66 protein-coding genes and 1 tRNA gene (2 of these 67 cut by a window edge) are annotated in these 57216 nt (G+C 40.4%); 34 read left to right on the plus strand and 33 right to left on the minus strand.

Annotation, left to right across the window (positions count from 1 at the left end; genetic code table 11):
* The 6 genes in view from secY to TVG_RS01845 are tightly spaced (at most 50 nt apart) and all read left to right on the plus strand, a layout consistent with a single transcriptional unit that may run on beyond the window.
* A protein-coding gene (secY, locus tag TVG_RS01820) for a preprotein translocase subunit SecY (RefSeq protein WP_010916606.1) crosses the window boundary here: on the plus strand, nt 1-720 show its end. It extends 1041 nt beyond the left edge of the window; only the last 720 of its 1761 coding nucleotides appear in the window; the start codon falls outside the window, past its left edge; its stop codon occupies nt 718-720.
* On the plus strand, nt 721-1266 hold the full coding sequence (locus TVG_RS01825; RefSeq protein WP_010916607.1) for an adenylate kinase: 546 nt from the start codon (nt 721-723) through the stop codon (nt 1264-1266). It begins immediately after the preceding gene.
* Nucleotides 1263-1940, plus strand: a complete 678-nt coding sequence (locus TVG_RS01830) for a DUF106 domain-containing protein (RefSeq protein ID WP_010916608.1) — start codon at nt 1263-1265, stop codon at nt 1938-1940. The genes TVG_RS01825 and TVG_RS01830 overlap by 4 nt, the downstream gene beginning before the upstream one ends.
* The gene (cmk, locus tag TVG_RS01835) at nt 1937-2509 is read left to right on the plus strand and encodes a (d)CMP kinase (RefSeq protein ID WP_010916609.1); all 573 of its coding nucleotides are present in this window, start codon (nt 1937-1939) and stop codon (nt 2507-2509) included. The genes TVG_RS01830 and cmk overlap by 4 nt, the downstream gene beginning before the upstream one ends.
* A 50-nt stretch (nt 2510-2559) precedes the next feature.
* Nucleotides 2560-3621 (plus strand): RNA-guided pseudouridylation complex pseudouridine synthase subunit Cbf5, encoded by a 1062-nt coding sequence (locus TVG_RS01840; RefSeq protein ID WP_010916610.1) that lies wholly within the window; start codon nt 2560-2562, stop codon nt 3619-3621.
* The gene (locus TVG_RS01845; protein ID WP_241760302.1) at nt 3503-4195 is read left to right on the plus strand and encodes an NOP5/NOP56 family protein; all 693 of its coding nucleotides are present in this window, start codon (nt 3503-3505) and stop codon (nt 4193-4195) included. Before TVG_RS01840 ends, TVG_RS01845 begins: the two co-directional genes overlap by 119 nt.
* Here the strand turns inward: TVG_RS01845 and purF are convergent.
* The 3 genes from purF to TVG_RS01855 are packed head-to-tail and all read right to left on the minus strand — an operon-like array spanning nt 4182 to nt 5966.
* Nucleotides 4182-5606, minus strand: coding sequence for an amidophosphoribosyltransferase (gene purF, locus TVG_RS01850; protein WP_010916612.1), 1425 nt, complete (start codon nt 5604-5606; stop codon nt 4182-4184). The two genes, TVG_RS01845 and purF, sit on opposite strands and share 14 nt — an antisense overlap.
* The gene (locus tag TVG_RS08260; protein ID WP_010916613.1) at nt 5554-5718 is read right to left on the minus strand and encodes a 50S ribosomal protein L37e; all 165 of its coding nucleotides are present in this window, start codon (nt 5716-5718) and stop codon (nt 5554-5556) included. Before TVG_RS08260 ends, purF begins: the two co-directional genes overlap by 53 nt.
* Nucleotides 5715-5966, minus strand: coding sequence for an LSm family protein (locus TVG_RS01855; RefSeq protein ID WP_010916614.1), 252 nt, complete (start codon nt 5964-5966; stop codon nt 5715-5717). The genes TVG_RS08260 and TVG_RS01855 overlap by 4 nt, the downstream gene beginning before the upstream one ends.
* Before the next feature lie 134 nt (nt 5967-6100).
* Here TVG_RS01855 and TVG_RS01860 point away from each other — a divergent pair, with 134 nt between their 5' ends.
* The gene (locus TVG_RS01860) at nt 6101-6934 is read left to right on the plus strand and encodes an NAD(P)H-binding protein (protein ID WP_010916615.1); all 834 of its coding nucleotides are present in this window, start codon (nt 6101-6103) and stop codon (nt 6932-6934) included.
* A 1-nt stretch (nt 6935) separates the two neighbouring features.
* Here the strand turns inward: TVG_RS01860 and TVG_RS01865 are convergent, their stop codons facing one another.
* Nucleotides 6936-7394, minus strand: a complete 459-nt coding sequence (locus TVG_RS01865) for a DUF1940 domain-containing protein (protein ID WP_048053924.1) — start codon at nt 7392-7394, stop codon at nt 6936-6938.
* 96 nt (nt 7395-7490) lie between these two features.
* On the opposite strand from TVG_RS01865, the gene TVG_RS01870 reads away from it, so the two are divergent.
* From TVG_RS01870 to TVG_RS01885, 4 genes are all read left to right on the plus strand, one after another.
* Entirely contained in the window at nt 7491-8390 is a 900-nt protein-coding gene (locus TVG_RS01870) for a selenocysteine-specific translation elongation factor (RefSeq protein ID WP_010916617.1), read from the plus strand.
* A 71-nt stretch (nt 8391-8461) separates the two neighbouring features.
* Nucleotides 8462-9166: a hypothetical protein gene (locus TVG_RS01875; protein WP_010916618.1), complete on the plus strand. Its 705-nt coding sequence runs from the start codon at nt 8462-8464 to the stop codon at nt 9164-9166.
* Nucleotides 9167-9386: 220 nt separating this feature from the next.
* A complete protein-coding gene (locus TVG_RS01880) occupies nt 9387-10637 on the plus strand; it encodes a hypothetical protein (RefSeq protein WP_010916619.1) in 1251 nt (416 codons plus the stop codon).
* A gap of 167 nt (nt 10638-10804) precedes the next feature.
* Nucleotides 10805-12613, plus strand: coding sequence for a 4Fe-4S binding protein (locus TVG_RS01885; RefSeq protein WP_156769045.1), 1809 nt, complete (start codon nt 10805-10807; stop codon nt 12611-12613).
* On the opposite strand, the gene TVG_RS01890 is transcribed toward TVG_RS01885, so the two are convergent.
* Nucleotides 12580-13254 (minus strand): enoyl-CoA hydratase/isomerase family protein, encoded by a 675-nt coding sequence (locus TVG_RS01890; protein WP_010916621.1) that lies wholly within the window; start codon nt 13252-13254, stop codon nt 12580-12582. The two genes, TVG_RS01885 and TVG_RS01890, sit on opposite strands and share 34 nt — an antisense overlap.
* 51 nt (nt 13255-13305) lie before the next feature.
* On the opposite strand from TVG_RS01890, the gene TVG_RS01895 reads away from it, so the two are divergent.
* Entirely contained in the window at nt 13306-13935 is a 630-nt protein-coding gene (locus tag TVG_RS01895) for a helix-turn-helix domain-containing protein (protein WP_010916622.1), read from the plus strand.
* Here the strand turns inward: TVG_RS01895 and TVG_RS01900 are convergent.
* Entirely contained in the window at nt 13928-14446 is a 519-nt protein-coding gene (locus tag TVG_RS01900) for a YceI family protein (protein ID WP_010916623.1), read from the minus strand. The two genes, TVG_RS01895 and TVG_RS01900, sit on opposite strands and share 8 nt — an antisense overlap.
* 160 nt (nt 14447-14606) lie before the next feature.
* On the opposite strand from TVG_RS01900, the gene TVG_RS01905 reads away from it, so the two are divergent.
* A complete protein-coding gene (locus TVG_RS01905) occupies nt 14607-15404 on the plus strand; it encodes a Rieske 2Fe-2S domain-containing protein (RefSeq protein WP_156769046.1) in 798 nt (265 codons plus the stop codon).
* A gap of 10 nt (nt 15405-15414) precedes the next feature.
* On the plus strand, nt 15415-17028 hold the full coding sequence (locus tag TVG_RS01910; protein WP_010916625.1) for a cytochrome b: 1614 nt from the start codon (nt 15415-15417) through the stop codon (nt 17026-17028).
* Nucleotides 17029-17030: 2 nt separating this feature from the next.
* Here TVG_RS01910 and prpB read toward each other — a convergent pair whose 3' ends face one another.
* From prpB to TVG_RS01930, 4 genes are all read right to left on the minus strand, one after another.
* On the minus strand, nt 17031-17912 hold the full coding sequence (prpB, locus tag TVG_RS01915) for a methylisocitrate lyase (RefSeq protein WP_010916626.1): 882 nt from the start codon (nt 17910-17912) through the stop codon (nt 17031-17033).
* The gene (locus TVG_RS01920) at nt 17896-19227 is read right to left on the minus strand and encodes an MmgE/PrpD family protein (protein ID WP_010916627.1); all 1332 of its coding nucleotides are present in this window, start codon (nt 19225-19227) and stop codon (nt 17896-17898) included. Before TVG_RS01920 ends, prpB begins: the two co-directional genes overlap by 17 nt.
* A 123-nt stretch (nt 19228-19350) precedes the next feature.
* Entirely contained in the window at nt 19351-20169 is an 819-nt protein-coding gene (gene tatC / locus TVG_RS01925; protein WP_010916628.1) for a Sec-independent protein translocase TatC, read from the minus strand.
* Nucleotides 20159-20461: a twin-arginine translocase TatA/TatE family subunit gene (locus TVG_RS01930; RefSeq protein ID WP_010916629.1), complete on the minus strand. Its 303-nt coding sequence runs from the start codon at nt 20459-20461 to the stop codon at nt 20159-20161. The genes tatC and TVG_RS01930 overlap by 11 nt, the downstream gene beginning before the upstream one ends.
* Nucleotides 20462-20887: 426 nt before the next feature.
* Between TVG_RS01930 and TVG_RS01935 the strand changes: the two genes are divergently transcribed.
* The 5 genes from TVG_RS01935 to TVG_RS01955 are packed head-to-tail and all read left to right on the plus strand — an operon-like array spanning nt 20888 to nt 23658.
* A complete protein-coding gene (locus TVG_RS01935; protein WP_010916630.1) occupies nt 20888-21727 on the plus strand; it encodes a ubiquinol-cytochrome c reductase iron-sulfur subunit in 840 nt (279 codons plus the stop codon).
* A 2-nt stretch (nt 21728-21729) separates the two neighbouring features.
* Nucleotides 21730-22905 (plus strand): cytochrome b N-terminal domain-containing protein, encoded by a 1176-nt coding sequence (locus TVG_RS01940; protein WP_010916631.1) that lies wholly within the window; start codon nt 21730-21732, stop codon nt 22903-22905.
* Nucleotides 22902-23093 (plus strand): hypothetical protein, encoded by a 192-nt coding sequence (locus tag TVG_RS01945; protein ID WP_010916632.1) that lies wholly within the window; start codon nt 22902-22904, stop codon nt 23091-23093. Before TVG_RS01940 ends, TVG_RS01945 begins: the two co-directional genes overlap by 4 nt.
* Before the next feature lie 2 nt (nt 23094-23095).
* Nucleotides 23096-23434 (plus strand): hypothetical protein, encoded by a 339-nt coding sequence (locus TVG_RS01950; RefSeq protein ID WP_241760304.1) that lies wholly within the window; start codon nt 23096-23098, stop codon nt 23432-23434.
* Nucleotides 23434-23658 carry a hypothetical protein gene (locus tag TVG_RS01955; protein WP_010916634.1) on the plus strand — a complete coding sequence of 75 codons (225 nt, stop codon included), beginning with the start codon at nt 23434-23436 and terminating at the stop codon, nt 23656-23658. The genes TVG_RS01950 and TVG_RS01955 overlap by 1 nt, the downstream gene beginning before the upstream one ends.
* Here the strand turns inward: TVG_RS01955 and TVG_RS01960 are convergent.
* The 4 genes from TVG_RS01960 to TVG_RS01975 form a co-directional block, all read right to left on the minus strand.
* Nucleotides 23655-24182, minus strand: a complete 528-nt coding sequence (locus TVG_RS01960) for an Lrp/AsnC family transcriptional regulator (RefSeq protein WP_010916635.1) — start codon at nt 24180-24182, stop codon at nt 23655-23657. The genes TVG_RS01955 and TVG_RS01960 overlap by 4 nt on opposite strands.
* 132 nt (nt 24183-24314) lie before the next feature.
* Complete coding sequence (locus TVG_RS01965) at nt 24315-24485, minus strand: AbrB/MazE/SpoVT family DNA-binding domain-containing protein (protein WP_010916636.1); 171 nt, start codon at nt 24483-24485, stop codon at nt 24315-24317.
* A gap of 55 nt (nt 24486-24540) precedes the next feature.
* Nucleotides 24541-26439 carry a type IV secretory system conjugative DNA transfer family protein gene (locus TVG_RS01970; RefSeq protein ID WP_010916637.1) on the minus strand — a complete coding sequence of 633 codons (1899 nt, stop codon included), beginning with the start codon at nt 26437-26439 and terminating at the stop codon, nt 24541-24543.
* On the minus strand, nt 26432-27052 hold the full coding sequence (locus tag TVG_RS01975; protein WP_010916638.1) for a hypothetical protein: 621 nt from the start codon (nt 27050-27052) through the stop codon (nt 26432-26434). The genes TVG_RS01970 and TVG_RS01975 overlap by 8 nt, the downstream gene beginning before the upstream one ends.
* A 262-nt stretch (nt 27053-27314) precedes the next feature.
* Between TVG_RS01975 and TVG_RS01980 the strand changes: the two genes are divergently transcribed.
* From TVG_RS01980 to TVG_RS01990, 3 genes are all read left to right on the plus strand, one after another.
* A complete protein-coding gene (locus tag TVG_RS01980; protein ID WP_010916639.1) occupies nt 27315-27782 on the plus strand; it encodes a hypothetical protein in 468 nt (155 codons plus the stop codon).
* On the plus strand, nt 27775-28902 hold the full coding sequence (locus tag TVG_RS01985) for an ATP-binding protein (RefSeq protein WP_010916640.1): 1128 nt from the start codon (nt 27775-27777) through the stop codon (nt 28900-28902). The genes TVG_RS01980 and TVG_RS01985 overlap by 8 nt, the downstream gene beginning before the upstream one ends.
* A 107-nt stretch (nt 28903-29009) precedes the next feature.
* Complete coding sequence (locus tag TVG_RS01990; RefSeq protein ID WP_010916641.1) at nt 29010-29648, plus strand: Snf7 family protein; 639 nt, start codon at nt 29010-29012, stop codon at nt 29646-29648.
* Nucleotides 29649-29746: 98 nt separating this feature from the next.
* Here TVG_RS01990 and TVG_RS01995 read toward each other — a convergent pair whose 3' ends face one another.
* Nucleotides 29747-30055 carry a hypothetical protein gene (locus TVG_RS01995; protein ID WP_010916642.1) on the minus strand — a complete coding sequence of 103 codons (309 nt, stop codon included), beginning with the start codon at nt 30053-30055 and terminating at the stop codon, nt 29747-29749.
* A 105-nt stretch (nt 30056-30160) separates the two neighbouring features.
* Here TVG_RS01995 and TVG_RS02000 point away from each other — a divergent pair, with 105 nt between their 5' ends.
* From TVG_RS02000 to TVG_RS02010, 3 genes are all read left to right on the plus strand, one after another.
* Entirely contained in the window at nt 30161-31147 is a 987-nt protein-coding gene (locus TVG_RS02000; protein WP_010916643.1) for a homoserine dehydrogenase, read from the plus strand.
* Between the two features lie 174 nt (nt 31148-31321).
* Nucleotides 31322-32134 carry an ABC transporter ATP-binding protein gene (locus TVG_RS02005; protein ID WP_010916644.1) on the plus strand — a complete coding sequence of 271 codons (813 nt, stop codon included), beginning with the start codon at nt 31322-31324 and terminating at the stop codon, nt 32132-32134.
* Nucleotides 32131-33756 (plus strand): ABC transporter permease, encoded by a 1626-nt coding sequence (locus TVG_RS02010; RefSeq protein ID WP_010916645.1) that lies wholly within the window; start codon nt 32131-32133, stop codon nt 33754-33756. The genes TVG_RS02005 and TVG_RS02010 overlap by 4 nt, the downstream gene beginning before the upstream one ends.
* An 11-nt stretch (nt 33757-33767) precedes the next feature.
* Here the strand turns inward: TVG_RS02010 and TVG_RS02015 are convergent, their stop codons facing one another.
* Both TVG_RS02015 and TVG_RS02020 read right to left on the minus strand, forming a co-directional pair.
* Nucleotides 33768-34292: a hypothetical protein gene (locus tag TVG_RS02015; RefSeq protein ID WP_241760306.1), complete on the minus strand. Its 525-nt coding sequence runs from the start codon at nt 34290-34292 to the stop codon at nt 33768-33770.
* Complete coding sequence (locus tag TVG_RS02020; RefSeq protein ID WP_010916647.1) at nt 34289-34582, minus strand: DUF211 domain-containing protein; 294 nt, start codon at nt 34580-34582, stop codon at nt 34289-34291. The genes TVG_RS02015 and TVG_RS02020 overlap by 4 nt, the downstream gene beginning before the upstream one ends.
* A gap of 339 nt (nt 34583-34921) precedes the next feature.
* Here TVG_RS02020 and TVG_RS02025 point away from each other — a divergent pair, with 339 nt between their 5' ends.
* Complete coding sequence (locus tag TVG_RS02025; protein ID WP_010916648.1) at nt 34922-35887, plus strand: Gfo/Idh/MocA family protein; 966 nt, start codon at nt 34922-34924, stop codon at nt 35885-35887.
* Between the two features lie 12 nt (nt 35888-35899).
* Nucleotides 35900-36244, plus strand: a complete 345-nt coding sequence (locus tag TVG_RS02030) for a hypothetical protein (protein ID WP_010916649.1) — start codon at nt 35900-35902, stop codon at nt 36242-36244.
* Between the two features lie 38 nt (nt 36245-36282).
* Here the strand turns inward: TVG_RS02030 and TVG_RS02035 are convergent, their stop codons facing one another.
* Nucleotides 36283-36753, minus strand: a complete 471-nt coding sequence (locus tag TVG_RS02035) for an AAA-associated domain-containing protein (protein ID WP_010916650.1) — start codon at nt 36751-36753, stop codon at nt 36283-36285.
* 639 nt (nt 36754-37392) lie between these two features.
* Here TVG_RS02035 and TVG_RS02040 point away from each other — a divergent pair.
* Nucleotides 37393-38574 carry a cation:proton antiporter gene (locus tag TVG_RS02040; RefSeq protein ID WP_010916651.1) on the plus strand — a complete coding sequence of 394 codons (1182 nt, stop codon included), beginning with the start codon at nt 37393-37395 and terminating at the stop codon, nt 38572-38574.
* A 576-nt stretch (nt 38575-39150) separates the two neighbouring features.
* On the opposite strand, the gene TVG_RS02045 is transcribed toward TVG_RS02040, so the two are convergent.
* From TVG_RS02045 to TVG_RS02055, 3 genes are all read right to left on the minus strand, one after another.
* Nucleotides 39151-39732 carry an MFS transporter gene (locus TVG_RS02045; protein WP_048053926.1) on the minus strand — a complete coding sequence of 194 codons (582 nt, stop codon included), beginning with the start codon at nt 39730-39732 and terminating at the stop codon, nt 39151-39153.
* Nucleotides 39733-39762: 30 nt separating this feature from the next.
* On the minus strand, nt 39763-40197 hold the full coding sequence (locus TVG_RS02050; protein ID WP_048053927.1) for a hypothetical protein: 435 nt from the start codon (nt 40195-40197) through the stop codon (nt 39763-39765).
* Nucleotides 40198-40718: 521 nt separating this feature from the next.
* Nucleotides 40719-40792, minus strand: a tRNA-Arg gene (locus TVG_RS02055).
* A gap of 100 nt (nt 40793-40892) precedes the next feature.
* On the opposite strand from TVG_RS02055, the gene TVG_RS02060 reads away from it, so the two are divergent.
* Genes TVG_RS02060 through TVG_RS02070 form a run of 3 tightly spaced genes read left to right on the plus strand, consistent with a single transcriptional unit; the run spans nt 40893 to nt 43922 of the window.
* Nucleotides 40893-41297, plus strand: coding sequence for an SCP2 sterol-binding domain-containing protein (locus TVG_RS02060; RefSeq protein ID WP_010916653.1), 405 nt, complete (start codon nt 40893-40895; stop codon nt 41295-41297).
* Between the two features lies 1 nt (nt 41298).
* The gene (locus tag TVG_RS02065) at nt 41299-42429 is read left to right on the plus strand and encodes an iron-containing alcohol dehydrogenase (RefSeq protein ID WP_394295253.1); all 1131 of its coding nucleotides are present in this window, start codon (nt 41299-41301) and stop codon (nt 42427-42429) included.
* The gene (locus TVG_RS02070) at nt 42426-43922 is read left to right on the plus strand and encodes an aldehyde dehydrogenase family protein (protein ID WP_010916655.1); all 1497 of its coding nucleotides are present in this window, start codon (nt 42426-42428) and stop codon (nt 43920-43922) included. Before TVG_RS02065 ends, TVG_RS02070 begins: the two co-directional genes overlap by 4 nt.
* 26 nt (nt 43923-43948) lie before the next feature.
* On the opposite strand, the gene TVG_RS02075 is transcribed toward TVG_RS02070, so the two are convergent.
* A complete protein-coding gene (locus TVG_RS02075; protein WP_010916656.1) occupies nt 43949-45130 on the minus strand; it encodes a glycine C-acetyltransferase in 1182 nt (393 codons plus the stop codon).
* Nucleotides 45131-45361: 231 nt separating this feature from the next.
* On the opposite strand from TVG_RS02075, the gene rpsB reads away from it, so the two are divergent.
* Nucleotides 45362-45961: a 30S ribosomal protein S2 gene (gene rpsB / locus TVG_RS02080; protein ID WP_010916657.1), complete on the plus strand. Its 600-nt coding sequence runs from the start codon at nt 45362-45364 to the stop codon at nt 45959-45961.
* 245 nt (nt 45962-46206) lie between these two features.
* On the opposite strand, the gene endA is transcribed toward rpsB, so the two are convergent.
* Both endA and TVG_RS02090 read right to left on the minus strand, forming a co-directional pair.
* Nucleotides 46207-47085, minus strand: coding sequence for a tRNA-intron lyase (gene endA, locus TVG_RS02085; protein ID WP_010916658.1), 879 nt, complete (start codon nt 47083-47085; stop codon nt 46207-46209).
* Complete coding sequence (locus tag TVG_RS02090; RefSeq protein ID WP_010916659.1) at nt 47078-47593, minus strand: GTPase domain-containing protein; 516 nt, start codon at nt 47591-47593, stop codon at nt 47078-47080. The genes endA and TVG_RS02090 overlap by 8 nt, the downstream gene beginning before the upstream one ends.
* A 114-nt stretch (nt 47594-47707) precedes the next feature.
* Here TVG_RS02090 and TVG_RS02095 point away from each other — a divergent pair, with 114 nt between their 5' ends.
* The gene (locus TVG_RS02095; protein ID WP_010916660.1) at nt 47708-48916 is read left to right on the plus strand and encodes a PLP-dependent aminotransferase family protein; all 1209 of its coding nucleotides are present in this window, start codon (nt 47708-47710) and stop codon (nt 48914-48916) included.
* A gap of 64 nt (nt 48917-48980) precedes the next feature.
* Nucleotides 48981-49967, plus strand: coding sequence for a bifunctional pantetheine-phosphate adenylyltransferase/NTP phosphatase (locus TVG_RS02100; protein WP_010916661.1), 987 nt, complete (start codon nt 48981-48983; stop codon nt 49965-49967).
* On the opposite strand, the gene TVG_RS02105 is transcribed toward TVG_RS02100, so the two are convergent.
* From TVG_RS02105 to TVG_RS02140, 9 genes are all read right to left on the minus strand, one after another.
* Nucleotides 49948-50859: a sodium:calcium antiporter gene (locus TVG_RS02105; protein WP_338384161.1), complete on the minus strand. Its 912-nt coding sequence runs from the start codon at nt 50857-50859 to the stop codon at nt 49948-49950. The two genes, TVG_RS02100 and TVG_RS02105, sit on opposite strands and share 20 nt — an antisense overlap.
* The gene (speD, locus tag TVG_RS02110; protein ID WP_010916663.1) at nt 50855-51247 is read right to left on the minus strand and encodes an adenosylmethionine decarboxylase; all 393 of its coding nucleotides are present in this window, start codon (nt 51245-51247) and stop codon (nt 50855-50857) included. Before speD ends, TVG_RS02105 begins: the two co-directional genes overlap by 5 nt.
* A gap of 184 nt (nt 51248-51431) precedes the next feature.
* Nucleotides 51432-52190 carry a transcriptional regulator gene (locus TVG_RS02115; protein ID WP_010916664.1) on the minus strand — a complete coding sequence of 253 codons (759 nt, stop codon included), beginning with the start codon at nt 52188-52190 and terminating at the stop codon, nt 51432-51434.
* Nucleotides 52191-52241: 51 nt separating this feature from the next.
* Nucleotides 52242-53102, minus strand: a complete 861-nt coding sequence (locus tag TVG_RS02120; RefSeq protein ID WP_010916665.1) for a UbiA-like polyprenyltransferase — start codon at nt 53100-53102, stop codon at nt 52242-52244.
* A gap of 8 nt (nt 53103-53110) precedes the next feature.
* Nucleotides 53111-54556 (minus strand): menaquinone biosynthesis decarboxylase, encoded by a 1446-nt coding sequence (locus TVG_RS02125; protein ID WP_010916666.1) that lies wholly within the window; start codon nt 54554-54556, stop codon nt 53111-53113.
* Between the two features lie 21 nt (nt 54557-54577).
* The gene (locus tag TVG_RS02130; RefSeq protein ID WP_010916667.1) at nt 54578-55942 is read right to left on the minus strand and encodes a cobyrinate a,c-diamide synthase; all 1365 of its coding nucleotides are present in this window, start codon (nt 55940-55942) and stop codon (nt 54578-54580) included.
* Complete coding sequence (locus TVG_RS02135; protein WP_010916668.1) at nt 55939-56694, minus strand: proteasome assembly chaperone family protein; 756 nt, start codon at nt 56692-56694, stop codon at nt 55939-55941. The genes TVG_RS02130 and TVG_RS02135 overlap by 4 nt, the downstream gene beginning before the upstream one ends.
* Complete coding sequence (locus TVG_RS08265; RefSeq protein WP_010916669.1) at nt 56666-56854, minus strand: RNA-protein complex protein Nop10; 189 nt, start codon at nt 56852-56854, stop codon at nt 56666-56668. The genes TVG_RS02135 and TVG_RS08265 overlap by 29 nt, the downstream gene beginning before the upstream one ends.
* Nucleotides 56851-57216 carry the end of a translation initiation factor IF-2 subunit alpha gene (locus TVG_RS02140; protein ID WP_010916670.1) on the minus strand. The gene runs 399 nt beyond the window's last position, so the window shows 366 of its 765 coding nt (coding positions 400-765); its start codon lies beyond the right edge, outside the window; the stop codon is at nt 56851-56853. Before TVG_RS02140 ends, TVG_RS08265 begins: the two co-directional genes overlap by 4 nt.

The following is a 57216-nucleotide window of genomic DNA, read 5'->3' on the forward strand; positions in this document are numbered from 1 at the left end:
AGGGGTGCTAGAGGAAGGTACCCTCTTCAGCTTCTATATGCGTCAAACATACCAGTTATACTGGCGACAGCATTGCTTGCAAATGTCTCAATGTGGACGCTTCTTTTTTGGAGCAGCCCGGTCCTTAGCAAGGTTCCGTTGCTGGGCCATAATAAGTTTCTTGGATCTTATCCAAGCGCAGCGCAGGCAGCTGCTTTAAATATTTCTTCAACAACTCCTACTGGTGGGCTTGCATATTATCTGTTTTCGCCAAACGGTTTATCTGATTGGCTTTTCCCGATTCTGCAGCCTTCGGCTTATCAAAATATATTGCTTGGCCATACCCCTATTGAAGAGGCCATACACATCATAGTGTTTACAGCTTTCATGGTTGGCTTCAGCGTGTTGTTTGCCATATTTTGGATTGAAACTACAAATATGGGAGCTTCAGCAGTAGCGAAGCAGATACAATCTAGCGGTATGCAGATACCAGGTTTTAGGAGAGATCCTAGGGTTATGGAACGTGTGTTGAAGAAGTACATACCAGCCATAACTATATTTAGCGGTGCGGCAGTTGGCCTTTTAGCCGCAGGTGCAAATCTCATCGGTACCGTAGGTGATACGAGCGGTACTGGGCTTCTACTTGCCGTAGGTATAATAATACAGTTCTACGAGGCTATGGGACGCGAGCAACTGATGGAGATGCATCCTGTTATAAGGCAGTTCTTTGTAGGTGGTTAAATGCGTTCAGTCATTACTGGTGTAGCAGGTGTCGGTAAGACCACTGTTCTCGACATAGTAGCCAGAGAGAGTGGGATACCGGTTGTCAATTACGGTACCCTCATGTTTGAGGTTGCAAAGAGGCGTGGCCTAGTAGAGAACAGAGACCAAATAAGGAAGCTCTCAAGAGAAACTCAAGTTGATCTTCAAAAACTTGCAGGTGAAGAGATTGGGAAAATGGAAAACGCGATAGTCGACACACACATGTCCATAAAGACACCGTTTGGATATCTACCAGGTCTACCGGAGTGGGTCCTCAGATCTATAAATGCTTCCGTATTTGTAATAATAGAGGCTGATCCAGCTATAATCAAAAGGAGGAGAGACAACGATCCCACTAGGGCCAGGGATGACGAAGGCGTAGACAGTATACGCGAACATCAGGAGATGAACCGATACTTTGCAGCAGCCTACTCAATATTCAGCGGCGCCACGGTAAAGATTGTTAAAAATGAAGAGGGGAAACCCGAACAGGCCGCAGATGAAATCGTGAGGGTGATAAAATGACAGAAACCTACAATAAAGAACAGCAGGAAGCGATGAAGAAAATGATGAGCTTCCAGATGCTTTACATGCTAATTATGCTGGGATCTTTATTCATCGTTATAACGCCTTCTTCCCGTGATGCTGTGGGGAACTTGTTGAACGTAGTGTTGATCCCGACCATAGGTTTTGGTTACCGCTATCCACTGTTAAGCATAATACTTACCGGCGTTATAATAGGAGTTATCCTATCCATCCCAAGGTACTTTTTTACCGACTGGGTAAAGATGGGTAAGATGCAGAACACAATGAAAGCTTTCAATGAGGCCATAAGGGCTGCCTACAGAGAACGTGATATGAAGAAGATAAACAAGCTCAACAGCATGAGGATGCAGATGTCTATGGATCAGTACCAGCTCTCAATGAATACAATGAAGCCGCTGCTTGTCATAAGCGTACTTACTATCCTATTCTATGCATGGCTATTCGTCTTTGTCGGCAAGATTCCGTACAACTACATTGCTTTTCCATGGGATTTTAATATAAACATATCAACCGCCCACTTCTGGATAATGCCATACTGGATATTCATGTACTTCCTTACCGAAATTGTGGTTTCATACTTCATAACGATGATCATGAAATACATAGACTTCACGCTTAGGCTCAGAAGGATAAGCAGGGAAACATCGTCATGAGAATAACGATAGCTGGCAAGATAGGTAGTGGCAAATCAACCGTCAGTCAAGAAATATCAAAGATAACAGGTTATTCTGTATACTCATCCGGCACATTTTTTAGGGAATCTGCTAAGAAAATGGGGATGAGTATAGAGGATTTCAATAGATATGCTGAGACGCATCCTGAAGCGGACTATGCAACTGATGGGATGCAAAAAGATTTTATGGAAACTCACGACAACATAATAGTTGAAGGTCGGCTTGCCGGCTGGATATGCAAGATCTATTCAATATCAGCGTTTAAGGTATTTCTTTACGCAACAAGATATACAAGGCTCGTGAGATTTTCCAACCGTGAAGGCATTGAAATAGACGAAGCAGCCAAACTTCTTGATGAGCGAGAAATTTCAGAGAAGAAGAGGTACTTGGATCTATATGGCATAGATATAGATGATCTTTCGATATATGATATAGTTGTGAACACGGAATTTATGAAGCCTGAAGAAGTAGCTGTTTTAGTGCTTAATAGGATCGACGAGATGTCACGCAAGGAAGTATATACACCTCGCATATTGAAAGGAATGTGAATAAAGTATCTTGCTTTAAATATTTTCTTAGCATTGGAGTTTGATACAGGTTGATTGAAGAAATCCAAAAATTAAACGGCTTCATAGTTATAGACAAGCCGCAGGGTCCAACGAGCCATCAGGTAGACTATTGGGTAAGGCAGATCCTAGGCACAGAAAAGGTCGGTCACATTGGTACCTTGGATCCAAATGTGACTGGTGTTCTAGTTATGGCCATAGGCAAAGCAGTTAGATTAATTGATGTTGTACATGAGAAACCAAAGGAATACGTAGGTGTAATGAGGTTTCATAGCGATATATCTGAGGAAGAGGTAAGAGAGGTATTCAGGAAATTTACCACAAGGATATATCAGCTTCCGCCTGTTAGGAGCGCGGTATCCAGGAAGGTCAGAATTAAAACAATATACGAACTGGATATGATTGAAAAAAAGGATAAGATCGTACTATTTCATGTAAAATGCGAGTCTGGGACCTATATACGAACTTTATGCACAGATATAGGCTACGTATCAGGAAAGGGAGGCCAGATGGTTGATCTGAGACGAATAAGCACTGGCCCATTTAAGGAAGATATAGCAATAACCCTTCAGGATCTGCAGGCTTACGTAGATCTCGCCAAGGAAGGGAAGGATGAATTATTCCGATCGCACTTCCTAGACATGACCTATGCTTTTATAGATTACCCTAAGATAGTTGCAAAGAAAAGTGCCGTTGAAAACATAGCACATGGATCGGATCTTTACGTGGGCGGTGTTAAGCTCATAGATGGCAATTTCCAAAAAGGCGATAGGGTTTGCGTTTTATCCGAAGACAACGAACTCCTGGGAACAGGAATAGCTAGATGTGATTCCAGCAATCTCTTTATGAAGGTTGTAGATTTCGATCACATATTTGTGGAGGCAAAACATGGAAAAGGCGATGTGGTACGGGATAGGGAAAAGGATGTACAAAGACCTGGACAGCAGGTACATAGAAATATTCGAGATGCTGCGCATGGGCCGGACTCCAGAACTGGACGGGGAAGGAAAGAAACCGGACCTCAGATCGCTCCTAATCGAGTACGGAAATTACAGAATAAAACAGGAGTTCACAGAAGACCAGGCAGCCATTAAAGTTGCTGCCGTTAGGGAGGAGATGGATCAGCTTATAAATAAGTATTATGAAAAATGCTTAGCTTTTGCAATTCCGTTTGATCTTAAAGTCACCAGCGATCCATGCGCTTACTTCAGACAGGGTTCCACCATCGATGGTATCTCTGAACTCTTTAGTTATGGTTCTAAGATGTGTGATTTTAGAGGGCAGCTTGATGAAAGGGTAAAAGAAATGGCACGGCAGATACTGCCCAATACCACTGCCCTTGTTGGGGAAAGGCTGGCTATGGACCTTCTCGTCCATGCACACGGCTTAAAGAGGCTTGCCTATATGCCCTCAAGCTCAATACAGATGCTAGGGGCCGAAAGAGCCCTCTTCACTGCAATACAGAAGAGAGGCAATACGCCTAAGTATGGAGTACTGTTCAAGTATCCTAAACTATCAACTCTCAGGCCAAGGCAGAGAGGGAAAATAGCAAGGATTATAGCCAACAAAGTCGCAATAACCGCCAGAGCAGATTTGCTCGGTACAAAAGTTGATGCGGAATCCTTCCGTGAGAAAATCGATAATATGATTAAATCTAGTAAGAAGTAATATTTTCTGCGAGTTTCTTTGATATATCTATAGGATATTCTCCTGTGAGGCACCCAAGGCACAGGTTATTGTTTTTCATAGATATCGCCTGTTTGAGGCCGTCAACTGAAAGAAACGCGAGTGAATCGGCCCCGATTTCTCTGTTTATCTCCTCATCGGTTTTACCGCGCGCTATGAATTGATCCTTCGTCTTCATGTCGACACCAAAATAGCATGGTGCGATTATATGCGGCGATCCAATTCTGACATGTATCTCCTTTGCGCCATATTTCCTCATTAGGCCGACGATGAACCTCATAGTGTTTCCACGGACTATGCTATCATCTACAAGCACTACCTTCTTTCCCCCTATCACTTCGCGTATAGGATTTAGCTTCAAATGTATCGCGGCCTTCCTATCGCTCTGAGTAGGCATTATGAAGGTCCTCTCCGAATACCTATTCTTAATCAGCCCCTCTGTGTAAGGCATTCCAGATTCCATGGAATAACCTATTGCTTGAGAACGCCCTGAATCTGGAACAGGGACGACTATGTCAGCTTCAACTGGGCTCTCCTTAGCAAGTATTCTGCCCATGTTTACCCTGGCGGCATAAACGTTTATGCCGTCTATAACGCTATCCGGCCTTGAGAAATATACATACTCAAACATGCAGTGGGCTATTCGATTTGCAGATTTGCTTACAATTGTTCTTATGCCTTCGTCAGATATCTCAACTACTTCCCCTGGTTCGATGTTTTTTATTAACGTGCCTTCGAGAGCATCTATTGCGCAGCTTTCTGAAGCTACTATGTATCCGTCGTTATTCTTCCCTATAACCAGAGGCCTTATCCCATTTGGGTCCCTTACGGCGTAGAGGCGATCATTTATGCTTATTGCGCATGCATAAGCTCCCCTTAGGCTCTCCATGGACTGTTCGAATCCTCTTTTTAGGCCATACTTTGAGATATTTCTCGAAAGCTCTGCCAGCATAACCTCTGTATCTGAATCGCTCTGGAACGTGATCCCTTCTTTTTTCATGGAATCACGCAATTCATCAGCGTTTACTATCTCACCGTTGTGGGATATGGTTATGTAACCGAAAGAAGAGTTCATTACAAATGGCCCAGCATTAACCACATTTTTTGATCCAGCAGTTGAATAACGTGTATGGCCTACTCCCACGTAACCTTTAATATCGTCGGTTGCAGGATTAAAAACATCTGTTACTAGGCCACTTCCTTTTTTCAACGTTACCTTCTTGCCGTCAAAAACAGCCATACCAGCCGATTCCTGGCCTCTATGTTGCAATGTTCGAAGTGCAGTTATTATGGGGTTATAGGCGTTTATCTTCCCCTTGAACCCCACAACTGCGCAATCTTCACTTGGCTTTTGCCCATTTATAGGATCTGATCCTTGGGGCCGGGAATCCACAGTGGGAGCACCTCTTAGTCCTGACGTTATAGGTGTGGTGTCCACACCTCCTGCAGGTTATGTGAGTCTTTTTATTATTTATCTTTCCCATTACAGCAGTTCCATTGCTCATTCATTATCACCCTTCGATGGAGAAACAAAAATTACGTTATCGCCTCTAACAAGTATCCTGTCGAATACACCTTTGTTTTCTCCGTTAATAATTTCGCTCGCGTTTTGAAGGACAACGTTCATGTAAACGTCGTATCCTTCCAGTATGCCTGAATATTCCCTATTGCCCTTTACATCTATAAGCACATTTCGTGAAAGTGCATTCTTTAGGACATCCATTGGCTTTGTGTTCGCTACAGTCTTAGGCATGTGATTCGGCATTGAATTGATAGTCTGTATATAACATTATTCCTTGTTTGATGGAATATGGCAATATAGCACTGCGATATATCATAATAAGTGTCCGTACATCACTTTTTAATACGTTAAAAAAATACTAGTTTGTGAAAGCTATAGTGTTTGGTGGATCCGGCTTCATAGGTAGCCACATCGTTAATTCTCTAGAGGCCGATTCAGTGGCGTACTATTCGCTGGAAAAGGGAACAAATGTTAAGCGCAATGATGCAGTGTGGATCCAGGGCGACGTAACTGACTACAGCAAGGTTGAGGCTTCTATGGCCGGCTATGATACTGTCTTCTTTGCCGTTGAAGACTGGGCTGCTGATGAAGCAAGAAATCGTGAGATCCTGCTTAACGGGATAAAAAATGTTGTATCTGCAATAAAGAAAGCTAGCACAGATCAGAAACTCGTATCATTTTCTATGATAAACCAACCTTCCTATCCTCTCGAGTATTTTAGGACAAAGAGGCTGGTTGAAGATAATACCAGAGTGCTCAAAAACGGGCTTGTAGTAAGGCTTTCTATCGTCTTTGGAGATGGAGACCACTTTACAGATAGGTTTGTAAAACTTGCTGAGCAGGTTTCCCACCTCCCAGAGGAAGGGAATCTTGCACCAGTATACGTTGGTGACGTAGTTACTGTGGTAAATAGCATAATAAAGAGGGAAGGTGTGTACGATATATGCAGCAATGATAACCTACCGCTAATAAGAATAATCAATTACATAAGGAAAAACATAGGGAAAAAGGAAATTGGAAGTGTGAAATTGGAGAAAGGGCTTTCAATGCTCACAGAAACCGGCCTATTCAGCAGGTATGAAGCGGAGCTTATGTTTCAGGACTACTACAGAGAAACCAGCATACTCGACAGATACGTGAAAAATCCGACATCTTACCTTGACTTTCTGCGCAGCATATTGGTGGAACACACCACCTAAATTATAGCCTAACATCCCCGAGACCCTCCCTCAATATGACTGCCCCTATCTTGTAGAGGGCCATAATATTTTCATCACTTACCTTATTTACAAATCTTTCGTCTTCTCTTAGTTTTGACAACCAATATACAGCATTGTCTATATGGCTTCTAGCTAGCATAAGGTATAGGCTCCACTTTGATCCAGAATTGCATTTTTCCTTAATATCATACCACTCTTCCTCTGTGAACTTTAACCTCTTTTCCTGGAATTCATTTAGTTTAGATTCTTCGTCGTACAGGCTGTTATAAACTGTATCGAGCATGTCAAGAAGTTCCCTCGTCTCATTAACCTTAACGCCCTCCGAAACCGCTAACCCTATGAATGCTTCAGCAGATTCTATCTCGCTTCTAAACTTGAAAAATACATGATCAAGCGGAAGATTATCATCAATTACTGGACAATACCTAACATTTTCCATATCTATCAACGCACTAATTTTATGGACTGATTAAAAGATTTTTTAGCTTTGAGACCTAAAAGTCAAAATTTAATTCTATCCGAGGCATAGTGAACTATGGATCATCTCAACGTATTTACGTATGGTATTGAAGACATATTAAGGGAAATAGCAAAGAAAGGCACAGAAAGCGACATAAGGATTTATAACAGGAAGGACGAGAATTCTATAATGACATTCTCAGAACCAATACGGTACCCTGATAAAGTGTCCTCATTGACTGATTCAATATACCCAATGGATACGTTCATAATTAACGGAAATAAGCTGGATAAAAATCTTGGGGAGGTTATACTAGCCCTTGATCTTTTCTCAAAGAAAAAAGGAATAATCGTGGCGGATGAAGATAAAAGACCTGTTATTGATAGAGTAATGAAAGATACTGAGATATCATACGAATATTTCAGTGGAAGGCCAATGGAAATTGTCGATCTGTTAAAGAAAATAAATCCAGTCCGGAAAAAAGATAAGCCCCTTGTGGTTATAGACCATTATTTCAAGGTAAAGAGCGTTGGCACAGTTGTTTTGGGGTTCGTGCTTTCTGGTATTGTGAAAAAACACGATGATCTTTACCTCTCGGAGGTAAATAGGCAAGTCCAGATAAGGTCAATACAAGTGAACGATGTAGATGTTGATGAAGCAGAAGCTGGAACGCGTGTTGGGTTAGCCCTCAGGAATGTAGAGGTGGAGGAACTATCTAGGGGAATGTTCTTAGCTCCAGAGCAATTTGAATATTTTCAGGCCGTCAGCGATGATGTATCTTTCCATAGGTCACTCAGGAACAAAGACACCCTTTCTGATCCATATGTAAGCGATATTATGAACTATGTAAAGTGCAACCAAGAGGGCGAAAATTTGACATTTAGACAAAAGCTGCCAGTCATAAAAGATTCAGTGGTTATATCGGATCAGAATGGATTCCCGAGGGTTGTTGGAAAGGCTAGCATTTCAAAATGAACGGTATCATTTAACCTAAAATGTTAGCTTTTACAGTTAAATATTGATACCATATAATTATGCGAAGCAAAATGGACGATAAGGTATTTTATGCATTGGTTACAGCAGTTGTGGTCATAGGTGGTATAGGCATAGGCGTAGCTTATTCGTATACAAGTTCACATCCAGTGACGGTACAGGCTACAGGCCCATACTATCTTACTATGGTGGTCACACCAAATAACCCATACCAAATAAATGCTACGTTTGAGCACAGGCAGCCGTCCTACTTTATTGTAGGGCCGAATAATACACTTGAATCTGCAGCTACAATAAATCTGCCAGCCCACAGAGAAATCATATTGACAATAATAGACTATGATTCCGGCCCAACGCCTAACATAGGCCCAACAGGTACATCGAACAATACCACGTACACTAAGGTCATTGGGACTGTAGGGAACGTTGAGTATGTTTATAACTCCACTATACCTGTCTCTTCCTATTCCAAGAATACTACTCAGATACAAAAGCCAGAAGCTATAAGCCAGATACCTTGGTATGGAAATTCAAGCTGGGGCTATAACATAACGCACACCTTTACTATATTGAGCGGTTCAACAATACTTGTCAACATTCCAAGCTGGGGCGGATCAACAACCGTAGCCTACCTTTACCTCAACAACACCGGTACCTACAACTGGCAGTGTTTTGTGCCTTGTGGTTACGGTAACGATGGCTGGGGTGCCGCTATGGTTACCGCAGGTTGGATGACCGGCACAGTAAACGTTCAGTAAACAGATGTGTATGGATAAGAGAATTTTTTATATTTTTTATATATTATCAATTTTATTTCTAATTTCGTCCTTTATATTGCCATACAAAAAATTCATCTTTGTTGATACGGATGCGATAATGTACGTTATTTCTATATTATCACTTATTTCCCTCTTTATGATAATCTCATCTCTAAAATTACGTTGGAAGCAAATAAATCTTTACTCTCTTTCTTTTTTAATGGTTGTCTACATCCTATCTGGATGGATACTTTTTGGGTATTCCGATTTTCCTTTAATTGTAATAGCTATACTTTTATTTTCTGCTTACTATATTCACTTTCTAACTGACATTGAATGGAAGAAGGTCCGCTTGCCCGCTTTTTACATTACTCTATTTATCATGTTTTATATCGGCGGCATTATTCAGATCCCGCTGCCAAATAATGCACCTATAGCAGTTGATTCGGCGCTTTCTGTGTTCACCGCGATGGGGGCAAAAGTATCGCTCCTAGACTCCGGCGGAGTATTTGTTATATCGAAGAACGTTGTTGTGTTGATGAGTCCTTGGCTTCTGTTGATGTTTGTTGCCCTCTCTTCTCTAGTAGCGGAAAATTACTATCAAATCATATCGTATGCCTCAGGAGCCGGAAACGCAATTGGTTCTGTAGTATATGGCTTAACAAGTGCGTTCAGTTGCCAATGTGAAAGTTATATATCTCTTCTGCCAGCTCTGGCGGCTGTGATAATTGATACTGTCCTCTTACCTGTGGTCTTTTTAAGCCTTTTTCTCTTAATCTTTACGTATATTTTTGTCTCAATGTATTACAAGAAGGGCAAGCACGTTTCGCTATTTTCCTCGGACCTAGAAGGCGGATATAGGAAATTAGCGATTTCATTCTATGTAACAGTATTATGTTTGATACCTGCGTTAGACAGCATACTTGTAGGTATAGGGTATGAGAAAAACTTGATCTTCTTCTTCGTTTCTGGCATGGGAATGGTTCTAGAAGGATTCGTGTTATCGATTCTGCTGACGAGGTTCACATCGTTTAGTTATAAGTCAACATTCCTTGCACTCTTATTTTCATTGCTTGGTTTAATCCTCTCTTTCCTCTGGTACTACCCAAATGCCACTTATTTTGCATACTATCAGCCTGCAGGATATGGTTTAATGTCTTTCCTACAGCTCTTGGCGGGAGTTTTTGTAGGTTTGGGCTACTCGTTATATAAAAATAGATACCTGTTTCTTGAATACATAACAGTTGCATATAGCATATTACCTTTAGCTATTTTCTACCTATCTAATGTTGCTGTTTATAACTTATGGGTACGTTTCCCGCTTGAGTATGTAACGCTCGCCACTCTTTTTGAATGGGTATCTATGCTTCCATTGATGTGGTTTTCTACCCACCTCTCGCTTAATAACATAAAGTATAGCGAAGGGAGTAAAGTAATAGTATCGACGAGAGGTGAAGATGTACGCTCGTAGCTGAAGCTTTATCAATTGAAGTTGTGATGTCTTTTGTACTGATATATTTTATAAGGATATCCCACCTAAAAGGAACGCTGTCATACTTCGAATTATTCATCCTAGCAATGATGGCTTCTATGTTTTTCTCCCTAATACTATTATTTTCATGGCCTCTTACCTTTAAATTGGTTGAGGACGCCATCGACATCTCTATGTTGGCAATGGGCCTAATACTAGTTTACTATGTATCGAGAACAGGAAATAAATCTGATTTAAAATTCAAAAGCATACATATTTTGCCTTTGCTGGTAGTTTTCAACGAGGTTTTAATGTCCATATTTCTATACCAAGCACTATATCATCGCGAACCTATAACAATAAACAATCTATTATCTGTGTTTTCAGCGAGCATTTCCAGCTATCTTTTCATACTGCCAATGGAAATTGAGATGATTTTTTCCATATTGTTTCTAGAGAACGATAGGCTTAAAAAGATCGCTTTTTCTTCAATCGCGGGCATCTCACTTTTCAATCCTGCCATAGTGCCATCGCGTGCATTATTTTTGTCTGGAACTATTTACTCAGCCATTTCTATGGTTATCTTTATGATCATCATCTTTGAGGAGATAGCTAGAAGGTTTGATACGATGAACTATGGAAGGATACGAATGCTAGTCATTCTATTCCTTATATTTACGCTCTCCTCAGCAGGTATACTCTTAGGTGATATCTACGTTAAATCACAATACTATTGGCTCCTGGCAGTATCTATGCTCTCTGGCATGTATTACTATCTTTACTATCTGAACAGTACTTTATTACGGAACGGTAAGCCGGGCTGGGTAAATAACAGATACAATATGTTTTACGTACTCGGGCTATCGTTCGCAAGCGAATGGCTTATCTCGGCTGCTATAGAATTTATATCATCCTCTTCAGTGCGTGGTACGCTTGGGTTTCTAACGTCGTTTGGAATTGAGCAGGCCTCAAGCCTCAGTCAATACCTTGTTTACGGCCTATATGTATTCGGGTCCGTTACGAACAACTACGTTTTCTTGCTAGTCATGGGATCTGAGATGATAGCGCTTGTGATTTTTAGGATGCGATCTCTGAAATGGAGAGAAAAGAAATGGAACTTAGCTATGGCGATAGCTGCCTATGCTCTTTATACCATCTTCTGGCCTAACTTTGCTCCAGCGTCCTATTACTCAAAGGTACCGTTGTGGGGTAACGTTGGGAGTCTTGGGCCTGTCTATCCAGGGATATTGTTAGCCTTAATCGGCAGTTACGTATTGTACGCCATTTTGGCCCTGCTATTCGGGAGAAGAAGTTACTGTAGCACATTATGCCCCTCGGCTGTAATGTACGGGGGGACTCTTGGTCAGGCAATGATAAAGTATAATTATACTGCACCATTAAGCCGAAAAAATATAGGGAGCAGGTTTAAGGGATATTTGTACCCTATTATAACGTCCTCATGGATACTCATATTAATTGCATCGTATATTTCCTATAGAATATCTGTAACAGGCAACGACGCAGTCTCGATCTACGGCATCGATCCTGCTATATTTTATTCGTATATAGTTTGGAACGTCATGTGGTATTTATTTTTTATATCTATACCGCTGATCGGAATGAGCCCATGCAGGCGATACGGTTGGTGTACCACCGGGACATTTGTCGGATTTTTCAGCAAAATTGGATTCTTTAGGCTTAAGGTAAGAGACCCATCCATTTGCTTGAAGTGCGAAACTAAGGCTTGCGCAACAGCATGCGAAGTTGGCGCAGGCGATCTGCCAGGCCAGTTTATAAAGCAAGGATATTTCAAGAGCGCTAAATGTGTAGGATCCGGTTCTTGTGTGATAGCTTGCCCTTACAATAATATATACTTCTATGACATACGCAGCTTCATTTCCGATAGACTCTCAAAATTTAGAAAAAAGGAAGAGGGAGAAACTCACCTAGATCTTTCTGTAGATCGCATCAGGTAGGTTTCATAGGCCCATACCTTTTCTAAAAGTATCTTGTTCGAGATATCGTACATCTTCTGGCGCCTTGCTTGAACCATCCTGTTGCCAAAGTTTTTGAGGATGTAGTTTTTTGCGTCTTCCAGTAGGCTATCGGCTTTAAATACAATATCCACATTTTTAGCCTCCTGTGCCTTTGATATGGCAAGAAGCGGGAACCTTGCAGCAGTAAACGATCCTCCCAATATTGTTTGATATTCTTGATTGAAGCCAACGTTTGCGTCCTCAGCGCTGATAATCAAGTCAGAGGACAGGGCTATTTCGTACCCTTCATTTGTAGCATCACCGTTTAAAATAGAAAATATTGGCTTCGGCAGGCTATACACCATAGAAAGGAAGCTTGATGATGACTGCATTAATTCGTAAAGGCTTCTACCATCATCCCCATCCGGCTTCATCCCCTTGGCGAACACTTTATTTATTCCAGTAAAAGCAACGCATTTCACATTTGGGTCCATTGAGGCAAGGCCAAGGGCTGAGACCATTTCATCCAGGCAGTTCCTTGATATTATACCATTAACGTCGCTTTTAATAACTATTAGGCCGATACCATCCTCCTGCCAGAAGGAAATATCTCTGTATCCTCTTACTCTGATGTTGTCCATTCTGATCACCAATGGTAATAGTTATATTTCAATTAAGCCTAACATGTTAGATTGAGGCAAAATAAGAATCCAGTTGAAGCGTTAATCGAGGTAGAAAGGAGTGATTGTTGGGTAACTAATCTTGTTCTCGATAGAGATAAGGATGCAAAAATAGAAAGGTTGAGAATTGGTGAATTGACGACGATCCACATGGTTAAGCCAACCATGGACAGGCGGGCTTTGTTCAACGATCTTAAAAAGTACCCGGGTATAATACTAAAGGCAAACCTTGGTGGAAAGGATTCTATCTGGGTTGAAGGGAAGAGCTGTGCTTCCTGCCGATTACTTGAATCTTTCAATATAATAGTGATCGGAGAAAGATCCATCGGTTTCGATAAAGTTAGATACAAAATCATTGCACCATCAAGAAATGAGCTTAATAAAGCTATAAGAAAACTGAAGGAAGAGGATTTAAACGTAATAGTTTTATCTATATCTGAGTACAATAAAGTAGAGTTAACACCTAGGGAAAAGGAGATTATAAATGCCGCTTTCAAACTCGGCTACTTCGATATAGATAGGCAAATATCTATGAAGGACCTTGCCAAGAATTTTGGCATAAAGACTGCATCGATATCCGATGTTATGAGGCGTGCGCTCAAGAAGATAGTGATGGAATACCTGGAAGACTCGATCAGCTAGTTTTTTCAAATGTTAGGTACGCTTCAACCCGCGCTTCTGAACCGATTACGGCGCTTGGTATAAATGGTGATTGCCATTTGAGATTGAAATCACCGGTGTTTATCTTCCCAATAACCCTGACGGATATGTTTTTTAGGGAATATGAAAGCAGAAAAAGGTCAAATTTTAAAGTTTTCTCTATATCCTTTATTTTCACATTTACCTCTACTGTATTTGTAAAATAGTTCTTTAATTTCACATTTCGGACTGTACATAATATCTCCGGGTACTTCTTGCAATTGAAATAGTTTTTACCTCTTAGATTTCTATCCCTCACTGAATTACCAGTTTCTAAGCTTTCGCTGTCGATATCCAGCTCTGCGTAATCGACGCATAAGTCTCCGCATGTTTCAATGTATCCACCAAAAGTGTTGAACTTACCCACTACCTTAGATATCACAAGGTGGTCGATCGTGAAGCTTATCTGCGATTTTGCTTTGTTTAGTGTTAGTTTCGATAAAGACCTCTCCATAAATTAACATCTGTATATTCCATATAATAATGTGAGCTGAGATTTAAGGCTTTCTTTAAAACTAGGTTATGAATCATCGATCTTAGACCTGAATAGTTAGGTTAGTTATTTATCTCAGCAAGGGCATTGCATAAACAATTAGGTAAAATTTTGACGTTGAATGCGGAGGTGTCATGACACGACAGAAGAAAAGAAAAATGCAAAATGTAAGAATCAATCTGAAAACGACGTGGTAAACGATCCTAGTAGACGAAACTTCATAAAAGCCATGGGTATAATATCAATTGCTGCTGTGGCTGGCCTGTCTCTTCGTGGCCTTATACAGAATATAATACCACCTCAAGAAGTTGTTAGTACGGGCTTTCCGACTTTAACTCTTGTTAGCCAAAAGACTGGTGCGCCAGTAAAGACCAGCGATCTCCAGGTGAACTCGCCCGAGATAGTACTTTTTGACTACCCATTGCAAAATGAGCCAAATTTCTTGCTAAGGCTCGGAAATTCCAGTGGACAGGATATACAAATAAAGCCGGTTTCTGTAAAAATACCGGCAACAGGCAAGACGTATACATCCCCTGGCGGAGTTGGCCCTTACAAATCTGTTGTTGCTTCTAGTGCTATCTGCCAGCATCTTGGATGTGTGCCGCCGGAGATACACTATTACCCACCAGGTACGCCCATTCCAAGCACTAGCATAAGCGGATCATCCAATCATGGCCTTATACACTGCAACTGCCATGGGAGTACGTACGATCCACTAAACGGTTTTTCGGTTGTAACGGGTCCTACGACACATCCATTACCAAGCGTCGTCTTATCGTATGATTCATCGACTGATACATACAAAGCTGTATCCATGGTCGGGCCTACAATTTATGGGCATACTAACGACCTAAGCGGCGGCAATCCTGTAAGCGGTACAAGCACAGATGTTGTAAACGAAGGCGTTCCGAGCCAGTGAGGTGCAAAATATGGAGGAAAAGAAACTCGAAGATTATGAAAATATCGTTGAAATTATAAATAAACCTGAGCCGCTCCCCAGGAGAGTTCCAGATTACATGAGAAAAGCCGGGGGCATATGGTACTGGACGGGGGCGCTTACAATGTTCGCTTTTCTATATGAGGTTGTCACCGGCATAATTTTGCTCTTTTACTATCAGCCATCCAATGCTTATACTAGCACTGAAACATTTCTTCATTCGGTACCGTATGGTGAAATAATCCTAACGACACATCTCTATGGTGCCTACATAATGATAGCACTTGTTTACATACATCTTTTAAGAAACATCTTTGTTGGAGCATACAAGAGACCCCGCAGGGATCAATTCCTTTCAGGAATATTGCTCCTGTTGCTCACTCTTGGCGTTGGTTACTTCGGTTATTCCCTCAGCGGTGATGTACTATCAGCTGATGCTACAGATGTAGGAAGAGGAATAGCACAGGGGTTCCCCTACATAGGCAATTATTTGATGGAAATTATATTTGGCAACGGTACTCAAACATCACTCTTTCACCGTTTGCTTGCATGGCACATACTGTTGGCTGGCCTCATAGCCGTATTAATTGCTGCACACTTCTTCCTTGCAGAAGCAAGGACGATAATGCCGAAGAGATCTGAATCTAATTACAGGGTCCCGGCCATTGATAAGGAAAAGCCAGATTATAAGCCCTGGTATCCATATAATATGCTATATATGGTGGAGCTTGGCTTCTTCTCGGTTGCGCTTATATTTATACTGCCATCGCTTGCTGCACTCGTCCCTGGAGTACCAATGCTGTTTTCACCGTTCCCACAGCTCCCTCCAGATAATCCTGCTGCAGCTGCCTTGCCGGCATATCCTCCTTGGTTCCTCCTGTTCATGTACAAGGAACTGGACTTCACATTCGCACAATCTATGGGCCCGTTCTGGGCTACGGTCCTGTTCGCTGGGCTCCCCCTCGCTTACCTTATCCTCCTTCCGTACATTGATACCAGCATTTCCCTTAAGATATCAGAAAGGCCGATATTTAATGGGCTCGCAATAGTGGGCATTCTTTATCTGATTGGGCTATCCGTATTGGGTGCTCTAACTCCAGGTCAACCAATACCGACTCTGGATGCAGCTGCAATCTTCATTGTACCGTTGATCATTGTTTTGCCTTTATCGTACTATATCGCAAAGTTGTATCGTACAGGCAAAATAAATAATGTACATATCGGTGTTATAGGTACGGTGCCTGTCATCGGTTTCTTTGCCTTTGAACTAGGTTCTCTACTTCCAGGTTATTTCAGGGGATACGGCGGCATATACTTAGAGGCATCCATATTCATGGCAACAGTACTCGTACTTATTTTCCTCGTTCTTATGAAGGTTGAAGGCTACTTTAAGTCAACTACCCCCAAAAAGCCGATGAGCAAGAGATCGTACATACTGGTGTCAGCAATTCTTGGCTTTTTCACCTTATTCCTTGCAACTATTGTTTCTACGATGAACCCTACATCAATAACTGATGAGGCGTTCTATGCTATGGGTATTGGTTTTATATTCATAGCATTAGGAACTATTACAAAAATATATAGAAAAACAGCATACAACGAATAAAATTATTTTTTTATTTCAAAAAATACATTATCTTCCTTTTCATAGTCATAGTACCCAATGAGATCGTAAAATTCAGCCCTTCTCATGATCTTGTCTAAGGAGTTGCGCTGTGTTCCATAATTCTTTATATCTGCGTAGATGCTATCAATTGCTTTTAGCATTGTTCTGAACGCGGTTAACGGGAATATCACAATGTTGTAGCCAATCGATCTTAGATCATCAACAGAAAGCAAAGGTGATTTTCCGTCCTCTGTCATATTGGCTAACAAATAGCCTTTCACCTGTTTTCTCATTTTTTCAAATTCTTCCTTGCTCTCAAGGGCCTCTGTGAATATCGCATCAGCACCGGCTTCTAAGTATGCATTTGCCCTGTCTATTGCGTCTTCAAGGCCGTTCACGGCTCTCGCATCCGTCCTCGCGATTATCATGAAATCTTCATTCTTTCTTGCGGAAGCGGCAGCAGAGATCTTCCTGATCATCTCATCCCTATCGATAACCTTCTTACCATTCAAGTGGCCGCACTTTTTCGGTAGCTCTTGGTCTTCCATATGTATCGCGGATGCTCCACTTGCCTCCATGACCCTTACTGTTCTAATAACGTTTACAACTTCGCCAAAACCAGTATCAACGTCCACTATAAGCGGGAGCCTCGAAATTGCAGTTATCCTCTGCACTTCCTCAGCTACCTCATTCATCGTAGTAACGGATAGATCGGGCAACCCCATCATCCCAGCAACCTGCGACCCTGAAAGGTAAGCTGCCTTAAATCCTCTCTTTTCGGCTATTAGGGCGCCGATTCCGCCGACAACACCCGGCGCCACTACAATATCTTCACGTAATAGCCTTCTTAATTGGGAGGGGCCGGCATTAATGTTGTCCTTCAGCCGCGACGTTAGTCATCACCTCTTTTAGCTCCACCAGGCTTTTGTTCTCAATATTTCTCACATAGGAAACTAACTCTACTAGGTTTGGATTAACCCTTCTGGCTTTAGCCTCGAGATCCTTCCATGTATATGGATCACGGAAGTGACCCTTTGGAACATCAATTTCTTCTTCTTTGACGCTAGTTTGGTCTGTTACGCTTATCTTAACCGGCAAATACTCTGGGTACATTTTATCAAACCTTTCCGTAACTTTAAAGTGTATTTTATCAATCGTATCCAATATTTTCTTATCATTGAGATATTTATCGTCATACGAATGAACATCCGGTTCTCCATAGTTTAGTGTATAGGCTATTATGTATGGCATACTATGATCAGCAGTTTCCTTATTTTGCGGCCTAAGCTTCTCTGGATCCTTTATTATTATTGTGTGGGCCACTTTAAAAGTCTCTACATCGATTTTCTTGATGTTGCCGTCTAATTTGTCTTTGAGATTGGCTGCAGCCTGTGCCGCACTCATCGCATGATATTCTACTGGATAATTCTTAATCATCGTCTTCATTACGTGGGGTTTTATTTCCAACTGAAATTCGCCAGAAACCTGTTTCTTAAAGCCCATCTCACCTTCGAATATATCTGAAGGACCAGTAAGCCCGGCCGAGGCGTTCAAAACGGCAAGGGTAGACGACATTGTTTCGTAAGCAACAGTGCATCCCTTCCACATGCTCAGTTTTCCTGCTCTAGTCTGTCGCATGCTTATGTTATTGATTATCGATAATGAGACTGCGTTTTCAAATTTTTCTCCATTTAATTCCAGCATAGAAGCAAGCGCAGCTGAAGACGATATGGAGTCATAGTTTACATGATCCCAGCCTCTGTCCCTTATTGATACGGCGTCTGCAAATGAACACACAATATCATAGGCAACCTTTACCGCCCTAATTACGTCTTTTCCCTCCAATTCCTTGGTCTCCGCCATAGTGATGAGGGGTGGTATATTGTCGGAAGGATGAAGGGCTTCTTTGGACAAATACGTATCATTATAGTCCATATATCTAGTCATGCAGCCGTTGAGCATCACGGCATAGGGGGTGAACACCTTCCTTTTTGAGAAGTATATGGTTGAATCCATCTGACCACGGACATCACCAATAGTGTTAAGGAGTATCTTTGTTGGAGGCGAGCTAATTGCTGTAAAAGCCGTAATAAACGAATCAGCTATCCTCATCTTTATTGCTTCCTTTTCATCGTCGTTTATATCAGAGAACGACGTTGAGTTTGCATAGTCCTCCAATACTTCTACTGTTTTGTCCATGTCTTGTAAACGTAATTATTTATATATATCTTAGAGTCCCCTTGCATAAATAAAAATATTGGCTTTAATAATCAGAAATCTGCGATGCACAACAAGCATTTAGTAAGCAAGGTACTGTTACCGTTAATTATATGGGGCGGTTGCAGTCATTGCTTCGCTTTTTTCTTCTACTCTCTTGGCTATAAAAGCCCCAAGAACGTAGAGCAGCATCATGGGCAGGGCCATTATCATCATGCTTACCCCTAAAACTCCAGGTGAAAACACAAGGCCGAAAATAAGTGAACCTACTACTGCATACCGCCAGTTCCGCAACCAGAAGTTAGCCTGTACCAGCTTAAGCCTAGTCAGGGCAACCATAATCACAGGCATCTCAAATGAGAGCCCAAATGAAATTATGTATACGAACAAAAAGGATGTAAAACTAGAAATTGACATGGTTGGATAAGCGCCAACAGACGAATCGAAATAGAAAAAGATCTTAAACAGGTCAGGAAAAATAAACCAGAAGCCAAATATACTCCCTATTGCAAATAGAACTGCAGCGGGTATGCCAAGGCTCCTTATAGCGGATATCTCCTGCTTCCTTAGCCCGGGTCCTACGAACCTGCCTATCTCCGTTACTATTATTGGCATGCTGAAGAGTATAGCTAAAAACATTACACTGTATATGTCAGCTACCATTGCGTCTGTCGGTTTCACTGCGATCAATTCGACCTTCTTTGGAAGCACATGGCTTTCAGCTAAAACCAAGAACTGAGCTCCAACATTGGAATATGGATCGGGATATAGCATCGGGATCTTTCTTCCAAGCATATTTATATATTCAAACCTGAATGTAAAAAAGATCAAAAAAAACACAAAAAATCCTATAAGGGCCCTAGTAACCCTTAACCGAAGTTCATCTATGTTTTTCTGCAGTAAATCAAGTATTTCATTGGGCATTTTTTAATTTTTCTTGTATTTCTGCCTTTAGTTCATCTATGCTTTTGCCTTCGGTCTCTATTCCCATGGTTTTTGCAACCGATATATAATCTACGCCCTGGGATGCTGTTTGTGCAGTATTATTAGAATTCATTGCTTTTCGAAGTTCCTGTTCAATCTCCATCTGCCCACGCTTAAATTCACCCGTGGCCCTACCAACATTTCTGGCTAATTCTGGTACCTTCTTAGCACTACCAAACAAAACAAGAATCACTACAATAACGATTAGCCATTCAATGGCAGAATCCAGCATATTATCATACAATGCAATTAAGATTTGTATATAACCTTTATCTCTAAAATGATAGGGTTAAAGGTACACACTTAATTAGATTAAATCCAAAATCTGATGTTGTGATTTTGTTCGTACTGCGTATCAGGAGATATCCTTAAAGTGGATTTCATAATATACTAAAAATATTTAATCTCTATTTTTGAGTTTGTTTTTTCTAGTATTAATTCAAAAATCTTTATATACAGAAGCGTATAATTTAGCTGTGTATGCTAATATTTTTAAATATAGCTAATTTAATATTTGAAATATGATTATTATATACATAAAGAAGCTAAAATTTCCAATAATAATATTGTTTAAATTATATTATTAATACTTTTTTAAATTACAAAAAAACTTAATAATTACATGAAAGTTATATAATATGCTTCATTATTCAAAATAATGGCTAATACGCAATCCGAAGACGAACCTAAAGACAGGCTTAGGCGATCTTTTCTAAAAGGTGCTGCTGTTTCACTTTTTTCGTTAGCTTTAGGGAGTCTATCAATCGAAAAATTTTTTGTTCCTACAACTAGAAATGTTCCGGTGTCATCATACAATGGTAAATATCCTACTGCAATACTTGTAGATCCAGATGGTACGCCAATAAAGGCTTCGGAGATACCTTATGCGCTGCCCGCCAGTTCCTCATACCCAATACTGGTATTTAACTATCCACTACAGGATGAACCAAACATCTTAATAAGATTGAGGAACGTTTCAATACCGAATGCAATACATATAAATAATTCTACTGGCGGCGTAGACAGTATAACTGCTTATAGCGGGATATGCCAACATCTCGGCTGCACAGTCCCTCTTTTAGACTATCATCCCGGAAATTCAATCCCATTTGAGGCGCAGCTGATTGGCTACACTAAGAAGAATTGGCCAGAATACGGCCTGCTCTATTGCAAATGCCATGGGAGTCAGTACGATCCAATACGTGGGCCTCATAATCTTTATAATTCCGGACCTGCCCCAAGCCCTGCAAACCATTCTTTACCACAAGTTTTGTTCTATCACGATTCTGCTACAGACTACCTCTATGCTATTGGTATGAATCCAGTGAATGCAGTTATAAGAACGCATCTTTGGCAACCAAATGGTGAAACCTACGGCCCAGAGGTAGTAGACGAAAACCTCTCTGGAGGTACAGAATTACCTTTTGACAACACTCTTGGGCATTATAAGGCTACAGTTGTATCAAGTTCAAACTTCAAGTGGTCAGGGAGGTTTTAGAAATGACGGAGAAAAACGAATACGATCTCACAAAGCTCACGAAGCCAGACGAAGAGTTTGAGGGTTCATACAAGATTGTATTAAGGCCAATAAGCAAAAAGGAGTTTAGGCTTGATTATTGGACGGGTTCTTTCCTTATGGCTGCAGTTGCTTATTTGGCGGTATCAGGGATGCTTTTATTTTATTATTACCAGAGCGGCCATCCATTTTCATCAACTATATCTATTATAAGTAGCGTACCTTTTGGATACGCTTTATTAACTTCACATCTGTACATGGCGTATGCCATGATAGTGCTCGTATACGCACATATGCTTAGGAACTATTTCGTTGGCGCATATAAAGGAAAGTGGAGGTGGCTGCAGTGGATATTGGGCGTTATACTTTTCATACTTGTATATACGACAGCAATCGTAGGCTATATGCTGACCTACACTTACATAAGTGTAGCAGCAACGCATGTCGGTGAGTTGCTTATAGAGAGAAGTATAATAGGTAGGCTATTACCTGGTCTTGCAAACTGGCTTGTGTCTATACTTATTGGAGACGGTACAACTTCTCAGACCTTTTCCCACATACTGGGTCTTCATGTTATGATATTATCAACTCTGATCATAGTTATAGCCTTTGTTCACTTCTTCCTGTTCGAGAAATCCGGTCCATATGGTGTAAAGTATGATAAGAATGAAAAGATGGTTCCTTGGTTCCCAGTTAATCTTCTCTATACAATTTTCCTGTCATTGATGTTCATAGGAGTGATACTTATATTTTCTGCCGCTTTTCCGCAAGTGATTCCTGCTGCATATGGCTTACCCGTCTATGGCACGCTGCCATTCCCTGATTGGTACATCCTTCCGGTTTACAAGCTTATGGATACTGCTGGATACGGGCTTACTACCGGCGGAGTTCCCCTGGTTATAGTCTTTTTCCTGTTCCTTCTTATATTACCTTTTATAGATAGATATAGTGGATCGCATCCGCTCGACAGACCTATGATAACAGCCTTTGGGATATTCATAATTATAGGTATACCTGTAATTGCCCTCTGGGGGGCAAGCCAGCCAGGATTAACTCAGACTAGACTTCTTACGATGTTTATGTGGTGGGGTTTAACGTTTGTTTCGATAGCTACAGTTTATGCTATGCGATTTGCTAGAAAGGATGGTGAGGAGAGGTGAACAGGTCAGTACTTGCTGTTTATTCCATTGCAGGAATTCAATTTGTGATCGCCATAATACTTTGGATCCTTGCAGTCACTAACCCAACGGGAAACCAAAGGATATGGTCAGTAGTGTTTGCTATTGATCTCATATTGAGCGGCATTATAGCATTTATAATTATGCGGCCTGAAATGGAGGTGAATTGAGGATGGATCGTTATTCATTGAAACTATACTATGCTTCTATGATAGTGTACATATTCGGATCAATAACTTTGATACTGTACACCCTAATTATAAAGCCGATAGCACTGATGTACCACGAACCCATAAATCAAATGGTCTCACCGGTATTTGGGAATTATGCAAGATACCTCTTTTCTCTTGAACTATTTACAATGATAATCATGGTTGTATCGCTTATACTATTCTTGCTTTCAATCTACCATAACCACATAAGAAATGGAAAGATTTCAAAGCCAACCATAATTACGCCTGTACTGCTGTTCGCATTTGCATTTGTCTTGCTTGGGGTGAGCGGTTTTTGATGGACATACGAAGACTAGCTAAGGAGAAAAGAAGATCCTTTGGAAAGGTTGTTGCAGGAATAGTGCTCCTAGTAATAGCTATACCTGTATTTCTTGACTACAAGGTGTTTCCAGTGATTAACAGTGAGATAGGTCCGCATCAAATTGGAAGTTGGCTTGCACTACTTTTCTCGTTCATTGGGTTTATACTTATAATTGTAGGTATGGGTGAAATGGATATTTAACTATTATCTTTTTCCAGTCTTTTAAGCATGTCTTTTTCACAATTTGGGCAGCATACAAGATAAGTTCTATTTTTCCATTTTACTGAAATCGGATCACCATGTATTTGGTTGCCACAATAATCACAATACAGCGTTATGTTAGATAAAATGGCCTTCCCTTCTTCGACGGTGTCAGATATCCACACTTGATCATATTGAAAATCGTAATCCAGAGCAGATTTCGATAATACGAGTATGCGTTTTCCATTAGATAGTTTAAAATTGTAATAAATTAAATCATCAGGTATATGGACATCATCTGGCGTTAGGGCAATAATTTTCTTTTCTGATTCTTCGTAAGATGTTTTTATTGTGTACTTTTTAATAATGCCGTTTCTTTCAAGATCCTTTATTATCTTTGAAACGGTGTTTCTTCCAATTCCGGTTCTTTCAGATATCTCTTCAACGCTAGACCTTGAATCGTCTATAAGTTCCCGAAGGACTCTAGATTCTAGGTTGCTGAGGTTGCGTTTTTCTGGATGCATTCAAATATAGCATTAGATGAGGATAATTAATCCTTTGCATGGCGCCTGTCTGACTATAATTATCATACTAGGCAGTATGAAACACCATATAATTACTTAAAATGTTTCGTAAGTTTCGAAACTTCGCGACAGTTACTTCAATAACTCGATATAGACCCGACCGTCTTCGCCTTCGTAAAAGGCAATAAGATCCTCATCTTTGAGATTCAGTTTTTTCAATACTTTCTTGGGCAAAGTAACTCTAACAGATGATCCTCTCTTTGTCATTCTTGCTATGTCCATAATTCTTCTGTTGTCTGTCATATCACATCACAATTAAGAAGTAGTATAACCTTTTTTCTAAGAGCTATTTCGTTGTTCATTTTAAAAAAATGTCATACAGTGATATTATTTTTCGACCGACAACAAATCTCCTTATGGCATCATTTGTAAAGTTGTTCAAAGACGTAATATTATCTATATTTAAAATAAATTGCCGTTTGGTCTTCATTTCGCTATACACCGCTGCCTTTATAGTATAAAGCGGGCCCCCCTTCAATGACAGCATGTAAGGTGCTTCATCCAAAGATCTGAGATTAAATGAATACGTTTTCGATAGGGTCCGAAGGGTGAGTTTATCCCCAACACAAATCACCCAGGTATTCTCGTATAGCCCTGCTATATCGTTTAGATATATTGTGTTGCGGCTGTTCCTATATATTGATCCATCCTCGCTGATAGGCATGCTTCCGTAGACCAGTTTTACAAGCCTTTCACAGTCGCACTCCTTTGTTAAAAACACAATTTTTCTCCAGTTATGATGCTTAAGTTTATCTAGTATCCGCTCTTTATGGTCAATGTCAGAATTTTCTGCTTCTACTATGAATAGCCGATCTCCATAGTAAAAAAAGGAATCAGGGATGTACTTACCTGCATGGCCGAAGTTTACCTGTATTCCATGTCCATCGAGATATTTGGCAAATGCGGAAATTAGCTTGCTATGATCGCTTTCCTCCGATTCAGTTTTTCTTTCAGTACCCTTTGATCCAAACTCTACTATGCTTTCTTCGATTCTTTCATCCTTCGCTATCGGAACTACATTAAAGCCGAGGGATACGGGGCCATAGGATCCATCAGTGGACCATGCAACAAGCTTGTGCAGGCTCTGCGTTGTGAGAATCCTCTCAAGTTTCCTCGAAACTGGATGGTTTCCTACTGTTCTGGAAAGGTAGGCCGCATCTTCGTGAGAGACAAGGAAAGAGATAAAATTCCTTACATTTCCATAGACTGCTGACGAATAGCCCTCCATCTGGGAAATGTACTGATTAGATAGAATGAGGGATATTCCGTATTTTCTCCCTTCGCTTAGTATTGTTTCAAGTATGTCTGGTGGCACGTTTTGTGCTTCATCAACTACCACGTATGTTTTTACAGGTCCTGATCTGTTATACCTAACTAAGGCATCGAACCATATCTTCATAAGAAATAGGAATGCGATTTGCGTAGATACTTCAGAGGGCATCTTCCCTTTTGCAACGTCTACAAAAACGAATCTATCGGCAGTAGCCATCTCAGTATAGAGGTCTAATGAGTTCTTTGAAGAAGATACTAGGTCATTTACCGATTCATCGGATATAAGTGGGAGTATTTTATTTAAAGTAGAGGCGGAATATTCCCTCCAATACGATCGATCTGATATGAAACTTTTAATAAGGCTGCGCACTGCATCATTCTCTATTTCACCTATGAACATTCTCATCGAAGTGACGTCCGAAACTATCCTGAAGAACTCTGAAAGAGTTGGGTTATCCTGCGATTTTATGTACTCTGCAAGGACTGATCTAAACATCACCTCCAATCGTGGGCCCCAAGTGTTGTTGGAAACTGCTTTTGAAGAAAAGATAGACCTTATCCATCCGCCAAGCATATTTGCATCGAACCTGCGATCGAGAACATTCATCTTCATTTGATAAGAGGCCCCGTTTTTTTCTACTCGATCTAGCCCAAGGTAGATAACCTTCTTCTTTGTGTTGTAGACTGCGTCCTTTAAGGTTCCGTGAGGATCGATGACTACCACGTTTGCCCTTTCTTTATCAAGATTTTTGAGAAGATACACTAAGTAGCTTGATTTTCCTGTTCCAGTCTTGCCTGTTATAGAAAGATGCCCACTCAGAGAATTGTAGTTTATGTAAAATGGCCTTCCGTACTGATCCATTCCAATCTCTAATCCCGATTTGAGTCTGAATCCGGATCCTATGGATGGATCGTAGTCAAACATGCACGTCCTCCGGTATCCTTATAAAACTTGCTAAATTGAAAGCCATTGACATTGAATTCTTCCTGAGTGGTATTACGAATCTACATCTCTTCATTTTTATGCCATGCCTTTTTTTAAGTGACCTTATTTGTTGATCAAGGAATTCCATTATCTCCTTGTTATATTCTTCACAGGAAGAGATGCGTATAAAGAGTCCGTACTTCCTGCCACTTAAGGATAGAGATGAATACACCCTGCATAAGTATGCTATATTGCACTCAGGAAACATAGCTGCGAGTGTCGCTATACTATTAAGCAGATCTGGGAAGTAATACTCAAAACTTTTCTTCTTTTCTCTCGAGACATAGTATATCCTTCCTCTACCTCTTTTGATCGAAGGATTGCTCTCTTTCACATAACAAGGATACAACCTAGTAAAGAAACTCCTTAGGAGCTCATAGGCGCCATTTGAGCTGCTGCCTATATAGAAATGGGTATTTCCCCCTTCCGAATATAAAATGAATTCATTGAAATATTTCCTAGGGGGAACCAGCATCTCTGCGTGATTTCTGAAAAGAAGCAAATCCGTCTTTAAGTTTGAGTCCGTAAAGACAATCATGCCATATTTTCCCATTATTCGTGATGTCTATGATATTAATTATAATTACGTATATAAAATTTTACATATACAAAATTTTGTATTTTAAAAATTTTGAAATTAAATGGGTATCTTTTAACACTTTAAAGAGAGGCAAGATGTAACAAACGAAATAAACTTTTGAATATCCCATAGCCGCTTTTAACAACATAGATATGAATAATGCGAATTCTAAATCCTACGTTTCTAAGATATATGGAAGAATTAAATAAGAAGCATTCCATGAAAGATTGTTGCTATGACTCTCGTTATTACTGATGTGCTTAGATATTATAGCGGAGATACCAACGATGAAAAAATATCAAAGCTATACATAACGGCTTCAAGAAAAGTGCTGGGGCAGGCTTATGATTTAAAAAATGGGACGGTTCTGCAGGGGCGCCTTATGGATCTTTCAGTAGCTCCTGGAAAGGAAAAGATCACCGAAACAGCTGTTCCAGGGAGAGATAGATTAATAGGAACTAAACTGGAGGCTTACTACTTTTCTGCCGGGCAGTCAAACCCAACGGCCGACCGCGATTATATATTTTTTTCATCTAAATTCAGCCACATCCTTACGGAATATGCAATATTTGCAGAGGAATATGAAGTTAAAGTGGAGTTTGTAAGCGCAGCCTATAAATTGAAGAAGGTAAAGCTTTATACAAAGGGCACTGTGATGGATAGTTACTCCGAGGAGAAAAGCGAGGGAGATGTAAATGAGTGATGATGTTCAGAATAAGATTGAAAAAGCCACAAAACTACTGCACGCAGGGATAAAAGAAGAGGAAAATGGACATAAAGATAAGGCAAAGGAGTACTATCTTGTGGCTTACAGGGTAATGTTAGAAGCTGCAAACGACTCTCCATCGGATCTTAAGAAGAAAAGACTTGATCAATGTGCTTTAATATTAAATGCCTACAAACGCGTTAGTGGAGAAAGGACAGACTTCACAGTGAAAAAACAAAATGATGATGAAATAGTAGAAGGTGAGGCTCTACTAGAAGAGATAGGAATAGAAAAACCAGAGATACCAAAAGTAACCTTTGAAGATGTTGCAGGTCTAGATGACGTTAAAAATGAGATATTAGGAAAAATTATTTACCCAATGAAATTTAAGGAATTATCGCAGGAATATAATATACAATTCGGAGGCGGAATGTTATTGTACGGTCCGCCAGGCACTGGAAAAACCTTTATTGTTAAGGCTATAGCCAACGAGGTAAAGGCCAGATTTATCAACGTAAATCCTTCCACACTCTACAGTGAATGGTTTGGTGTTTTTGAAAAGAATATATCCAAGCTTTTCAGGGCAGCGTCATTGCTATCTCCAGCAATAATATTCTTTGATGAGATAGATGCTTTGGTGCCAAAGAGAGACACCTCCAATTCAGATGCTGCAAAGAGAGGAGTTGCACAGCTTTTGAATGAGGTTGGTGGTATAAATTCTCAGAAGAACAAAAATATATTCATCATCGCAGCAACAAACAATCCCTGGGAAGTAGATGAGGCCATGCTTAGGCCAGGTCGCTTCGATATAAAGATATACGTGCCACCTCCAGACATAGTCGCTAGAAAGAAAATATTTCAGCTTAATCTAGCGAAAATTAAACAGGTAGGAAACGTAGACTACGATCTGCTGGCAGAGGAGACAGAAGGATACAGTGGTGCAGATATAGAGTTCATATGCAAAAAGGCAGCTCAGAATGTATTCATGGAAGCGGTGAAAACAGGGAAGAGCAGACCAGTTGAAACGAGGGACGTCATAGACGTTATAGGAAGCATCAAACCTTCCATTGATTATGAACTGCTGGAAAAATATTCAAAGTATGGTTCCGCTTTTTAGGCAATAGCAATTCAATAAAAAGGCATAAAAGTTTATATGTTTATTTCGTTTATTATTGGCAATAGATCCCCTGCATCGATAATGGCAGAGGATAGGTAGGTATTAATATGGTGTTCTTTAAATTTGGAAAAAGTGAAGAAGAAAAAATGCTTGAAAGGAGATCAAGGATCAGTAAGTGGAAATCTGACATAGACCGAGCCATAAGGCAGTATGAAAAGAACAGGGAGATGAATATACAAAACGCTAAAATATCTCTTCGAGACGGGAACCTTGAAAAAGCCAGAGTGTTCGCTTCTAATATAGTCTCCTTAGAGAGTGCCATAAGAGGTCTTAAGGATTACAAGCTTTTCCTTGAGAACATAGATCTTAACCTGCAATTTGCAGATACCACCAAGAAGGTTTGGGCATCGCTAAAGGAGGGATCAGAGGACCTATTAAAGAGCCAGCTTACAGAAAAACAAGTAATACAGATGCAGCAGAACGTGGAAAAAATAATCAATTCATCAGACCAGATACAGGAAAGGCTTAGCAGCCAGCTAGACCAAATAACTACTGCGGTCAATCAGAGAGGTGAATACAACGTGGAGAGCGTTGACAAGATCCTTGAAACACTTAAGGGAGATACCGAAGCATCCAAGTCAGCTTCTCGTACATCAGAACCAGCTCAAGGGGAAGCTACAACAGATAAGGAACTTGAAGATCTTTTAAAATCGCTCGGAGGAGTGAAATCTGACGACAATAAATAAAATATACTAATGTTTATAAGAATATTTAAATTGGTTTATTGATTTGCTGCACTTAAGATATTATCGGTTTTTTGACACCAATCGTTATTATATAAAAATCATCCCTTCCAGAGTCCAACACCAAGCCCTATAAGGAATAAGACAATAGTTAAGGAAAGGGATCCTCCAAATCCTATGGAGATGGCTTTTGTTATCTGGTCTGCGTACGTCTTAATGTAAGGTACGAGTTTTGCCGTCACATTTGTAAGAGAAACGTGTGGAGCAAAGGAAAATCCTACATAGGTCGATATTATCAGAGCTATTATAATAAGGATGAACGACGTAACGCCCTTCTTTATGGCTAGGCCAAACAGCAACCCGTCAATAAGGGCAACGATTAATAGTACTACGCCAGTTACTTCTACCATTGTTAACCTATCCGAAATAGCCTATATAAATCTTTTTACTGAATCTTTTATAAATCTCCGTAATATTATTGTTTAATTTTAAATACCCATCTAAAATACCTAGCAGTGAAAACTATTAATTTATCGATTTTCGGACTAGGGAACGTTGGATTGAACCTGCTGAGGATTATAAGGTCATTTAACGAGGAAAACAGGTTAGGCCTAAAGTTTAACGTCGTGTTTGTTGCTGATTCTTTGCATTCGTACTATAACGAAAGAATAGACATTGGAAAGGTTATTTCTTATAAGGAAAAGGGATCCTTAGATTCCTTGGAATACGAGAGCATTTCTGCAAGTGAAGCTCTGGCAAGGGATTTTGATATAGTAGTCGACGCAACTCCTGCTTCAGCAGATGGGAAGAAAGAGCTTGCTTTTTACAAAGAAACCTTTGAAAACGGAAAGGATGTAGTTACCGCGAATAAGTCAGGGCTTGCAAACTTTTGGCCGGAAATAATGGAGTACGCTAGATCCAACAACCGGAGAATCAGATACGAAGCAACAGTAGCGGGTGGAGTACCTCTGTTCAGTTTCATCGATTATTCCGTACTGCCATCAAGGATTAAGAAATTTAGGGGAATTGTCAGCCTAACGATAAATTATTTTATCCGTGAACTCGCCAATAAAAGGGAATTTGATGACGTTTTAAGTGAGGCTACTAAGCTGGGAATAGTAGAAAAGAATTATAAAGACGATCTTACCGGCTTAGACGCGGCCAGGAAAAGTGTCATTTTGTGTAACCATTTGTATGGCAGCTCTTACAGGCTTTCTGACGTGTTCTACGAAGGTATTCTCGACCAAGATAGATCGTTCGGAAAGAATGAAAGGCTTGTTACAGAGACAGGTATTGTGAATGGAAAGCCATCAGCAGAATCACGAATAAAAAGCCTAGACAGCAACGATTATCTACTAACGCTAGGAAAGGGCTCTCTTGGTTATCAACTGCAAACCGATACCAATGGTACGCTGAACGTTAGCGATCTTTATGATGGGCCTTACGAAACTGCTGGAGCCGTAATGAATGATCTGGTAATTCTTTCTATGTTTACAGTATGATTCTGCTTTTCAACAGGATTTATATATGCCCAAGGGATCGGGCGTATGCGGTGATAGCCCCGTGAAATGACTTGAAATACCGTGAGTGCAGCATCCAGGTATAAAAGCCTCGGCAAGTCCATTAGACCGCAGTCTCAGTGATCGGGGTCCCACTAGTGTATACGGGTGATCACTTTGGCAAAGGACCTGGTCAGAGAGTCTCAAATAGAAAAGCCGAGCAATTCAAGCTCAGTTTTAGAAGCAGCAAATATAGATTTTTCTTATGAGAACGGTTATAAAGTATTTGAAGACATAAATTTAAGCCTTAACCGAAATGAATTTGTAGCGATAGTAGGACCATCAGGAATAGGGAAATCAACCTTGTTGAGGATCCTGGGCGGATTTTTGAAGCCAGATAAAGGATCTGTCTATCTTATGGGGAAAAAAATAAACAGACCAACACCAGACATAGTTTTGATACACCAGTCCATAGTTACTTTTCCGTGGATGACGGCTCTAGAAAATGTTATGGTATCCTTGAAAGCTAAGCACATCCCAAATGACAAGGCTGAAGAAATGGCAAAGGAAGCCTTAGAAACAGTTGGTCTCCAGGGGTTTGAAGACCTATATCCAAAGGAGATGAGTGGCGGCATGAGGCAGAGGGTTGCCATAGCAAGAGCACTAGCTGCTGATCCTTTGGTATTTCTTATGGATGAGCCTTTTGCCCATCTGGATGAGCTCACAGCGGAAGGCCTTAGGCAAGATATATATAACATACTCTTTAGTCCAGATACACCCCTGAAAGGCGTAGTGCTAGTGTCACACAATCTTACAGAAGTCATTGAACTCGCTGATGTGATATATATATTGAACAACGTTCCGGCAACGGTTGTCGGCAAGGTTCAGGTTGATCTTCCAAGACCCAGGAGCCCAAGGAGCGAAGCGTTCAACCGGCTTCTTGACAGCCTCTATAATTACTTGACTCCACCGAAGGTGAAGAAGCCATGAATATGGTACTACTTATAATCCTTGCAACTCTTGCAACTGCGGGACGTGTACTTGGCCTAATATTAATATCTATTGTTACAGGGTGGTTTCTAGCATACCTAGCGATAAAGGGTAAGTTTTTTGAGAATATATACATCGCTCTGATAGAGGTCTTTGAATCAGTTCCTGTTATCTCTTTCTTCCCAATAGTCCTAATAATTTTTGTAACTCGTATAGGTGGCCCACTAGGAGTAGAGCTGGCTGCCGATTTTCTTGTATTTACGGCTGTTGTATGGAATATCTGGATGGGTGAATACCAGGCCTTTAAAACCGTTCCAAAGGAGATGATAGAGGTTGCGGATAATTATAGAATGTCATTTTTGTCCAGGATGGCGCGGATATATATACCCTTCTCATATCCGAGAATAGCTGCAAACCTTTTCCCAAGCGTATCAGATGGATTCTTTTACATAACTGTAAGTGAAGTTTTTACAGTTGGCATTCATACTTATGCTACTTTTGGGATAGGTAGCGTGCTCGATAGTCTGGCCCCTACAGGCAAGACTAATTATGTTTATCTTGCGCTTTTAGTGCTTGCAGTAGTCATAGGAGCTATTATTTACATTTTGCGCGAATTCAGCAGATACGTCGTATCAAAATATACCATCGATACGGACGCACCCATAATAAGGAGAGGAAGGTTAAGCGTAAAGCAAACAACAAGGATTCTTTCAGTAATAGCTACAAATCCACTTTCTCGCCTTGCAGGTTATTACAGATCAAGATACCCGGGTCAGAATTCAGAGGTGTTCGAGAAAGACGAATATCCTCAGAGAAAGATAGGAAGCTATGTGATGTCAGGTATAGGTATAATTATACTTATTTTGCTAGTTTACTCCGCTTATTCTGTGATATCAGCTACACCGACTGCACTATGGCACAAGCTCGTATCTATTACTCCAAGAATTGTTGTTTATCTCCTGTATGACTACGGCAGAGTAGCCACGATCCTCGTTGTATCTTTTATCATATCGATATTTCTTGGGTATTCCCTCGCAATACATACCAGAGCGGAGGGGATCGGAGTACCTTTGCTTCAGGTACTTAGCGCCTATCCTCCACCGATATATTTCCCGTTTGTGTTTGCGGCAAGCTATACCTGGATCCACAATTTAATGGGCCCAGTAACTAACGAGTTTTTTGTTATAGGCCTTGGATTCATCAGCACATTTTATTACATGTTCTATTCCTTCTGGATGGGTGTTAAGGCATTGCCCTCGGAGTATTTCGAAGTGATGAAGAATCTCAATCTAGGTTTCTTCAAAAAGATGAGGATGATAATATTGCCAGGAACATTTCCGTACCTTATATCCGGCATCTCTTCAACAATAAATAGCGCTTGGGGAGGACTTATGATCGGCGAGTACTGGCCGGATATAGTCGGTGATAAGACCCTACAGATCCACTACGGCATAATGAAATTCATAGATATACAAACAGAAGCAGGAAATATAGCCTATGCTGGCTGGGCCTCTTTCATATTTGGAATTGTAGTTGTGATATATTCGATACTATTTACACGGAGAATGATGGACTTAGCTAGAAAGAGGTACGTTGCTGAAGAAGGCCTATTCGCCGCCTAAATACTTAGAATCTATCCTGCAATGTGAAGTATAAGCCCTACGTACGACATAAGAACCCCAAGCAGGGCCATACCCAACGCCCACGTTGCGTAGTGGCCTGATATGGATCTTGCTAAGCCTATTCCGAGGATCGATAGAGCTGCGATTGATATGACGAACGGAACCTCACCAAGCTGATGAAGATAAACATCAGAGGCGAGTGGGATAAGTGCACCTGCGAAGCCTGAAAAACCTGAAAGAGTAGTACCCTCCAACGATTCGATAAGTATGGAATGCCCTATTCTAGTGTGTATGAGCTTCCAAGGAGATACCATCGTAAGCTGCCTTGATATCCTTACTATCTCTCCCCTTAGTCTAGAGTATTCTGCAACAAAATAACTGAAAGCACCTACAAGAGATGACCCAAAGCTGATCCTCAACGCCTCATAGAGACTTACAGGAGTGTTCGATGCAATTCTGGCTGAAGCTATCATAAGGGCCGTTATTATGCCATCCGAAAGCCCGAGTGTAACTGAAAAAAGGGTTCTGCCTCTCAATCCTGTGTTCTCCTAACGTTTTCAATTAGTCTTTTTCCAACAGCGATCTCATCAACTGAATGAATAGCGGATCCTGTATTCTCTATAGATTCTATTAGTTCCTCATAATTTATGTTAGTACCTTCTACAGTTATGTTCGTTCCCATAGTTTCCATGTCCATTTCAGTGACAATTATATTTACAGCTTCTACACCAGGAACGCGCTCGATGGCAGAGGCCAATTCCACAAGTGTGGGTCTATTTAATCCCTTGTCAACGTCTAAAACTATACGCCTAATATTCAATTTCATCACTCCGGTCTTGCAGCCGGCAGGTACGGTCTACTCTACTTGACATAATCCTAAATCTATTGTAATTTTTAAATTTATCCCATGTTTCTTGTTCTAACTGACTTCCTCCCCACCCTAAAGGGCGAGTGTTTTTCCAATCGATTCGTGTTTATATCTCTCATTTGAGGAGCAGTTGAGTGGCTCAGCGAACCACTCCCATTGAATATTCTTTACGAAAAAAATATTTAAACTTTTTATAAGGAGGCTACCCATGCCTCCGGTGAATGGCGAGGCCTTCCTCTACCTTAACCCTCCATTTTGTAATCAAAACTATTTTTAATGATGATACACTAATATAGCGTGAAAGTAAATATTATAGGCCTTAACGGGTTCGGAAAAGTACATTTGGAAGCGTGGTCAAAGACTGACGTTGACATCGAAATAACAGAGAGAAAAAAGGAAATAGTTGAAGAACTCAAACAAAAATACAATATTTCCAAGGTTTATGGCTCGTTAGAAGAGGCTCTCCGATCGGATGCAGAGATATTTGATATAGTGCTGCCGCACAGTATGCATCGTGATGTAGCTGTAAAATCTTTGGAAAGCGGGAAGCACGTGCTCATAGAAAAGCCTATAGCAACAGAAGTTAGAGACGCACAGATCATGATAAGTACGGCTGAAAAGAATAAGAGAAAATTCATGGTTGCAGACCAATACTTTTTCGATCCGAGCGTTAAAAAGATTATCGATATCATAAAAGCAGGAGATATAGGAAAGGTACATTCTATTATAATACGTGACCAAAGGAAGTATAATTGGCATGGATGGCGTGCTGAGGCAGAACATATGGGTGGTGGATCACTTATAGATGGTGGCATACATTTCATAGATACACTTTTAAACATAGGCGGTGATTATTCAGCCGTTCGATCGCTATCCTATAAAAGTACCCAGTCTATTCAGGAACCAGACACTGTCGAGGCCATATTTAAGTTCAAAAACGGTTCGAATGGCATGTTCTTTTATTCATGGGGCTATCCATTTACTCCAAAGTTACCGGCATACGAGGTGATAGGAGAAACTGGGAGTATAGTTGAGGATGTGGTAAGCAAGCCAGTAGGTTTCGATGCCCCGAAGGGCAAAAGGGCATATGGGGACCCAATTGTAAATGCTAAGTTAATTGATCTTGGGGAACATGATATTTTTTATGATGAGGTTTCAGGCTTTTTGAAGTCGGTGGTTAAAAATGAGAACGTGCCGTTTGATCCTTATCTAGCGTTAAGAGACCTTGTGGCTGTGAAAGACATATATGCAAACCAGATTTAGATACGGAGAGATATGGCGGATTCAGAACAAGAGTTATTCCTATGCAGATGCAGACATAAGGCAGTTAAAGATATAGCTAAAAAAATTGGAGTTAAGAAAGCGTATCTCGAAAAGCTAATATTAAAAAACATAGCTGATACAGACAGTATAATGCAGAGACTGGTTGAAGGTAGAACAGTGAAAAAGCTTAATCCTGATATTTCGCCTATAATTAGGCAGTATCTGGAAGGGAACATTTCAGCGGAGGAACTTCTGAGGAATGACGACGTTTTAGATTACATAGCTGTAAAGATAAAGGATCATCACGACCGCTATATGGATTGTATAAGATTTATTTATAAGAATATCACTAAATAATACAGGAATTTTATTATCATTTGTAAAAAGAGGGATGTTCAAGATACAACGCTAAAGCCATCATCGTCCTTTCTCAAGAGACCTGAGTACACACCCCATTCTATAAGTATAACTTCTAGGTCGTGCTTTCCAGAAGGAGAATTAAAAGTTTGTACTCCTTTTCTTTGTAGGTTTTCCATTAGTGTCTCGCAATCAAAGTTGCGGAGATCAAGTGCGGTTCGGAAAGGTTCAATATTCCTCAGAGCTTCTCTAATTATTTCCTTTCTCCTCTTTATGCTTGCCCTTATATATTCTTTGCCTTCTTCGGTTACTATTATGTCGCCGGATTCCGCGCTAACAAAACCAAGTCTTGATGCGGTATATACTATAGGCATTAAATCATCAATATCCACTTCCATCTCTTTTTCAAGCTGGTAAAGGTCAGTTTTACCATCAAATATATTATTCATGACATATAGAAGTCCAACTAGATCGGCTATCCTGGCGTTCGGATCAATTACTTCTGTCATTTTCAGTTTATGATATAGCGAATAATAATATTAACTGTTTGATCAAATTAATCTAGGATTATTTGGGCAATAGCTTAGGTTTATAGATACATAAACATAGATCACGTTGCTTGTTTGATTTAAGCAAATACAATAAAATCTGCTTAATCTTAACACTTTCTAGAGTTTCAATCTTCCGTACATTAACGAAGATTAAGGAAATTATTAACGCCACTGCTGCATAACTCCTGACGCAGAAAAGATAATTGGTGACAATAAAAATCGAAAAATTTTAGTGATATGGCTTTGTATCGTTTTAAGAGAATGCTAAATTACGAATCTCAATTTAGATCTATGAAGCGGATTAAGAGAGGTAGCCTGGTATTATCATAGAACGAATATTTGAAGTTCATATACCTTACGCTCGATCAGAAGCTTTCCCTCGGAGTATTACACCGGTATAAATGAAATATCAATATAAGTTGTAAGATGAATGCTGTATTCAATTTAATAAACATTTGCTTCGTAGAATCAGGGGTATGTATTTCAAAACTCATGCTATTTGAGTCCAGAAGTATTGCTAGCCCCATGATCAGCGAATCAAGCATTGGACTATAGACATTCGAAAGAATAAATAATTTAAACACATGGTGCTAGGATATGGATTTAGGTATATTGTCCCAGCTTCTCATACTCCTCTTTGTTTCAATGTTGCTTGGGGTATTGTTCAGTAAGTTCAAGATACCTGACGTGGTGGCATATATACTGACAGGTGTATTGGTTGGAAATGGATTTCTTAAGATAGTTTCGCCATCCGTTCCAATATCCGACATAGAAAGTGTATCATTGTTCTTCATTATACTAGCGATTGGTGTTGAAGCAAACACAGAATATATCTATGGAAATGTAAGGAGATCAATTATTTTAACAATTTCAAGCTTCATCGCACCTAGTATGCTTGGTTTTCTATACCTTCAAGCTGTTGCTCATCTGCCAATTATCCCAGCATTCGTACTCTCCATGTCTGTTGGTGTGCCTTCCATATCAATAATATCGGTACTCTTGATGAGGTACGATTTGCTGAAGTTAAATGCAGGCAGACTCATACTTTCATCCGTCGTTCTCACCGATACAAGTGCCTTTATAATTCTGTCCTCTACATACGAAAGTGTTACAAAGGTTTTGATCTCCTTTGGCTTTGTTGTCCTTTTCCTTTTTGCCATATGGCTTTTTGATATACTAATAAGGAGAAGAGCGGGGCGTATAATTGAATGGATATCCAGGCGAGAGACCGATAACAATATGGAATACATATTGTTCTCTTTAGTTATAATTGCAGGGCTTCTTGTCTCAACCCTATTTGAATTCATCGGCATAACTTATGTGCTTGGTGCTTTTTATGCAGGCATATTGATTCACGAAGCGTCAATTGGTCAAAAGTATCATAAAATAATCCTTAATACTATAAAAAGAATAAACGATTCTTTCTTTATACCGCTTTTCTTTAGCATAGCCGGCATTAGTATGATCCTTCCAAAAATAAGTATATTCATGATCTTTTTACCTGCGCTATTGATATTAATGGGCGCGAGTGGGGGCCTTACCTATTTGGTCTCTCATAGATTAATAAGGAGCCTTGAGCCTATTAAAGTTGTGTCTATCCTAGGAGGTCGTGGGGCTGTAGGGGTAATTATTGCGACAATTGCTTTTCAGTCTGGAATAATAGATGTAGCGGTATACTCGCTTGCGTTGATAGGTACAGTGATATTCTCTTTGGTTATGACACCTCTGGTTTCTATTGGTAATGCACCATCTCAAAACGATGATGTTAGGTATAGCTAGTTAACCGCTTGTCCGTTAGTTTAGACAAAAATACTTTATGTTTTAATATTTAGTCTATTAAATACAATTAGTTGTTACATTTCTTCACTATTTCAGATCGTTACATCTTTGCCTATAATTCTGACCTCCTTCCCCGCCCTAAAGGGCGAGTGTTTTTCCAATCGATTCGTGTTTACATCCCTCATTTGAGTGGCAGTTGAGTGGTTCAGCGAACCCTTCGCGCCGGACTAGAACAACAAGCAGCCAATCGATGAGGCAGGAACCTCATGCCGCTTAGGGTTGAGAGGATGTCAGAAAAGGAGCAAGCCTCAAAGATCTGAATTCTAGGTAGAGCCCAATTTAATTGTTTCCCTCGGCATCAGGAATATGATTGCAATTAATCAACCTGTATCAGCCAAGATCAAGGATGCCTAGGCGCAATGTAAGAAGCTTTAGCTAAGAGTAGTTTACCTCGTACGAGCTACATTCATTAAAATAATATAGTTACCAACTAGCAAAAAGCCTTATTTAAGCATAAGCAACTATGCCATGTTGTGACTTGCAGAAGTGAAGGCAGAACGAACATCTAGGACACTATTAGTAATACTTAAATTTCCTGCCAGCAAATAATATTATAAGGCCTCCGAGGATCGCTGCCAATCCTGCGTACAGATAAGCGGAAAGTGGAGATATTTCATAATAAAGTAGGCCCATTAGGATGTTGCTTGTGAATAGACCTATGCTTATGAAAGATGTTAGATAGCCCACTCCGCTTCCTGTTCTGGAACCCTTAATAATCTTGGAGATTATCGTGGGTTCGAATGTTTCAACCCCAGATGTTCCTAGTCCAATCACGACAGCTGATAAATAGTAGTAAAGTTCAGGAGCCCGGTATAGATATACCAACGAAATTAAAAGTGTTCCCACGCCAGTGAGGGTGTATCCAAGGTATCCCAATAATCTGACTTCTTTGGAAATCCTGAGCCGACTATAAAGGAATCCACCAACAGATGAGGACGCCATAAAGACAGGGAATAGTACGAGTCCTGAAATGGTTGAATCTGCAGATTGTGCTGCCGTAAGAATGGGGAAGCCAATACTGTGATATGAAAATCCAAATGAGAGTGTTGCCAGGAAAACACCATAAACGACGTTCTTCTCTGCCTTAGCGCTATCCACATTCTTGATTTTTACCTCCTCTTGCTTAACTTAATGGACACTACGGGTAGATGCAACAAGAAGATTAGATACTACAAGTGGAGCAATTGAAAAGAGAAAAACGCGACTAAGAGGTAGTCCTAACGCTGTGAAACTCAGGGGCAGAATCCCTGCAATCGTACCTCCTGTAATGTCAAGTCCATGAAGGAGGCAAATGGCCCTGGATATATCCTCTTCCTTTGAGGACTGTATTATCATTACTCTCGGCGGTGGATTTCTGAAGTTCCTTGACCACCAACCTCCAATATAAAGAGCACTGGCACCTATGTATGTACCAGCAAGGCCTATTAAAGACATTAGCGGAATAAGTGAGTTTCCCAATATGGTAAGCTTCTTTGGGCTATGACTATCCCATAATCTTCCACCGATGTAAGAAAAGTCCGAACCTATTCCGTATCCAAGTGCTTCAACAATTCCAAAAACCATACGGGGGCGCCAAGAACTAAAACAAGGAAGACAGAAAGAGCTCCGATCACTATCTGGTAACCAAGATCTGCAAAGAACGCAGAGAATGGTAATAGGTAGACATTCCTATGAAATTGCATACCATTACGACATAGATTATTATACTTAGCCTTTTTTTATAGTTTTGTTAGATGGGTAAGCTTTGATCTTCTAATATTTGTACTTAATCTTTACATCTCTTTTTTATTTATTACACTATACTTTATTGATACAGGCTATTATACAATTAAGGTACCTCACTTTACCTTCAACTGTGATATACTTTCGCAGCGTTCCAGCGACTGCCTTCACGTAAAACAATAACAATAACCATGCTTTTTTTTATCAGCATACCTTTCTGCTATAGTTCAGAACCTAACCTGTATGTATGTGCATATTACGAAAGTATTATGGAACTTTGCTTATTGGACTAAGAATTAACCGATCTGTAAGAACATGTCCTGCAAAAATAACAGAATAATAGATCGAATTAACTAGGAAGATGCCCGGGCCGGGATTCGAACCCGGATCTGAGGCTCCGCAGGCCTCCAGGATATCCAAATTACCCCACTCGGGCGAAGTTACATTGCTAGCGAATATTTAGTTTTCTCCTAGAACACAGCATTTATATAAGCCAATATGACAAATCTTTAATACATAATTTGGTTTGTTATATCATGGCAAAGTTTCCAAGTGATGAATGGGTTAGTGAATACTGCAACAGATTGAACAATAATCCAGATTATGCAGATGCCGGGAAAACGTGGGAAGGCGACATTCTATTCGTAGTCCAGCCAGACGAAAATTACAGCAAGACCGAGTATATTTACATCGATCTATATCATGGAAAATGCAGGTCAGCTAAATACGTACATGAAGGCGAAGAAGTACCTAAGGCGGAATTTAGATACGTAGGCAAGTACGGGAACTGGATACGGTTGCTTAACAAGGAGATCGATCCGATCCAAGGCATACTCACTGGTAAATTTAAGCTAGAAGGATCTATGATGAAGATAATGCGATATACTAAGGCCGCAAAGGAAATGGTTAATACCGCCGCCCAGGTAAAAACCGAATTCTGAGGTGTTACCTTTGTGGTATTTTAGAACACCAAGGATAATCTTTGGCGAAGATTCATTGTCCTTTCTAGACGATCATAGTTCTTCTAAGATACTTGTTGTAACTGATAATTTTCTATCAAATACGCCAATTCTTAAAGAAGTTCTTTCTCATCTATCAGGCAAGGACATTAAAGTATTTTCTGAGATAAGTCCAGAACCAAGACTGTCTGAAATATTGAAAGGCCGAGAGCTAGCATCCAGATTAGATCCGGACACTATCATCGGTCTTGGGGGTGGTTCATCAATGGATGCAGCCAAAATATTATTTGCATTGCACGAAATGCCTGATCTCTCTCCATTTGATATTTCGCCAATAAATAGCATTAAGCTGCATCAGAAAAGCGAACTTATAGAAATACCTACAACTAGTGGCACGGGTTCCGAATGTTCCTGGGCAGCTGTTTTTTCAGATGATACGGAAGAAAGAAAAAATGAAATAGCTTCACCTGAGATAATGGCTGACTACGCTATACTGGATCCGAAATTAGTCTTGGATTTGCCTAAGGGTATAACGGTAAACACCGCTACGGATGCTATAACCCATGCAATTGAAGCCTATACAAGCCAATGGAGGAACCCTTATTCTGATGCTATGGCTGAAAAGGCCCTAGATCTTATTCTGAATAATTTGCCCACCGTTCTGGTAAATCCGAAGGACATCAATGCTAGAAACAGCGTCCACATAGGCGCGTCTATGGCAGGAATTAGTTTTTCAAATTCACAGATAGGCCTTGCACATGCCCTTGGGCATGCACTTGGCGCAATCTTCAAGACACCGCATGGTGAGAGCGTTGGCTTATACCTTCCTCATGTTACTGAATTCAATTATGAAGCAGCAAAGGATAGATACGACAAAATAAATAGTTTCTTCCCTGATGAGTATCGAACGGATAAGGTGTGGGAAACCATCAGGAGCTATCTCAATGCTATAGGGCAGGTTACTAATGTATCGGAAGCTGGAATAGAACGAAGCAAATATGAAAAGGAATTAGGCAAGATAGTTTCACTCGCATCCGAATCAACTGGGGTTATAACAAACGCTCGTGATGCAAGTACGAAGGATATTGAAAATATTGCGAGGTCCATTCTATGATCAATACGGAAAATTTTGGTAATATAATAAATGGGACAGAAGAAATGGTTGGCGACGAATCTATTGTGAAAAGCCCAGTTGATGGATCGCCTATTGCATCGGTTTATTTTGCAGATAGGGATGCCGTTTCAAAAGCAATAGATTCATCATATGATTCTTATTACAAAGTATGGTCTAAGTTCACTTTGAGCGAAAGAAAAAAACTTCTAGCAAAATTAGCTGACAGGATACAGGAAAAATCCGAGCGATACGCTACGTTGGAATCATTGAATACCGGTAAAACGCTGAGGCAGAGCATGCTTATGGATATACCGCTTGGAATTGAGCATTTGCGCTACTTCGCCACTGAGACCGAGTTCAAGATGGAACGTCAGATTACCCATCCCGAATATCCAGATTCTCACGGTATAGTGCAGTATGTACCAATGGGAGTTGTTGGTGCAATAACTCCATGGAACGTTCCCTTCCTAATGGCCGTCTGGAAAGCAGCGCCGGCCCTTCTTGCCGGGAATACAGTAGTGATAAAGCCATCTAGTTTTACTCCGCTAACTACAATAGAAATGGCCAGGGATGCCATATCTGTTGGGTTTCCACCCGGTGTGCTGAATGTGGTAAATGGTCGTGGGGAAACTGTGGGGGAGGAACTGGCTCGAAACAAAAAGGTAAGAATGTTGAGTTTTACAGGATCAACATATACCGGAAAGAGAATTACAGAAATAACAGGCATAAAGAAAGTTACGCTTGAACTTGGAGGTAAATCACCGAACATTGTATTTGATGATGCTGATCTGGAAAGAGCAGCATTGGGTGTTATGTTTGGCATATACCTTAACTCTGGGCAGCTCTGCGAATCAGGCAGCAGACTGTTGGTTCAGTCATCAATAAAGGATAAGTTTCTCAACTTACTGAAATCCAAAATCGAGAAGATGAGACCCGGCAACCCTATGAGTATGGAGACAGATATAAGTGCAATAACAACAAAGAACCAAAGAGACAAGATCGAGAAGATGGTAAATTCTGGACTCAAGGACGGTTCTGTGATATTTTATCAAAAAAGTATTGATGGATCAGTTCCTAAGGGAGGATTATATTTCCCACCCACGATACTTGACAAGGTGTCCGAAGATATGGAAGTCGCTAAGGAAGAAATCTTTGGGCCGGTCCTGAGTGTAATGGAATTTGATGATGAAGCGGATGCTATAGATAAAGCTAACATGACAGATTACGGCCTGGCCGCTGGGGTCTGGACACAGGATAGCGAGAAGGCAACAAGGGTTGCATCATCCATAGAAGCCGGAACTGTATGGATAAATGAGTACCATCTCCTCTCTGCAGCTGCTCCAAGGGGTGGATTCAAAAACAGCGGTGTTGGAAGAGAGCTTGGCTTAGATGGCATCATGGAGTTTACTCAGACAAGGCATCTCTTTGTCAGCCATGGTAGCACGGATCAAGACACGGTAGCTTATGGATTGGTACTGGCTGATCTAAGTTAATTCAGAAACAATAGAAAATTTAATTTTTAAATTATATGTAATTTCTTTCCAAGTTCTCCGAACGCGTTAACTGCAGTCATTATATCTTCGTGCGTATGGACTGCAGACGGCATTAGCCTTATTCTTGCCGTACCTTTCGGAACCGTTGGATATACTATGGGTGAAGCGAATACATTTTTTTCCTCATAGAGCTTGGTGCTCAATTCAACAGTCTTCTTTTCATCGCCAATTATAACTGGTGTTATTGGGGTTTTGCTGTGGCCCGTATTATAACCGAGATCCGCAAGTGATTTTTTAAGTAGATCGGCATTTTCCCAAAGCTTCTTTACAAGAGAATCATCCTTCTCAAGTATTTCTATGGCTTTAAGGACTGCGGCAGCGTCTCCAGGATTAAGTGCACTGCTGAACAAGAAAGGCCTTGCCTTCTGTTTTAAGAGGTCTATCATTTCTGCTGATCCTGCCACGAAACCGCCCATGGATCCGAGTGCTTTTGAGAATGTGCCCATCTCTATGTCAACTTTATCCTCTAGATGGAAATAGTTTACGATGCCTCTTCCATGGTCGCCTAGAACCCCCTCACCATGTGCATCATCTACGTACGTCATTATGTCGTACTTTTCAGCAATATCAACTATTTCTGGCAGAGGAGCTATGTCACCGTCCATGCTGAATACCCCATCTGTTATAACCAAGGCCTTCTTTCCACTGGATCTGTTTTCTTTGGCTTGCTTTTCTAGATCATCGACAGATAAGTGCTTGTACACTATTCTCTTAGCAGGGCTCAATCTGGTACCATCAATTATACTTGCATGGTTTAGCTCCTCACTGAATATTATATCATCTTTACCGACCAGCGCAGGTACTGTGCCGAGGTTGGCAAGCAATCCGCCTTGGTATACAAGTGCAGCTTCCGAGTGCTTAAAGGAAGCTATCTTTTCCTCAAGCTTTATGTGAATTTCATCCGTACCAGCTATTGATCTAACTGCGCCTGCTCCAACTCCATATTCTTCTATAGCTTCAATAGCAGCTTTTTTAGTTTCTGGATGGTTGGCAAATCCTAAGTAATTATTTGAGCACATATTCAATACTTGCTTTCCGTTTATCTTGACCCAAGCGCCCTGTGCGCTTTCTATTGTCCTTATTGGAACGTATCTTCCTTCGGCTTTCAGAGCAGAGATCTCTTCATCTACCCAGTTATATTTTTGCATGTTTATCAATATTTAATCGGAGATTGCTATATAACACTTGCATGATCCGGGCTGTCATAGTTGATAGGATCTAATATAAACATATTCAGTCCGTATTTATCTGCAGTAATGATGATGCATTTCGCAGGGAGCGAAACTATCCTGATGCATAGTATGAGCAATAAAGTGATATAATAGTATCCAATAACGTAAGAGATTCAGATTAATTGTATGCTCTCAAATGGTGAAAATATGGAAGAAGAAATGCTAATACCGGAAGAAGAATACCAAAAATCAGGAGTACATATAGGAACACAAGTTAAATCAAGTGATATGAAGCCTTATATATTCAAGATCAGGAATGACGGCTTGTACATACTTGATGTTAAGAAAACCAACAGCAAGCTTATAGCTGCCGGTAAAATGCTTGCTAGGTTTGATCCGCAGGACATACTGGTGGTTGCGCAGAGGCAATATGCTTTTAGGCCTGTGGCAAAGTTTGCAGAAGTAACGGGTGCAGTCTCAATAACCGGGAGATTTAATCCCGGGACTCTGACGAATCCGTCCCTGAAGTTTTACAAAGAAGTTAAAGTCATAGTAGTGACAGACCCTCTTGCAGATGTTCAGGCGATGAAAGAAGCGATAAAAATAGGGATACCCATTATTGCACTATGCGATGCTAATAATAAGACGGACTTTGTAGATCTTGTAATACCTACCAATAACAAAGGAAGGAGATCTCTTGCAGTTATATACTGGTTGCTTGCACGCGAAATATTGAAGAACAGGGGAACTATAACAAGCTACGATCAGTTCAAATACACCATAGACGACTTCGAGGCCCAGATCTGACCTTGCCATTATTTTTTTAAATTAGATATTGTTAATTTTTTTGTTGATTTTTTAATGGATTGATACCTCAATTAAAACGATGAAAAAAATCACGAAATACTGTAAGTAGAAACTATATATTTATAATAGCGAAAAAGCGTTCGTACATGTTAGAAGGGAACTATTAAAGTATTATAAAGTGAAGCAGTCAAAAGATACAGAAAATATGGCATAAAGTCAAACGTGAACGGGCATGCGGTAAAGCCTTAAATTACTATATCCTTGGATCTAGAGATCATAATATATTTTATCTTGCCGTCTATTATAGTAGTGAAGATCATTTTTTTTCTGACACTGGATGCGACTCTTACAGCCCTGCTTATGTAATACCAAATCAATTTGTTCTCCACTACGCTAACGAGATACTCCGCGTGTTCACTTTTTTCCCCTTCGTACACCCGAAAATTTGTTCCGTACTTGAATCCAGTCTTAACAATACAGCCTCTGGACAATAAGTCTCTGTATACTTCTTCCGCCATGCCCTTCGGTTCTTTTCCCTCTATTAAGTTGGCTTCAAAATCAGTTAGCATCCTGTATTCATGGAATTTTGTACCCATCCAGTGGGGCAGATCATCCTTAGTGAAGTGCCTATCGCCAAAATCTGTAACGCTGCATTTACCGATTTTGTTATTTTCAGTGCCTTTTATGTCTATTTCATCTATCCTGTAAATTGTGGCATCGCCTTCCTCGTCCACAGTAAAGTAGAAGTCTGGGCGCTCCGTAAAAAATTTACCTACGTCGATCTCATCGTATTCTCGCACTACTACTACGCTCCTTGGTATCTCCGTACTCTTTCTGAAAAATATCGTACCGTTATCTTCGTGCACCCTGTACCCTTTATTTTTTAAAAGGGTGTATGCAGTATATCTCTCCACAGAAGTAATAGAGAATAGCTTTTTTAGTGCACTTTCTTCAGAATCTTCAAAAGTTATCCTTCCCTTGAAGTATAGGTATAAGCATTCATATGGGTCAAGAAACAAAATACCTTGCTGCACGAACCCAAGCTTGTACCTTCCGACTATATAGTTTGGGCCGTGCCCCTCCGATACGTTAAAAGATATCCCATTGCAAAGTCCGTCACTCATTTGCCCTCCTTGCTTGAGTCTTAGTGGCAATACTATTTATTATGTCTTCAAGCAGAGTCTCGAATCCTATTCCATCTTTGCATGAGACCATATAATATTTGGTGGAAAATTTATTTTTCAATTCTTCCATGTCATCTATCCATATCTGCGCTTCATACTTCAAGTCGATCTTGTTTCCTATTACAAATATATTGTTTTTCTTTGCATTCTTTATCTCCATGATGATATTCCTAGCTTCTGACAAACTATCGGCACTGGTCACATCGACAACAATAATGAAGGCTGTTGCAGTTGGGATGAAGTTTTCGATACCTCCATCAACTTCTTGGAAAAGTATATCGACAGCCAGCTTATGGCCGTTTATCTCACGATTCAGGCTTTTCTTAACTAACGACCTTGGAAGTATAGGGGCCGGTTCACCGTACACTATGTAGGATATGAATGACGATTTACCTGCTCCCTTAGAACCGGCTATAACGAATTTCCAAGCTAATCTTTGAATGGGCATTGCCGTTTTATAGGAATCTTTTAATTATACTTTTCTCCGAGACACATTCTGACTAGGTCAATCTGGCAATTAGTGACACTATAATTTTATATATTTTTATATGATTTTTAAAACATGAACTACAAATTCTCTGAAATTTTTAGATACATAAAGCCCTCTGAGATCCGATCTCTCTTAAAGTATACTTCAGATCCCGAGTTAATCTCATTTGGCGGTGGGATGCCTAATCCTGAAAGTTTCCCAGTAGAGGAAATGAAGGAAATACTCGCTGACATAATGGACAATTATGGCAAAAAAGCCCTTCAGTATGGAACAACTGAAGGACTAGACGTTTTGAGAGATGAACTGGCAAAGTATGTGCTTAAGACAGAAGGCATTAATGCAAAAAGAGAGGAAATAATACTAACTACTGGATCACAGCAGGCTTTGTATGCAATAGCTAAGATATTTGTAAATCCTAACGATCCTGTAATTACAGAAGGCCCAACGTACGTTGGTGCCATATCGGCCTTTAATGCAAACACTGCCAATATGATGGCTATAGACATAGATGAGAATGGGATGAATGTTGATGAACTTGAGGCAAAGATAAAAGAATTATCACAGAACGGACTAAAACCCAAGTTCATATACGTTATACCTACTTTTCAGAATCCAGCTGGAACTACGATGTCTCTTGACAGGAGAAAGAGACTCCTAGAGATCTCGGAGAGATATGAAATACCCATAGTTGAAGACAACCCATATGGGCAGCTTCGCTACGATGGAGAACCTGTACAGTCTATAAAGAGTATGGACAAGAATGGGAATGTGATATACCTTGGAACATTCTCAAAGGTTATGGCTCCAGGTCTAAGGCTTGGATACGTAATAGCTCCAAGGGAAGTTATTGATAAAATTAATTTGCTTAAACAAGGTCTTGATCTTGCATCGGATTCATTATCAGAGTATATAGCCTACGAATATCTAAAGAGAGGTGCGATTTACAGGCAGATACCGAAAACAGTAGATCTATACCGTAAGAAGAGGGATTTGATGATCAAATCACTTGAAGAATACTTCCCTGAAGCTGCAACATGGACAAAGCCTCACGGTGGGATGTTCCTCTGGGTATCACTGGATGAACGCATAGATACTACCAAGATGTTGGATCGTGCTTTGAAGGCAAAAGTGGCTTATGTAAGCGGATCTGCATTCTATCCGCACGGAGAAAAACACAACAGCATGAGGTTGAACTTCACCTACTCTGATGATGATAAGATAGTCGAAGGTATAAAGAGGCTTGCTTACGTCATAAATGAAGAAATGGAAGTAGTTGAATAATAACTAAATCTTTTTTATCCTTTTTTTGCTGAAATATTTTATCGTAATAGGTGATTTAGGTACAATGATAACTGTTGTCGGTGGAACTTTTTCGAAATTACACAAGGGACATAAGGCGTTATTGGAAAAGGCAATAGAGACAGGCAATGAAATAGTAATAGGGCTCACAAGCGACGAATACGTGAAGCGGAATAAGGTATACCCAGCAATTCCATATAAAGAAAGGTACAGAAACCTTTACAATTATATGGTGAAAAAAACTAACAAGTTCAGAATACGCCCTATAGATGATAGAAATGGAAATGCACCTTACGAAAGGGACTACGAGATAATAGTTGTATCGCCGGAAACATATCAAAGATCTTTAAAGATAAATGAAATTAGGATTCAGAATGGCCTCCCTCCTTTAAAGATAATACGTGTGCCTTACGTTTTGGCAGAAGATCTTTTCCCAATAAGCTCTACTAGAATAATAAACGGCGAGATAGATGGAAATGGGAGAAGATTGAAACCAGTTAAAGTTGCAATAGCAACAAACAATTCTGCAAAGTTAAAGGCAACAAATGATTTTTTCCATAAACTTATGAAAAACTTTGATGTTATACAAAATACAGATTACAAACTTGAGACTCAACAACCTTTTGGCGAAGTCACTATGAATATGGCCACAAAAAGGGCGATGCAGTCGCTTGGTGACAACGACTATGCGATAGGCATAGAATCAGGAATTGTATACGAGCGGTTTTCGCGGAAATATTTTGACTTTCATTACTGCGTTGTCATCGATAGGTTTGGGAACGTTACTAGAGGTTCAAGCAGCGGATTTGAGGTGCCAGACCGTATCATCGATCTCATAAAGAGAGACATGAGCTTTTCCCAAGCTTACGGAAAGGTGATAGATACAAATGGTATAGACGATTCCACTGGAATAGTTGGCAAAATCTCCAACGGCAGAGTAAGAAGGTACGACCTGATTATGGAATGCATCAGAAATGCTTTTATACCAAGGTTTGACCCGGACTTTTATGATACTACCTATACCCCCCCTTGAATTTAATCGTGCCATATAACGTATAGAATAAGAATATAACAGAAAGGATCATTATAGTCATTAACGGTAAGTCAAGGCCCGTGGTCTCAATCTTACCGGTCATTATTAAAAGGCCGGGAATTATACTCATTTTATAGACTGAACTACCTGCCAGTACGCCAATGCTTATGTCTACTTTCTTTTTAATTGAGGCAACTATTATCATTACAGTTTCCGGTATTGCAGAAGCAATGCCTATGCCATATATGCTCAGTGCCGCTATATCTATGTGGTCAAGTTCGGATAATGCTATCGTGTCCTCCACAATGATCTGAGATGCGGCGGTAAGCAGCACTATGGAGAGCACAAGCATGATCAAGCTGAATTCCTCAGTTGTACTAGATTTGCCTCTTGGCATCCTAACGTAAACCATCAGATATGGTACTATAAAGAGAGAGAGCAGTATTCCAGCTATGATCTTAAAATCGGAAGAAACGGTTGAAAAATAGTAGGTTATAATTGATAATAATAAAACAAAAACTGCATCTGCCCTGAAAGCTCTTGTTTTTTGTATTGAAAACAACGGCATCCAAACCACAAAAAATAACAGCGTAACTAGGTTTGATCCTTCAACTGCACCAAATCCTACGAGTGGAGTGCGAAGAATAACGGAAAAAATGGAGAGTGATATCTCGTCTGCAACTGCAACCATAGCGGCAAAAATAGAACCAGAGAATCTATCGCTGAACCCTATTCTGCCCATCGCTGCAGTTGCTTCGTCGAAGAACCTGTCGCTTGATACTATGAGAACAGCCATAGCAAAAATAAGCGAAGGAATGACGAATATAATGCTATATAACTTTACAAAATTAAGGTATATAGTTAGGATCAGTATTAATACGAATACACTAATGTATTTCGACTTGCATTTCGTTTAGACCCTCTTCACCCACGAGGTCTCCACGTACTATCTTTCTTGTCGTAACTGAGGTCGGCTTCAATTCACGTGTGAGATATTCAAATGCGTCATCTGCAGTCTTTGGGTCTCCGCATGTGTATATGTCTAAGGTAACTAAACCGTACTCCGGCCATGTATGAAAGGAAAGGTGCGATTCAGCAAGTAAAACGACACCGCTTGCGCCCTGTGGCCGAAATTGGTAATAGTCAGATGATATTTTAGTAAGGCGGCCGTACTTTACAGCGCCCTCTATGATAGGATACATGCGTTCTGTAGTAGATATCAGTTTTGAATCCACTCCGTAAAAGTCCGCAATGATATGAATTCCTACTCCCACTTTCATCGTCCTCCATTAGCTTTTCACCCCAGCTATGCGATGTAAATTAATATGTTGTATTTAAATATTTTATTGCCTATTGGATCATGTCTATTATGCATGTATAGTTATTTTTTTGCATAGGACATATCCCGTAATCCATAATTAAAATAAAATAAATATGAATATATATTATTATATTTGTTTTACTTTATGTGAGGTCTATTATATGCGCTCGAACCGGATTATACCTATTTTCAAGTTCTGGTATTTCTCTGAGTGAATAATGAAATCTTCTGCGTGACACTAACAATATTACACTTATGCCTCTTACACACGCTTCAAACGATGCTGGCAAAGATCCGAATTCTATACTTGGATTTAATCCTAATTTCCTTGCAGCTACGAAACCACCCTCTCCCATTGCAGCTATTTCAGAGTTCTTTCTATCCTCTATGATCCCCTTCAATTTGGAAATGACAGTTTCATCAAGTGAATCAGGTATAATAACTATATCAAGAACTCCTATGCTAACATCTATCATGCCCGATATCTGGGTGACGCCTACTAAATCACCCTCAGAGGCATCGTTTTCGGCCTTGCCTGATGCACCCGGCCCCTCATGGTAAGCGTAGAGGTACCCACTATTCATCCTTAAAAATATGTCGTCTCCCTTCTCTATTCTAGAACCGGCAATAGCCTCCCATACCATCACGCTATCGAGATCTGTTATGTTTTCATTTATAAATTCACGCATCTCAGAAAGCTGATCGTAAAGGAATTGAAACCCCTCCTTAGTGATCCTATTCTCCTCATCGATATACCTGCTTTTCCTTAGATTCTTTAAGTGATATATAACTCCCTGCAGTGTTATGTCCATGTTCTTAGAAATTTCGGAGGGTTTTCTTCTTCCATGATAAACGTTCAACAGTACAATTACCTGGTTCATTTGGTCTGGTTTTGGGAGCATGTTATGGATATCGAAAGCATAATATAAAATTTGCATGTTTAAACTATTGCATCATACCCATAATGGCGACGCTACACTTAGAATAACGGTAATCAAGAAAATAAAGCCTATGAACGAATTTGCATTGAAAAAGGACTTCCTGATGCTTAGCGGATCCGCAGGATCAACTATGATATGCTGATATATCACTAATATTGTTATAATTATTAGTCCGGCCAGATACCATATCGTTCGAAAGTAGTAAAGCATCAGCCAAAAGAATATTAGTGCAGCTAAATGCGTAATGTCTGAAATTAAAAGTCCAAGCTTGATTCCGTATTTTGTCATAACAGTTTTCAGCTTGTTTTTCTGATCGTACTCAATGTCAGGTATAACGTAAATCATATCGAAGCCAGCGATCCATAAAGAGGAGGCTATAAAAAGAAAGTAAATCGCCAGATTGGATGGGAATTCAGGTATAACTGCAAGATATCCAGCTAGGGTTCCAATGCCTATAGCAGATCCCATATAAAAATGCCTCCATTCCGTATAGCGCTTTAAGATTGGATCCGATACAAACAGGAATATAACTATGGGCGATAGTATGAATACAAGCCTATTCAGCAGAAAGGCCGATATTTCGAAAACAGCTATGAAAAGTATCGTCAACGCTATTGCTTCTCTCACTGTCATCCGTCCAGATACAAGTGCCCACTCCTTCTTTCTTGGATTTGTTAAATCGTACCGCAACCCCTCTATTCTGTTTATGGACATAGCGGATGACCGTGCAGTTACGGCGGCTATGAGTATTAGTATTATCTTGTATGGGAATATCGATGTGCCTGCGGCAATTACGTATCCGGATAATATAAAAGGAAGATCGAATACTGTGTGTTCCAGCTTAATGTAATCTACGATATCCTTGAACTTCATACTCTTTTTCACTGAATAAGCCTGTTGTTCTTCATTATCTGCCTTACTTTATCAACTACATCTTTGGGCATTTCAAGCACATCTGGCCATCTCCTCGTGTATCCTTCTGATTTGTCCTTCTTTGTTGCATCTATTCCCATCTTTGATCCATAATTAAACAGCGGAGCTGCATGATCTAAGCTGTCTGTTACGGTTCCGGGTATTATTATTACATCACGATCAGGGTCTATCCTAGTCGTCATCGCCCAGATAAGTTCCTTCCTGTTATGGATGTTTATGTCATCATCCACCACTACTATTATCTTAGAGAACATCAGTTGCCCAAGGCCCCATAGGGCAAACATAACCTTCTTTGCATGTCCAGGATACCTCTTCTTTATTGAAACGATTACCATGTTGTGAAACACTGCCTCTTCCATCGTATTGATATCAACGACTTCAGGAAGCACCATTTGAATCAGCGGTAGAAACATCCTTTCCACGGCTTTTCCAAGCACAACATCTTCGTGCCATAGCTTTCCGACTATAGTTGTTGGATATATCCTATCGTTTCTTTCAATTATATTCTTCACATGGAATACAGGAAACTCTTCCTCCAACGAATAATAACCTGTGTGGTCTCCGAAAGGCCCTTCCACTCTTGTCTCAGATGGATCTATATAGCCTTCAAGGACAATCTCGAAATTCCTAGGATACTCAAGGTCAACGGTTTTTCCCTTCACCAGCTCCGATCTTTTCCTTGAGATGAGCCCTCTAAACATAAATTCGTCTATGCCATTGGGCAGTGGGGCAACCGCTGAGAATATGGTTAACGGATCGCTTCCTATAACCACGGCTACATCCATCGCCTTTCCTTTCTCCTTTTCCTTCAAGAAGTTCTCAGATCCGCCTTTATGGATATGCCAATGCATCCCCGTAGTTTCACTATCGTATACCTGCATTCTGTACATACCCATATTCCTAATGCCAGTGCTAGGGTCTTTGGTTATAACCAACGGTAGTGTTATGAATGGGCCGCCATCATCAGGCCAGGTCTTGCATATCGGGTATCTGTACAGATCAACTTTTTCAAGTTCCGAATAGCCGCTGGGAATGCTGTTGGAAACTTTCGGCCTAAGGCCGCTCAATTCCCTCATCATTTCCAGGCCCTTCCCTATAAACGATTCGCTATCTCTGGGAGGCTTTACAATATCCGCGATCTTCACGCCGATTGAATACGGATCGTCGCCAAGTACTGCCTTTAACTTCTCGTTAGTTGAAAATAAATTTCCAACTGCAGGTACTTGACTCCCCTTCACATTTTTGAATAAAATGGTACGGCCTCTTCCCATCCGCTCTTCTTCGCTAAGAATGTAAGTTAAATCGAGATTTGGGTCAACTTCCTCAGTTATAGTTACTAGATCATTCTTCTTTGCAAGATAATCGAGATATTCGTGGAGATCCTCAAACGTCATGCGTGCTGATATAAACTAAGGTTAAGAAATTTCTCTTTTCTTGCTATAACGTATGCATTCCTCTACGAATCTCTTCGGAATGGCAATGTTGGACAAAAAATGAATATGCACATAGCTCGCCACTACATTATTTGAGTAGTAGCCGTCTTCTTCAAACCTGTCTTTATACTTCAGAACGAATGGATGGTCCACTTTATCTTGGAATTGGATCGTAGATCGATGGAACTCATGGCCTCTTGCAGTTTCACCATGCCTTAGAAGCATGTTGCTAGTTTTAGAAACTATCTCCCTGTAGCCAAGTATAAGTTTGTCTGTAAGAAAGGTCTTAGCTGGAACGATGCCAACGCCCGGATATTCGATGCCGTCCTGTCCTACAATAGTTCTTGTAAGATACATATAGCCACCGCATTCAGCCAGTGTAGGTACGCCTTTTTTTATCAGCTTAGCTATGTTTTCTCTTGCATCGACGGCATAGGCAAGTTTCTTTGCAAAAACTTCGGGATATCCACCGCCTATGTAGAGCCCGTCTGTATCTTCAGGAGGGATTTCATTGTTTAGCGGAGAAAAAAATACTAGCTCAGCTCCGAGATTCCTCAACACCCTAAAATTTTCTTCATAGTAAAAGTCAAAGGCGCTATCATAGGCCACCGCTATCTTGGCATATCCAACTCTTGATAAGAGCGGACTAAATTTAGGATCCAGGTCTCTTGATGCTCGGGCTATCTCGATTATTCCATCAACGTTAATGTGAGTAACCTTGCTCAGCCTCTCTATATAGTCTGAAAAAGAATTCAACTCGCTTGCCTGTACTAGCCCAAGATGTCGACTTTCAAGTCTTACTTCATCGTTTTTTTCAATATAACCAAGCACACGAACATTAGTATTATCTTCAATGGCCTTCTTAATGAGATCGTAATGCCGTTCTCCAGAAACCCTCGTAACTATGACACCGGCGAGAAGATCTCCTGAGAAGTCTTTAAAACCTTTTACGATAGCAGCAGCTGAACCTGACAATCCATATCCGTCAATTACAAGGATAATTGGGGTGCCGGTAATTCTGGCTAGATCTAGGGTACTGCCTTCGTCGGTCGATCCAAACCCATCCAGTAATCCCATCACACCTTCAATAACTGAAATATTAAAACTTGTGGAAGCGTCTGCCAATAACTGAAATATCCTTTCCCTCGGGATCATCCACAGGTCTAGATTATCGCTCGTTGCTCCAGCTAATAATGAATGAAACTGTGGATCAATGTAATCCGGGCCGACTTTGTATGGTTTGACTTTTAACCCTTTATTCTTAAGGGCAGATATGACTGCCAATGTTGTGGTGGTTTTTCCCACACCGCTGTTTGTACCGGCAATTATAACTCTGGGTACTTTCATCCAAAGTAACCCAAATCTTCTTTTCCTTGCTTGTTCTGGAACTCTTCCTGCATTTTTCCTGTTATCTGTTCTATCTGCTTGCTCCTTGTTTCAATATCGGACATGTCTATTTTAATTCCAATCTGTTTCTGTAAGACGTTTAGAACTTCCATCGCACTCTTCGGATCGGCAAAATAGCCTGAAGTTTCTCCCATGAGACACGCGCCATTTATCTTGAATATTTCCATTCCGAGGCCAAGAATTAGCCCGGCTGAGCCAACTATACCTCCGCCTGGTTCCCCTTTCGGAAATATTACCCCGTTCTTTTCTAGTTCCGGTATGAGTTTTTTGTCAGTCACAGCTCCTAGGACTCTAGGTCTTTCCACAATCTTACCAACGCTATAGCCACCAAGCGTGTATACTTCACTAACATTCATATCCTTTGCAAGTTCTAGCATCTTGTACGAAAGTTCATATTGAGCTTCTTGGGTTGTACCCTGAAAGTCTCCTCCAAGAACAAGGAGATCGTGCTTTCCTCTCATTTTTTTGTAATAGATAGAATTTCGAACAAGGTGAATCTCGCTGTCATCGTTTATGAATACCTGCGGTGGAAGATACTCAGAGAAAATATCATAGATCTTAACCATGTTTAATTTTTCAACTATATAATCTGCTGCGATCTTTCCAACGTTACCTATCCCAGGCAAGCCGCCTATGAGAATTGGTGATTTTAATTTGACGTCTCTATACTTTACCACTATTATTTTTTCCATATTTTCCCTCCAATAGCTCTTCCATTCTGTACTTTTTAAACCTGTCTACCGGTGAAAACCTAGGAGGAACAGCTATGTAGGTCTGAGAACCACATACTGGGCAGATCTCCTCCATAGTATAGCGACCACATTTCCGGCATTTTCTTATGAGAGATTTCATTGCCTAGAAAACTCCAATTCCACTTGTAGCTTTTTAGCCTTATCTGTTACACTCTGGACTATTTTCTTTAATGTTTCCTCAGCCTTTTTGTAGTCTTTATCCCTAACGACGATCCTATACCTAGGCGCCCCGACATACTCCAGTTCTGCCTTTCCGATCTCTGGTGGTATTGTGAGAACTTCCTTTATCTTTTCAACACCATCAGACGCTAGAGAATAAGCTTCGAAGTAACCCGCCACTGAAACTTCAGGTATAGTTATATTTTCCTTTGCGACTTCCACGAAAGTGTCTTTCCAGTCACCGTTTATGTCAGGTAACCATTCTCCCTCCGCTGCGGCAGCGCTTTCAAACGCAGCGAATAG

This window comes from Thermoplasma volcanium GSS1 (genome assembly GCF_000011185.1).
In the GTDB taxonomy this organism is placed as follows: domain Archaea; phylum Thermoplasmatota; class Thermoplasmata; order Thermoplasmatales; family Thermoplasmataceae; genus Thermoplasma; species Thermoplasma volcanium.

Coding starts and splice junctions, on each gene's coding strand:
- TVG_RS01825 (WP_010916607.1), top strand. CDS start 721: ATGCGTTCAGTCATTACTGGTGTAGCAGGTGTCGGTAAGACCACTGTT.
- TVG_RS01830 (WP_010916608.1), top strand. CDS start 1,263: ATGACAGAAACCTACAATAAAGAACAGCAGGAAGCGATGAAGAAAATG.
- cmk (WP_010916609.1), top strand. CDS start 1,937: ATGAGAATAACGATAGCTGGCAAGATAGGTAGTGGCAAATCAACCGTC.
- TVG_RS01845 (WP_241760302.1), top strand. CDS start 3,503: ATGGGCCGGACTCCAGAACTGGACGGGGAAGGAAAGAAACCGGACCTC.
- TVG_RS08260 (WP_010916613.1), bottom strand. CDS start 5,718: ATGAGCAATGGAACTGCTGTAATGGGAAAGATAAATAATAAAAAGACT.
- TVG_RS01855 (WP_010916614.1), bottom strand. CDS start 5,966: ATGCCTAAGACTGTAGCGAACACAAAGCCAATGGATGTCCTAAAGAAT.
- TVG_RS01865 (WP_048053924.1), bottom strand. CDS start 7,394: ATGGAAAATGTTAGGTATTGTCCAGTAATTGATGATAATCTTCCGCTT.
- TVG_RS01870 (WP_010916617.1), top strand. CDS start 7,491: ATGGATCATCTCAACGTATTTACGTATGGTATTGAAGACATATTAAGG.
- TVG_RS01875 (WP_010916618.1), top strand. CDS start 8,462: ATGGACGATAAGGTATTTTATGCATTGGTTACAGCAGTTGTGGTCATA.
- TVG_RS01880 (WP_010916619.1), top strand. CDS start 9,387: ATGGTTGTCTACATCCTATCTGGATGGATACTTTTTGGGTATTCCGAT.
- TVG_RS01890 (WP_010916621.1), bottom strand. CDS start 13,254: ATGGACAACATCAGAGTAAGAGGATACAGAGATATTTCCTTCTGGCAG.
- TVG_RS01900 (WP_010916623.1), bottom strand. CDS start 14,446: ATGGAGAGGTCTTTATCGAAACTAACACTAAACAAAGCAAAATCGCAG.
- TVG_RS01905 (WP_156769046.1), top strand. CDS start 14,607: ATGCGGAGGTGTCATGACACGACAGAAGAAAAGAAAAATGCAAAATGT.
- TVG_RS01910 (WP_010916625.1), top strand. CDS start 15,415: ATGGAGGAAAAGAAACTCGAAGATTATGAAAATATCGTTGAAATTATA.
- TVG_RS01920 (WP_010916627.1), bottom strand. CDS start 19,227: ATGGACAAAACAGTAGAAGTATTGGAGGACTATGCAAACTCAACGTCG.
- tatC (WP_010916628.1), bottom strand. CDS start 20,169: ATGCCCAATGAAATACTTGATTTACTGCAGAAAAACATAGATGAACTT.
- TVG_RS01930 (WP_010916629.1), bottom strand. CDS start 20,461: ATGCTGGATTCTGCCATTGAATGGCTAATCGTTATTGTAGTGATTCTT.
- TVG_RS01935 (WP_010916630.1), top strand. CDS start 20,888: ATGGCTAATACGCAATCCGAAGACGAACCTAAAGACAGGCTTAGGCGA.
- TVG_RS01940 (WP_010916631.1), top strand. CDS start 21,730: ATGACGGAGAAAAACGAATACGATCTCACAAAGCTCACGAAGCCAGAC.
- TVG_RS01950 (WP_241760304.1), top strand. CDS start 23,096: ATGGATCGTTATTCATTGAAACTATACTATGCTTCTATGATAGTGTAC.
- TVG_RS01955 (WP_010916634.1), top strand. CDS start 23,434: ATGGACATACGAAGACTAGCTAAGGAGAAAAGAAGATCCTTTGGAAAG.
- TVG_RS01960 (WP_010916635.1), bottom strand. CDS start 24,182: ATGCATCCAGAAAAACGCAACCTCAGCAACCTAGAATCTAGAGTCCTT.
- TVG_RS01965 (WP_010916636.1), bottom strand. CDS start 24,485: ATGACAGACAACAGAAGAATTATGGACATAGCAAGAATGACAAAGAGA.
- TVG_RS01970 (WP_010916637.1), bottom strand. CDS start 26,439: ATGTTTGACTACGATCCATCCATAGGATCCGGATTCAGACTCAAATCG.
- TVG_RS01975 (WP_010916638.1), bottom strand. CDS start 27,052: ATGGGAAAATATGGCATGATTGTCTTTACGGACTCAAACTTAAAGACG.
- TVG_RS01980 (WP_010916639.1), top strand. CDS start 27,315: ATGACTCTCGTTATTACTGATGTGCTTAGATATTATAGCGGAGATACC.
- TVG_RS01985 (WP_010916640.1), top strand. CDS start 27,775: ATGAGTGATGATGTTCAGAATAAGATTGAAAAAGCCACAAAACTACTG.
- TVG_RS01990 (WP_010916641.1), top strand. CDS start 29,010: ATGGTGTTCTTTAAATTTGGAAAAAGTGAAGAAGAAAAAATGCTTGAA.
- TVG_RS01995 (WP_010916642.1), bottom strand. CDS start 30,055: ATGGTAGAAGTAACTGGCGTAGTACTATTAATCGTTGCCCTTATTGAC.
- TVG_RS02010 (WP_010916645.1), top strand. CDS start 32,131: ATGAATATGGTACTACTTATAATCCTTGCAACTCTTGCAACTGCGGGA.
- TVG_RS02020 (WP_010916647.1), bottom strand. CDS start 34,582: ATGAAATTGAATATTAGGCGTATAGTTTTAGACGTTGACAAGGGATTA.
- TVG_RS02030 (WP_010916649.1), top strand. CDS start 35,900: ATGGCGGATTCAGAACAAGAGTTATTCCTATGCAGATGCAGACATAAG.
- TVG_RS02035 (WP_010916650.1), bottom strand. CDS start 36,753: ATGACAGAAGTAATTGATCCGAACGCCAGGATAGCCGATCTAGTTGGA.
- TVG_RS02040 (WP_010916651.1), top strand. CDS start 37,393: ATGGATTTAGGTATATTGTCCCAGCTTCTCATACTCCTCTTTGTTTCA.
- TVG_RS02050 (WP_048053927.1), bottom strand. CDS start 40,197: ATGGTTTTTGGAATTGTTGAAGCACTTGGATACGGAATAGGTTCGGAC.
- TVG_RS02060 (WP_010916653.1), top strand. CDS start 40,893: ATGGCAAAGTTTCCAAGTGATGAATGGGTTAGTGAATACTGCAACAGA.
- TVG_RS02070 (WP_010916655.1), top strand. CDS start 42,426: ATGATCAATACGGAAAATTTTGGTAATATAATAAATGGGACAGAAGAA.
- TVG_RS02075 (WP_010916656.1), bottom strand. CDS start 45,130: ATGCAAAAATATAACTGGGTAGATGAAGAGATCTCTGCTCTGAAAGCC.
- rpsB (WP_010916657.1), top strand. CDS start 45,362: ATGGAAGAAGAAATGCTAATACCGGAAGAAGAATACCAAAAATCAGGA.
- endA (WP_010916658.1), bottom strand. CDS start 47,085: ATGAGTGACGGACTTTGCAATGGGATATCTTTTAACGTATCGGAGGGG.
- TVG_RS02090 (WP_010916659.1), bottom strand. CDS start 47,593: ATGCCCATTCAAAGATTAGCTTGGAAATTCGTTATAGCCGGTTCTAAG.
- TVG_RS02095 (WP_010916660.1), top strand. CDS start 47,708: ATGAACTACAAATTCTCTGAAATTTTTAGATACATAAAGCCCTCTGAG.
- TVG_RS02100 (WP_010916661.1), top strand. CDS start 48,981: ATGATAACTGTTGTCGGTGGAACTTTTTCGAAATTACACAAGGGACAT.
- speD (WP_010916663.1), bottom strand. CDS start 51,247: ATGAAAGTGGGAGTAGGAATTCATATCATTGCGGACTTTTACGGAGTG.
- TVG_RS02115 (WP_010916664.1), bottom strand. CDS start 52,190: ATGCTCCCAAAACCAGACCAAATGAACCAGGTAATTGTACTGTTGAAC.
- TVG_RS02120 (WP_010916665.1), bottom strand. CDS start 53,102: ATGAAGTTCAAGGATATCGTAGATTACATTAAGCTGGAACACACAGTA.
- TVG_RS02125 (WP_010916666.1), bottom strand. CDS start 54,556: ATGACGTTTGAGGATCTCCACGAATATCTCGATTATCTTGCAAAGAAG.
- TVG_RS02130 (WP_010916667.1), bottom strand. CDS start 55,942: ATGAAAGTACCCAGAGTTATAATTGCCGGTACAAACAGCGGTGTGGGA.
- TVG_RS02135 (WP_010916668.1), bottom strand. CDS start 56,694: ATGGAAAAAATAATAGTGGTAAAGTATAGAGACGTCAAATTAAAATCA.
- TVG_RS08265 (WP_010916669.1), bottom strand. CDS start 56,854: ATGAAATCTCTCATAAGAAAATGCCGGAAATGTGGTCGCTATACTATG.